The 55,060-nt window shown below is 65.7% G+C and carries 52 protein-coding genes and 2 tRNA genes (1 of these 54 cut by a window edge); 26 read left to right on the forward strand and 28 right to left on the reverse strand.

Annotated elements, in window-relative coordinates; genetic code table 11:
- The 3 genes from FMZ75_RS10955 to ybgF form a co-directional block, all read right to left on the reverse strand.
- Positions 1-513, reverse strand: a 513-nt coding sequence (locus tag FMZ75_RS10955) for an ATP-dependent metallopeptidase FtsH/Yme1/Tma family protein (protein WP_207783385.1), incomplete at its 3' end; no start/stop codon positions are given.
- A 214-nt stretch (positions 514-727) separates the two neighbouring features.
- Positions 728-1,729: a tRNA lysidine(34) synthetase TilS gene (gene tilS, locus FMZ75_RS10960; RefSeq protein WP_166142788.1), complete on the reverse strand. Its 1,002-nt coding sequence runs from the start codon at positions 1,727-1,729 to the stop codon at positions 728-730.
- 25 nt (positions 1,730-1,754) lie between these two features.
- Positions 1,755-2,828, reverse strand: a complete 1,074-nt coding sequence (ybgF, locus tag FMZ75_RS10965; RefSeq protein WP_166142790.1) for a tol-pal system protein YbgF — start codon at positions 2,826-2,828, stop codon at positions 1,755-1,757.
- 198 nt (positions 2,829-3,026) lie between these two features.
- On the opposite strand from ybgF, the gene FMZ75_RS10970 reads away from it, so the two are divergent.
- From FMZ75_RS10970 to FMZ75_RS10980, 3 genes are all read left to right on the forward strand, one after another.
- Positions 3,027-3,821, forward strand: coding sequence for a nuclease (SNase) (locus FMZ75_RS10970; protein ID WP_207783386.1), 795 nt, complete (start codon positions 3,027-3,029; stop codon positions 3,819-3,821).
- 91 nt (positions 3,822-3,912) lie between these two features.
- Positions 3,913-5,301 (forward strand): M48 family metalloprotease, encoded by a 1,389-nt coding sequence (locus FMZ75_RS10975; RefSeq protein WP_246660008.1) that lies wholly within the window; start codon positions 3,913-3,915, stop codon positions 5,299-5,301.
- Between the two features lie 217 nt (positions 5,302-5,518).
- Positions 5,519-6,385 carry an RNA polymerase factor sigma-32 gene (locus FMZ75_RS10980; RefSeq protein WP_108917278.1) on the forward strand — a complete coding sequence of 289 codons (867 nt, stop codon included), beginning with the start codon at positions 5,519-5,521 and terminating at the stop codon, positions 6,383-6,385.
- Positions 6,386-6,468: 83 nt separating this feature from the next.
- Here FMZ75_RS10980 and FMZ75_RS22130 read toward each other — a convergent pair whose 3' ends face one another.
- Positions 6,469-8,253: a CarD family transcriptional regulator gene (locus FMZ75_RS22130; RefSeq protein ID WP_370464702.1), complete on the reverse strand. Its 1,785-nt coding sequence runs from the start codon at positions 8,251-8,253 to the stop codon at positions 6,469-6,471.
- 393 nt (positions 8,254-8,646) lie between these two features.
- Positions 8,647-8,985 carry a ferredoxin FdxA gene (fdxA, locus tag FMZ75_RS10990; protein ID WP_108917279.1) on the reverse strand — a complete coding sequence of 113 codons (339 nt, stop codon included), beginning with the start codon at positions 8,983-8,985 and terminating at the stop codon, positions 8,647-8,649.
- A 113-nt stretch (positions 8,986-9,098) separates the two neighbouring features.
- On the opposite strand from fdxA, the gene FMZ75_RS10995 reads away from it, so the two are divergent.
- Together FMZ75_RS10995 and FMZ75_RS11000 are read left to right on the forward strand one after the other, a co-directional pair.
- Positions 9,099-9,932 carry an RMD1 family protein gene (locus tag FMZ75_RS10995; protein ID WP_142863698.1) on the forward strand — a complete coding sequence of 278 codons (834 nt, stop codon included), beginning with the start codon at positions 9,099-9,101 and terminating at the stop codon, positions 9,930-9,932.
- Between the two features lie 25 nt (positions 9,933-9,957).
- Positions 9,958-11,121: an MFS transporter gene (locus FMZ75_RS11000; RefSeq protein WP_142863699.1), complete on the forward strand. Its 1,164-nt coding sequence runs from the start codon at positions 9,958-9,960 to the stop codon at positions 11,119-11,121.
- Here FMZ75_RS11000 and miaA read toward each other — a convergent pair.
- Complete coding sequence (gene miaA / locus FMZ75_RS11005) at positions 11,108-12,031, reverse strand: tRNA (adenosine(37)-N6)-dimethylallyltransferase MiaA (RefSeq protein ID WP_142863700.1); 924 nt, start codon at positions 12,029-12,031, stop codon at positions 11,108-11,110. The two genes, FMZ75_RS11000 and miaA, sit on opposite strands and share 14 nt — an antisense overlap.
- Positions 12,032-12,060: 29 nt before the next feature.
- Here miaA and serB point away from each other — a divergent pair, with 29 nt between their 5' ends.
- Positions 12,061-12,960: a phosphoserine phosphatase SerB gene (gene serB, locus FMZ75_RS11010; RefSeq protein ID WP_166142792.1), complete on the forward strand. Its 900-nt coding sequence runs from the start codon at positions 12,061-12,063 to the stop codon at positions 12,958-12,960.
- A 3-nt stretch (positions 12,961-12,963) separates the two neighbouring features.
- Here the strand turns inward: serB and FMZ75_RS11015 are convergent, their stop codons facing one another.
- The 6 genes from FMZ75_RS11015 to FMZ75_RS11040 all read right to left on the reverse strand — a co-directional run bounded on the left by FMZ75_RS11015 (position 12,964) and on the right by FMZ75_RS11040 (position 19,663).
- On the reverse strand, positions 12,964-14,124 hold the full coding sequence (locus tag FMZ75_RS11015; RefSeq protein WP_166142794.1) for a DUF3611 family protein: 1,161 nt from the start codon (positions 14,122-14,124) through the stop codon (positions 12,964-12,966).
- A 105-nt stretch (positions 14,125-14,229) separates the two neighbouring features.
- A complete protein-coding gene (locus FMZ75_RS11020) occupies positions 14,230-15,735 on the reverse strand; it encodes a Do family serine endopeptidase (protein WP_108917285.1) in 1,506 nt (501 codons plus the stop codon).
- 187 nt (positions 15,736-15,922) lie between these two features.
- Positions 15,923-16,834, reverse strand: coding sequence for a protease modulator HflC (gene hflC, locus FMZ75_RS11025; RefSeq protein WP_142863703.1), 912 nt, complete (start codon positions 16,832-16,834; stop codon positions 15,923-15,925).
- Positions 16,831-17,958, reverse strand: a complete 1,128-nt coding sequence (gene hflK / locus FMZ75_RS11030) for an FtsH protease activity modulator HflK (protein ID WP_166142796.1) — start codon at positions 17,956-17,958, stop codon at positions 16,831-16,833. The genes hflC and hflK overlap by 4 nt, the downstream gene beginning before the upstream one ends.
- Positions 17,959-18,101: 143 nt before the next feature.
- Entirely contained in the window at positions 18,102-19,403 is a 1,302-nt protein-coding gene (locus tag FMZ75_RS11035) for a FecR domain-containing protein (RefSeq protein ID WP_166142798.1), read from the reverse strand.
- A 166-nt stretch (positions 19,404-19,569) separates the two neighbouring features.
- Positions 19,570-19,663: transfer RNA gene (locus FMZ75_RS11040), tRNA-Ser, on the reverse strand.
- Between the two features lie 351 nt (positions 19,664-20,014).
- Here FMZ75_RS11040 and FMZ75_RS11045 point away from each other — a divergent pair.
- A complete protein-coding gene (locus FMZ75_RS11045) occupies positions 20,015-20,863 on the forward strand; it encodes an outer membrane protein (protein ID WP_166142900.1) in 849 nt (282 codons plus the stop codon).
- A 329-nt stretch (positions 20,864-21,192) separates the two neighbouring features.
- Here the strand turns inward: FMZ75_RS11045 and FMZ75_RS11050 are convergent, their stop codons facing one another.
- Complete coding sequence (locus FMZ75_RS11050) at positions 21,193-22,440, reverse strand: glycosyltransferase family 1 protein (RefSeq protein WP_166142800.1); 1,248 nt, start codon at positions 22,438-22,440, stop codon at positions 21,193-21,195.
- A gap of 12 nt (positions 22,441-22,452) precedes the next feature.
- Positions 22,453-24,369, reverse strand: coding sequence for a glycosyltransferase (locus FMZ75_RS11055; RefSeq protein ID WP_166142802.1), 1,917 nt, complete (start codon positions 24,367-24,369; stop codon positions 22,453-22,455).
- Positions 24,370-24,621: 252 nt separating this feature from the next.
- On the opposite strand from FMZ75_RS11055, the gene FMZ75_RS11060 reads away from it, so the two are divergent.
- Genes FMZ75_RS11060 through FMZ75_RS11070 form a run of 3 tightly spaced genes read left to right on the forward strand, consistent with a single transcriptional unit; the run spans position 24,622 to position 28,721 of the window.
- Positions 24,622-27,279 (forward strand): plasma-membrane proton-efflux P-type ATPase, encoded by a 2,658-nt coding sequence (locus tag FMZ75_RS11060; RefSeq protein WP_246728902.1) that lies wholly within the window; start codon positions 24,622-24,624, stop codon positions 27,277-27,279.
- Between the two features lie 4 nt (positions 27,280-27,283).
- Complete coding sequence (locus tag FMZ75_RS11065; RefSeq protein WP_166142804.1) at positions 27,284-28,147, forward strand: polyphosphate kinase 2 family protein; 864 nt, start codon at positions 27,284-27,286, stop codon at positions 28,145-28,147.
- A gap of 22 nt (positions 28,148-28,169) precedes the next feature.
- Positions 28,170-28,721, forward strand: coding sequence for an AAA family ATPase (locus tag FMZ75_RS11070; RefSeq protein ID WP_142863709.1), 552 nt, complete (start codon positions 28,170-28,172; stop codon positions 28,719-28,721).
- On the opposite strand, the gene FMZ75_RS11075 is transcribed toward FMZ75_RS11070, so the two are convergent.
- Both FMZ75_RS11075 and FMZ75_RS11080 read right to left on the reverse strand, forming a co-directional pair.
- A complete protein-coding gene (locus tag FMZ75_RS11075; RefSeq protein ID WP_108918397.1) occupies positions 28,703-28,981 on the reverse strand; it encodes a hypothetical protein in 279 nt (92 codons plus the stop codon). The genes FMZ75_RS11070 and FMZ75_RS11075 overlap by 19 nt on opposite strands.
- Before the next feature lie 104 nt (positions 28,982-29,085).
- On the reverse strand, positions 29,086-29,733 hold the full coding sequence (locus tag FMZ75_RS11080) for a hypothetical protein (protein ID WP_142863710.1): 648 nt from the start codon (positions 29,731-29,733) through the stop codon (positions 29,086-29,088).
- 347 nt (positions 29,734-30,080) lie between these two features.
- Between FMZ75_RS11080 and FMZ75_RS11085 the strand changes: the two genes are divergently transcribed.
- Positions 30,081-30,320: a hypothetical protein gene (locus FMZ75_RS11085; RefSeq protein WP_108918395.1), complete on the forward strand. Its 240-nt coding sequence runs from the start codon at positions 30,081-30,083 to the stop codon at positions 30,318-30,320.
- Positions 30,321-30,466: 146 nt separating this feature from the next.
- Here the strand turns inward: FMZ75_RS11085 and FMZ75_RS11090 are convergent.
- A tRNA-Ala gene (locus FMZ75_RS11090) sits at positions 30,467-30,542 on the reverse strand.
- A 180-nt stretch (positions 30,543-30,722) separates the two neighbouring features.
- Here FMZ75_RS11090 and FMZ75_RS11095 point away from each other — a divergent pair.
- Genes FMZ75_RS11095 through FMZ75_RS11105 form a run of 3 tightly spaced genes read left to right on the forward strand, consistent with a single transcriptional unit; the run spans position 30,723 to position 32,400 of the window.
- Positions 30,723-31,013, forward strand: coding sequence for a YggT family protein (locus FMZ75_RS11095; RefSeq protein ID WP_108918394.1), 291 nt, complete (start codon positions 30,723-30,725; stop codon positions 31,011-31,013).
- Position 31,014: 1 nt separating this feature from the next.
- Positions 31,015-31,344, forward strand: a complete 330-nt coding sequence (locus FMZ75_RS11100) for a DUF167 family protein (RefSeq protein WP_166142806.1) — start codon at positions 31,015-31,017, stop codon at positions 31,342-31,344.
- Between the two features lie 3 nt (positions 31,345-31,347).
- Entirely contained in the window at positions 31,348-32,400 is a 1,053-nt protein-coding gene (locus FMZ75_RS11105) for a MaoC family dehydratase (protein WP_166142808.1), read from the forward strand.
- Positions 32,401-32,472: 72 nt separating this feature from the next.
- On the opposite strand, the gene FMZ75_RS11110 is transcribed toward FMZ75_RS11105, so the two are convergent.
- Positions 32,473-32,673 (reverse strand): CsbD family protein, encoded by a 201-nt coding sequence (locus FMZ75_RS11110; protein ID WP_024879662.1) that lies wholly within the window; start codon positions 32,671-32,673, stop codon positions 32,473-32,475.
- 147 nt (positions 32,674-32,820) lie between these two features.
- On the opposite strand from FMZ75_RS11110, the gene FMZ75_RS11115 reads away from it, so the two are divergent.
- The 7 genes from FMZ75_RS11115 (at position 32,821) to FMZ75_RS11145 (ending at position 40,658) form a co-directional block, all read left to right on the forward strand.
- Positions 32,821-34,320 (forward strand): S10 family peptidase, encoded by a 1,500-nt coding sequence (locus FMZ75_RS11115; RefSeq protein ID WP_166142810.1) that lies wholly within the window; start codon positions 32,821-32,823, stop codon positions 34,318-34,320.
- A gap of 334 nt (positions 34,321-34,654) precedes the next feature.
- The gene (locus FMZ75_RS11120; protein WP_166142812.1) at positions 34,655-37,159 is read left to right on the forward strand and encodes a TonB-dependent siderophore receptor; all 2,505 of its coding nucleotides are present in this window, start codon (positions 34,655-34,657) and stop codon (positions 37,157-37,159) included.
- Positions 37,160-37,252: 93 nt separating this feature from the next.
- On the forward strand, positions 37,253-37,936 hold the full coding sequence (locus FMZ75_RS11125; RefSeq protein WP_166142814.1) for a Fe2+-dependent dioxygenase: 684 nt from the start codon (positions 37,253-37,255) through the stop codon (positions 37,934-37,936).
- A gap of 10 nt (positions 37,937-37,946) precedes the next feature.
- Complete coding sequence (locus tag FMZ75_RS11130) at positions 37,947-38,630, forward strand: Fe2+-dependent dioxygenase (protein WP_166142816.1); 684 nt, start codon at positions 37,947-37,949, stop codon at positions 38,628-38,630.
- Positions 38,627-39,421 (forward strand): tonB-system energizer ExbB, encoded by a 795-nt coding sequence (gene exbB / locus FMZ75_RS11135; protein ID WP_166142818.1) that lies wholly within the window; start codon positions 38,627-38,629, stop codon positions 39,419-39,421. The genes FMZ75_RS11130 and exbB overlap by 4 nt, the downstream gene beginning before the upstream one ends.
- A 5-nt stretch (positions 39,422-39,426) precedes the next feature.
- Complete coding sequence (gene exbD, locus FMZ75_RS11140) at positions 39,427-39,873, forward strand: TonB system transport protein ExbD (protein ID WP_142863809.1); 447 nt, start codon at positions 39,427-39,429, stop codon at positions 39,871-39,873.
- Complete coding sequence (locus tag FMZ75_RS11145) at positions 39,870-40,658, forward strand: energy transducer TonB (protein WP_166142820.1); 789 nt, start codon at positions 39,870-39,872, stop codon at positions 40,656-40,658. The genes exbD and FMZ75_RS11145 overlap by 4 nt, the downstream gene beginning before the upstream one ends.
- A 6-nt stretch (positions 40,659-40,664) precedes the next feature.
- On the opposite strand, the gene FMZ75_RS11150 is transcribed toward FMZ75_RS11145, so the two are convergent.
- Positions 40,665-41,036: a VOC family protein gene (locus FMZ75_RS11150; RefSeq protein ID WP_166142822.1), complete on the reverse strand. Its 372-nt coding sequence runs from the start codon at positions 41,034-41,036 to the stop codon at positions 40,665-40,667.
- A 142-nt stretch (positions 41,037-41,178) separates the two neighbouring features.
- Between FMZ75_RS11150 and FMZ75_RS21905 the strand changes: the two genes are divergently transcribed.
- The 3 genes from FMZ75_RS21905 (at position 41,179) to FMZ75_RS11160 (ending at position 43,396) form a co-directional block, all read left to right on the forward strand.
- Positions 41,179-42,192, forward strand: coding sequence for an amino acid permease (locus FMZ75_RS21905; protein WP_370464705.1), 1,014 nt, complete (start codon positions 41,179-41,181; stop codon positions 42,190-42,192).
- On the forward strand, positions 42,189-42,605 hold the full coding sequence (locus tag FMZ75_RS21910) for an amino acid permease (RefSeq protein WP_255461804.1): 417 nt from the start codon (positions 42,189-42,191) through the stop codon (positions 42,603-42,605). The genes FMZ75_RS21905 and FMZ75_RS21910 overlap by 4 nt, the downstream gene beginning before the upstream one ends.
- A 107-nt stretch (positions 42,606-42,712) precedes the next feature.
- On the forward strand, positions 42,713-43,396 hold the full coding sequence (locus FMZ75_RS11160) for a sensor histidine kinase (protein ID WP_166142824.1): 684 nt from the start codon (positions 42,713-42,715) through the stop codon (positions 43,394-43,396).
- Positions 43,397-43,434: 38 nt separating this feature from the next.
- Here the strand turns inward: FMZ75_RS11160 and FMZ75_RS11165 are convergent, their stop codons facing one another.
- Genes FMZ75_RS11165 through FMZ75_RS11185 form a run of 5 tightly spaced genes read right to left on the reverse strand, consistent with a single transcriptional unit; the run spans position 43,435 to position 49,181 of the window.
- Positions 43,435-45,885 carry a glycoside hydrolase family 2 protein gene (locus FMZ75_RS11165; protein WP_166142826.1) on the reverse strand — a complete coding sequence of 817 codons (2,451 nt, stop codon included), beginning with the start codon at positions 45,883-45,885 and terminating at the stop codon, positions 43,435-43,437.
- Between the two features lie 8 nt (positions 45,886-45,893).
- Complete coding sequence (locus FMZ75_RS11170; RefSeq protein WP_166142828.1) at positions 45,894-46,901, reverse strand: DUF1839 family protein; 1,008 nt, start codon at positions 46,899-46,901, stop codon at positions 45,894-45,896.
- Positions 46,861-47,772 carry an amino acid--[acyl-carrier-protein] ligase gene (locus FMZ75_RS11175; RefSeq protein WP_166142830.1) on the reverse strand — a complete coding sequence of 304 codons (912 nt, stop codon included), beginning with the start codon at positions 47,770-47,772 and terminating at the stop codon, positions 46,861-46,863. Before FMZ75_RS11175 ends, FMZ75_RS11170 begins: the two co-directional genes overlap by 41 nt.
- Positions 47,773-47,775: 3 nt before the next feature.
- Positions 47,776-48,933: an acyl-CoA dehydrogenase family protein gene (locus FMZ75_RS11180; RefSeq protein WP_142863815.1), complete on the reverse strand. Its 1,158-nt coding sequence runs from the start codon at positions 48,931-48,933 to the stop codon at positions 47,776-47,778.
- On the reverse strand, positions 48,933-49,181 hold the full coding sequence (locus FMZ75_RS11185; protein ID WP_108918379.1) for an acyl carrier protein: 249 nt from the start codon (positions 49,179-49,181) through the stop codon (positions 48,933-48,935). Before FMZ75_RS11185 ends, FMZ75_RS11180 begins: the two co-directional genes overlap by 1 nt.
- A gap of 425 nt (positions 49,182-49,606) precedes the next feature.
- Here FMZ75_RS11185 and FMZ75_RS11190 point away from each other — a divergent pair, with 425 nt between their 5' ends.
- Positions 49,607-51,772 carry a GumC family protein gene (locus tag FMZ75_RS11190; protein WP_166142832.1) on the forward strand — a complete coding sequence of 722 codons (2,166 nt, stop codon included), beginning with the start codon at positions 49,607-49,609 and terminating at the stop codon, positions 51,770-51,772.
- Here the strand turns inward: FMZ75_RS11190 and FMZ75_RS21310 are convergent.
- Positions 51,706-51,984, reverse strand: coding sequence for a hypothetical protein (locus FMZ75_RS21310; protein WP_207783387.1), 279 nt, complete (start codon positions 51,982-51,984; stop codon positions 51,706-51,708). The two genes, FMZ75_RS11190 and FMZ75_RS21310, sit on opposite strands and share 67 nt — an antisense overlap.
- Positions 51,957-53,039: a polyamine ABC transporter substrate-binding protein gene (locus FMZ75_RS11195; protein WP_166142834.1), complete on the reverse strand. Its 1,083-nt coding sequence runs from the start codon at positions 53,037-53,039 to the stop codon at positions 51,957-51,959. The genes FMZ75_RS21310 and FMZ75_RS11195 overlap by 28 nt, the downstream gene beginning before the upstream one ends.
- 140 nt (positions 53,040-53,179) lie before the next feature.
- On the opposite strand from FMZ75_RS11195, the gene FMZ75_RS11200 reads away from it, so the two are divergent.
- Positions 53,180-53,635: an MmcB family DNA repair protein gene (locus FMZ75_RS11200; RefSeq protein ID WP_142863818.1), complete on the forward strand. Its 456-nt coding sequence runs from the start codon at positions 53,180-53,182 to the stop codon at positions 53,633-53,635.
- Positions 53,636-53,659: 24 nt separating this feature from the next.
- Here FMZ75_RS11200 and FMZ75_RS11205 read toward each other — a convergent pair whose 3' ends face one another.
- Both FMZ75_RS11205 and FMZ75_RS11210 read right to left on the reverse strand, forming a co-directional pair.
- Positions 53,660-54,259: an ActR/PrrA/RegA family redox response regulator transcription factor gene (locus tag FMZ75_RS11205; RefSeq protein ID WP_246659939.1), complete on the reverse strand. Its 600-nt coding sequence runs from the start codon at positions 54,257-54,259 to the stop codon at positions 53,660-53,662.
- Between the two features lie 37 nt (positions 54,260-54,296).
- A protein-coding gene (locus tag FMZ75_RS11210) for an ActS/PrrB/RegB family redox-sensitive histidine kinase (protein ID WP_108918375.1) crosses the window boundary here: on the reverse strand, positions 54,297-55,060 show its 3' portion. 637 nt of this gene lie beyond the right edge of the window; the window shows 764 of its 1,401 coding nt (coding positions 638-1,401); the start codon falls outside the window, past its right edge — the gene reads right to left on this strand; it ends in the stop codon at positions 54,297-54,299.

Below are 55,060 nucleotides of genomic sequence, written 5' to 3' on the forward strand. Positions count from 1 at the left end.
GATCTCCTGGAGGTCTTCCTTGGCCTCGTCGACGCCGGCGACATCCTCGAAGGTCACGCGGCCCTGCGTTTCCGTCAGCAGCTTGGCCTTGGACTTGCCGAAGCCGAGCGCGCGGCCGCCGGCGCCCTGCATCTGGCGCGACAGGAAAATCCACACGCCGAGGAAGGCGATGAGCGGCAGGCCGTTGATGAGCAGAGTCATCAGCCAGCTGTTGCCGTCGGCCGGCGGACGCGCGCTGATGGCGACATTCTTCGCGGTCAGGCGCTGCACCAGCGAGGGATCATTGGGCGCATAGGTCGAGAACGGCCGATTGTCGGAGAAATGTCCGCTGATCTCATTGCCGGCGATGGTCACGTCATGGACGCGCCCCTGGTCGATCTGCGTGAGCAATTCGCTGAAGCTGATATCGCGGATCGGAGTCCGCTGACCCGGCTGCTGGAACAGCATGACGAGCGCCACGACGAGCAGCCCGATGATCGCCCAAAGAGCGATGTTCCTGAAGTTTGCGTTCATGTCGAACCTTGCGAATGACGATTCCGCCCGAGCCATCCCGGAAAACGAAAGTCGTTTCCTGTAATCTAGGCGCGTCGGAAGCGATTGCCAAGAGAGCGCCTCGCGCGCTTCCGAGAGAGCGCCTCGAGCGCTTCCGAGCGAACGGCGCGCGTGTCGACGAGACCCTTCGATCGAGACGTCATACGATCGAAACGGAGTGGCTTTTTTGCGGCCGTCAGGTGATTTCGGCGCGCCGTCGCGGCGGCTCGGGCGCGATGGCGACGGCGTCGCCCTCCAATGTCACAATGGCGCCGCCCAGCGTTGTTTTGAAGCGCCTTTCGGCCGCGAGCGCTGCGGCGAGCCCTTCCCCTGCGCGCTCCAGACGCTCGAGCCGCGGCTCGCCGCCGCCGATGCGCGCGATCTCCGCTGCGAGCAGGCGCAGCAGCAGCTCGCGCGGCAGAGCGCGCAAGGCCGCGGCCGCGACGTGGAATCGTTTCGTCTCGCGTTCGGCCGGCAGCTCCAGCGCGGCGCGCTCGGCGCTCCAGGCGAGCGCTTCTTCGGCGCGCGCGGCGCGGGCGGAAAGGCGCAGCAGAGCTTTAGAGTCCAGTCCTTCCGCCGCCAGAGTGGCGGCGAGACGCCGCAGCCGCACGCGGGCATAGGCGGGATTCTCATTGGAGGGATCGCTGACGAAATCCTGTCCGGCGACGGCGCAGACATTTTCCAGCTCCGCTTTGCGAAAGCGCAGCAGCGGCCGCAGCAGCGGCAGCCCTTCTATGCGCGACTCCGTCGCCATTGCGGCGAGGCCGGCCGTTCCGCTGCCGCGGGTCAGACGGAACAGCACGGTCTCGGCCTGATCGTCGGCGTGATGGGCGGTGACGATGGCGCTCGCGCCGATCTCTCTCGCGCAGGCGCAGAGCAGGCGATAGCGCGCCTCCCGCGCGCGCTCTTGAATGCGCGTCGTCGGCTTTTTCCCCTGCCATCGAAGAATATGATGAACAAATCCGCGCGCGCGCGCCCAGTTGCCGACTTGCGCCGCCTCCCGCGCCGCTTCGGCGCGCAGCCCATGGTCGACAGTGGCGATCTCGATGCGCTTCTGCGCCGCGAGCGGCCAGCGCGCGGCGAGCAGCATCAGAGCGATGGAATCCGGCCCGCCGGAAACGGCGAGCAGCAACGTTTCATGAGCGGCGAGCGGCGCCAGCGCGTCGGCGGGATCGGGAAGGGGCGGTTCGGCGGGCATGAAGCGATTCAGACGAGAGCGCCCGTCAGCATCGCACCTTCTTGCTTTCTTGCTGAGCGATTTCTTTCACCCGCGCCGGGGCGCCCGGATATTTCACCGCGATTTCGCCGAATGAGGCGCAGGCCTGCTCATTGGCGCCGATCTCGTGCAGCGATTGGCCGAGCCTCAGCATGGCCTCCGGCCCCTGCGGCGAGCTCGCATGTTTGGCCGTGATCTCGAGAAATTTCTCCGCCGCCTCGCGATAGCGCTTCCGCAAAAAATAGCTCTCGCCCAGGTTGAAGATCGCCTGCGGCGCGAGACGGCTCTTCGGGTTGCGCGTGAGAAAGCCGGCGAAACCCGTTTCGGCGGCTTCATATTCGCCTTGACGCAGTTTGGAGACGGCGAGGTCGAACTCGTCTCTCGGCGTTTGCGGCGGGGTGGCGGCCGGCGAGAGCGCAGCCGAGGTCGCGGCGGGCGGCGCTGGCGCTGGCGCGGCCGGCGGCGCTTCGCCGAGACGCCCGTGCGTCAGGTCGAGCGGGGCGCCGGGCGAACGCAGATCCGAGGCGCCGACTCCGCCCGCCGGAAGCGGCGCGCTCGGCGGAGTCGCGCCGATGGGGCGGGGCGCGCCGGGAGCATTCGGATTGAGGCTGGGGTCGAAAGCGTCGCCGCGCCGCTGCCCGACAGGGGAGACTGCGCCCGGGCCAGGCGGCGGCGCCTCCGGCGCGGCGACGGCGCGCGGCGGCTGCGCCGATCCGGCGGCGGGCGGCAGGCCGGCGGCGTTCTCCTGCGAGCGGCGCAGCTGATCTTCCAGCCGCCGCACGCTGTGCTGCAATTCCTCGACGAGACCGTTGAGCGAGCGGATCTGATTTTCGAGCCGGTCGATGCGGACGCTCGCCGCGCTGGCCTCGCGTCCGGCGGCGTCCTCCTCCGGGTCGCGGTGGCCGAACAATTGCGTCACATCGAGACGGCGGCCGATATTCTGGCCGATGTTCTGAAGGCCCTGGCCGATCTTGTCGAGACGCGGTCCGTTATTTTCGGGCTCGGCCGCGAAGGCCGCGCCGGCGGCCATCACGACGCCGAGGACGGCGCCGACGAAAATGGAACGTGACGAAAGCTTCATGGCGGAATCATTCGCGGGGAGCCGTATGGGACGAGGCGTAGCATAAGCCCGGTTTCGGCCAAAGTTTGACGAAGCCGCGGCGAAGGTCGCGCGAGTTGTGGCGAAGCGTTTTCTTCGCGGCTACTCTCGCGATCGTTTCGCCGTCTTTCTCCATAGCCGGTCCGCATGACGTGTCGTCCTCGCCCAGCCGTTTTTTTCGTGATCGGCGCCGCTTTTGCGGCGTCCCTGGCCCATGCGCAGGAGGCGGCCGGCGTCTGCGCGCCGGAGGCCGGCGCTCCGGTCGAGATCGCGTCCGTGGGCGCGGAGCTCGACCTGGCGACCATGGACGGGCGCCGTCTGACGCTCGCCGGCGTCGAATTTCCGTCGCGGGAGGCGGCGCGGGAGGATTTGCGGCGCTTTCTCTCCGAGCGTCTTTCGGCCGGCCGGCTGGTCTTCCTCTCCACCGCGACGGCGGCGCCGAATCGCTGGGGCGAGGTCGCCGCCGGGCTCTTCGTCGAAGGGGAGGGGGACGAGGCGCCGCTGATCTCGCTCGCGCAAGCGACGATCGCCGCGGGGCTCGCACGCTTTCGCCCCGATCCGGCCGCATTCGCCTGCCGCAATGGGCTGCTCGCCGCGGAGGCGCAGGCGCGTGGACGAAAGCTTGGACTTTGGGCCTCGGGCGAGTATCACATCGTCGACGCCGCTCGACCCGAAACGCTCGTCGAACAAAAGGGCATGGTTCTGGTGGAGGGCGTCGTCGGCAAGATCGGCGAGACCGGAGGCTCTCTCTATCTGAATTTCGGGCCGCGCCGGGGAGATTTCGCTGTCGTGATCTGGAAACGCAATCTCGAGACATTCACGCGGGCCGGAACGTCGCCCAGAATGCTCACGGGGCGGCGGGTGCGCGTGCGAGGATTGATTGACACAGCTTTTGGACCGCGCATGGAGCTTCTCTCTCCGGCGCAGATCGAGCTCCTCGGCGACGAACGCCCCGGCGCGCTCGGCCGGCCCTGAGGCGGGGCGGAGCGGCGCGCGTGTCGCCGCGCTCGCGGCTTCGCTGGCTTTCGGTCTATCCGGCTGCGCCCAGCTCGAGCGGCAGGGCGAAATGCTCAATGGCGGAGCCGCGTCGCAAGCGCGATTGCCGCCGGCCGTGCCGCGCACCGTCGGCGGCGAGCAGCCCTCGACCGCCGAGCACAAGGATCTCGTCGCGCAATTCGGCGGCGAATATCGCTTTTTGTCGGCCGAGCGCTATCTCGACGAGATTTTGGTCAAGCTCGCGCAGGCGAGCGACACGCCGGGCCAGGCCGCCTATAAGGTGACGATCCTCAACACGCCGGTGGTGAACGCTTTTGCTCTGCCGAGCGGAAATCTCTATGTGACGCGCGGCCTTCTCGCCCTCGCCAACGACGCCTCGGAGGCGGCCGCCGTGATGGCGCATGAGATCGCCCATGTGAGCGCGCGCCACAGCGCGCTTCGCGCCGAGCGCGAGCGTGAGGCGGAGGTCATCAGCCAGGCCGCGGCCGTCATTCAGAGCAAGCAGAAGAGCGACGACGTGCGCGCCTCGCAGCGTCTGTCCTTCGCGAGCTTTTCGCGCCTGCAGGAGCTGGAGGCGGACGCGATCGGCGTGCGCGTGGTGGCGCGCGCCGGCTTCGATCCGTACGGCGCCTCGCGCTTTCTCGCCGCGCTCGGCAAATCCGCGGAGCTGCGCGCCGTTCTGTACGGCAAGAAGAAAGCGCCCGACCTCGACATATTGGCGACGCATCCCTCGACGCCCGATCGCATCGCCAAGGCGGTGGCGGCGGCACGGCAGATCAGCGCCCCCGGCGTCGGAACGCGTGATCGTGAGGGCTATCTCGCCGCGATCAACGGCCTCGCTTATGGCGACGATCCCAATGACGGCTTCGTGCGCGGCCGCAAATTCGCGCATCCGCGGCTGCGCTTCACCTTCGTCGCGCCGGAGGGCTTTCTGCTCGAGAATTCGAGCGAGGCCGTCTTCGGCGTGAAGGAGGGCGACGACGAGGCGCTGCGGCTCGATCGCGTGCGCGCGCCGGTCGGCAAGACGATCGAAGCCTATGTCGAATCCGGCTGGGTCGACGGGCTGTTGCGCTCGTCGATGAAGCGCATCGACGTCAACGGATTGCCGGCGGTGGTGGCCAGCGCGCGCGCCGGTGAATGGAATTTCAAGCTCGCGGTCATTCAGATCGACGATGAATTCTATCGGCTGATTTTCGCCGTGCGCGCGCTCGACGCGGAGGCGGAGCGACGTTTCGCCGCTTCCGTCGCCACATTCCGACGCTCGAGCTGGGAAGAGTCGCTCGATGTGCGCCCGCTGCGTCTCTCCATCGTGAGCGCGGGCGCAGAGGACACTGCGGAATCCATGGCGCAGCGCATGGTCGTTCCCAATCGTCCGCTCGAATATTTCCAATTGCTGAACGGCCTCGAGCATGGCGCCCGTCTCACGCCGGGCGAGAGATACAAGCTCGTCGTCGAGTGAGAAACGCGCGTCCGCGATGGAACCGTCGCGCTTCGAAAATGTTGTAAGCCTTAGAATTCCCGGGGGGGCGGACAGGCAGGGCGCCGATCGCGCAGCCGCCGGTCGCGTGACCATCTGGGAGTTCTCCTCAATCGAGGCATCGTCGCAGCGCTTTTCATTCGATCGATCTTTCGATCGAAGCCTCGATCGCGCGCGACAGCCACCCCGGAGAGCGAGAATGGCTTATTTGCCCGGAGTCGGACGCGAACTCGTGAAGGCGGCGATGGATGCGCCCTTTCTCGAACGCGAAGAAGAAAAACGTCTGGCCATCGCGTGGAAGGACAATAAGGATACGGATGCTCTGGATAAGCTCGCCTCCGCTCATATGCGGCTGGTGATCGCGCTCGCTGTGCGCTTCCGTCATTACGGGCTGCCCGTCGCCGATCTCGTGCAAGAAGGGCATGTCGGCCTGCTCGAGGCCGCCGCGCGTTTCGCGCCGGAGCGCGACGTGCGCTTCTCCACTTATGCGACCTGGTGGATTCGCGCGTCCATTCAGGATTATGTGCTGCGCAACTGGTCGATCGTGCGCGGCGGCACCAGCTCCTCGCAAAAGGCGCTGTTCTTCAATCTTCGCCGGCTTCGCGCCAAGCTCGCACATGCGCCGCAGTCGGAAGCGGGCGACGCTTTCCAGGCCATCGCCGGCGCCATCGGCGTCTCGCGCGCCGATGTGGAGCTGATGAACTCGCGTCTCGCCGGCTCCGATGTCTCGCTCAACAGCCAATTGGTCGAGGACGATTCCTCGACATCGGCCGAGCGCATGGATTTTCTCGTCGACGATCGGCCGCTGCCCGACGAGGTGGTCGAGGATCGCGTCGATTCCGGGCGTCGCGCGCGCTGGCTCGCCGATGCGTTGACGCTTCTGTCCGAGCGCGAGCTGCGCATCGTGCAGGAACGGCGGCTCAGCGAGACTCTCGTTACGTTGGAGTCGCTCGGCGATCGCCTCGGAATATCGAAGGAGCGCGTCCGCCAGATCGAGAATCGCGCATTGTGCAAGCTGCGCAAGGCGCTGACCAAAGCCCAGGAGACGGCGACGCCGGCCGAATGACGCGGCTCCGCCGGCTCGAAAGAAAAAACGCGGCCCCGTTCGGGGCCGCGTTTTTTCTTTTGCGTTCGAGATTGCGCGCGATGTCAGGCGGCGCGCTCTTCGACGTCGTCCTCTTCGCCCTCTTCGCCGGCGTCGTCACTGGCGTCGGCGTCATCGCCGCCCTTGGGACCGCCGCGGCGCGGGCCCTTCTGCAGGAAGGATTCGATCAGCTTGAGCGATTCCGAATCGATGAGCTTGCGCACGGCCGCGACCTCGCGCGCCATGCGGTCGAGCGCCGCCTCATAGAGCTGGCGCTCCGAATAGGACTGCTCCGGCTGCGTGTCGGACCGATAGAGATCGCGCACCACCTCGGCGATGGTGACGAGATCGCCCGAATTGATCTTGGCCTCATATTCCTGGGCGCGACGCGACCACATTGTGCGCTTGACGCGCGCGCGGCCGCTCAGCGTGGAGAGCGCCTTGTCGACGACCTCGTTCTCGGCCAGCTTGCGCATTCCCACGGCGGCGACCTTGCTGGTCGGCACCTTCAACGTCATCTTGTCCTTGATGAAGCTGACGACGAACAGCTCGAGGCTGAAGCCGGCCACTTCCTGCGTCTCGATCGCGATGATCTGTCCGACGCCATGCGCCGGATAGACGATGAATTCGTTCGTCTTGAACCCGAGCTTCTGCGCCGATGTCTTCGCCTTCGCGGCGGGCGTCGGCGGTTTGATGGGGGCCGCGGCCGCGGCGCGCGCGGCGACGATGGCCTTGGGCGAAAGGGCCGAGCTCGCCGCTGCGCTCGTGGGAGCGGCGGGGGCTCTGGGCGCCGGCGAAGATTTGGCGTTGACCGCCTTTCCTTGTGTCTGTTTTGGCACTGGAATGGTTTCGCTCGAAGCTGGAGTTGAAACGGCCGCCGTCGCATTCGCCCCGCTCGCGCCCGCATCGGGGGTGGCGCTCGGAGAGACGACGTCGGAGTGCTCGATATCGATATTGGTCGCGCTCTGGCGCAAGGGCGTGGTGATTCTCGTCTCCCCGGTTACGCCGGCCGCAACGGCGATTGAAGTCTGATGCGTCTGCGGAGCCTCCGAGGAGGTCTGCGGGCGGATGGTCTCGACACGCGTCGCTTCGACGCTCGGCGCGGTCTTTTGGGTCGCCTCGATCTCGATGCGGCGCTCCGTCGCGCACGCAACCTCGCCGCTGCGCTTGGCTTCGCTGCTGCGGGTGGCGCTGGCGCGCGCCCGCGCCGGCGCTTCGGCGACGGCGGCCTTGGCGACCGCGATCTTGGCGATGGCCGCCTTGGCGATGGTGGTCTTGGCCGAAGCCGCGGTCTTGGCGCTATTCTGGGTCACTTCGGCGGCGGTCGTGGCGCTTCGCGCCGCGATGGATTTCGCCGCTCCAGACCGAGCCGCGCTGGCTTTGGCGGCGGTCTTGGCGGCGGCGCGCGTCCGAGAGGAGGCGGTTTTCTGCGTTCTGGCGGAGCCGCGCTCGGCGCTCGCCGCCGAGCGACCCCCAGAAGACTTGCGGCCGGCCGAAGGCGCGGCTCCTGCGCCGACGCTCGTCCGCGCGGGTTTGGCGGCTGTCTTCCCCGCCGCGGCGGCTGTACGCGCGCTCGTTTTTGCGGTCTTGGCGGCCGCGGTCTTGGCGGAAACGCTCTTTCCCGAAGCCGTCTTTCCCGAAGCCGTCTTGCCCGAAGCCGTCTTGCCCGAAGTAGTCTTGGTGGAAGCCGTGGTCTTCGACGTCTTGCCTGCGGCGGTCGCGCTCGCCGACCTTTGGGTCCGCGTCTCGGAAGCTGCGGCCGTCCGCGCCGTTTTGCCCTCAGCGCCGCGTCGCGCTCCGGCGACGGACGCCTTGCGATTCTTTGCGGTCTTCTTGCTGGACGAGGGCATACGCGGATACTCCTTCTATTGTCCCGCTGTGGAGACGGGACGAAGCCTCGTGACCGAAGGGGCTCATTGCGCCCCGGCCAGGATAGCGCCAATGATCGCGCATGGTTCGGCTGGCGAAAGTCCGACGCTTCACAATATAGAGCCGACGCTGGCGGGCGCATCGCCGCCATCTTTGCCCATTCTCGACGTCGCGGGTTTATCTCCGATCGGGGCGCCGCGACGTTCGAGCCCTGCGCGCCCGAAAGTTAAGTCTTAATGTTCTGTATATCATGTGGTACGGCAGAAATCAAAGGAAAGGCGTCGGCGCCTTTCCGCATGGTTACGATCGGCCGGGGAGCAGCCGTTGAATCTCTTAACGATTTCGACGGCGCGGAGGTTGTGGACGGCGCGGCGTCAGTCGCCTTCGCCGGGCTCGGGCGAGAAATGCGCCTCCAGCTTGCCGGGCTTGCCGTCCCATTCCTTGGCGTCGGCCGGCGGCTCGCGCTTGACCGTGACATTGGGCCAAGTCTGAGCGTATTCGGCGTTCAGCGCCATCCATTTCTCGAGGTCCGGCTCGGTGTCGGGCTTGATCGCCTCGGCCGGACATTCGGGCTCGCACACGCCGCAGTCGATACATTCGTCCGGATGGATCACCAGCATGTTGGCGCCTTCGTAGAAGCAGTCCACGGGACAGACTTCGACGCAATCCATATATTTGCACTTGATACAGTTTTCCGTGACGACATAAGGCATGGGGGGTCCTCGATCCGCGGGCTTGCTAGCGTTTTTGAGAATGGGTTGCAAGCGGCCTCCCGGCCCGCGCGGCGCGCATGATATCCTGCGAGGCGTTGGAAGGGAATCAGTCTATGGCGGAAATCGAATCGGCGCCCGAGGGCGCCACGGCCTCGCCGGGGGCGCGTTGCTTGACGGCGCGGGCCTTGCTGCTCGGCGAGCGAATCGACACGGGCGGGCTCGAGCGCGCCGATCTCGTCTCCACCTCGCCGCTCGCCTTTCCGGCGGGGCAGGCGGGCTTCGTCGTGCTCTACCGATTCGGCGTCGCCGTGCTGTTCGGCCTGTCGCCGCTCGAGGAGGACGAGACGCTCGCCAAGGTCGGCGCCCGTGTCGCCGGCGCCGCCACGCGTCGCGACGACGAGACATTGGTGCTCGAGATCACGCCCGACAGCGACGACAAGACGCTCGCCAATGGCCGTCTCGCGATCCGCGACGCCTCCGGCGAGCGGCTGCTGGTGGTGGCGGACGCTCTGGCCAAGAGCGTGGCGCTCGCCCGCGACGAGCGGCGCGTCAACGCCGTCTTCGACACGATCGAGCCTTTCGCCGCCGATCTCGCCAGCAAGGGGCGTCCGCCATGGCGCCGCCGCGCCATGCTCGAGCTCATCGGCCAGACGCTGCTGGTGCAGCATCGCGTCTCCGGCCGCGTGGCGGTGGAGGACAAGCCAGACGTGCTCTGGGACCGGCCCGATCTGGAGCGTCTCTACACGAGGCTCGAGGACGAATATGAGCTCGAGGCGCGCAGTCACACGCTGAAGACCAAGATCGAGGTCATCGGCGAGACGGCCCGCATTCTGACCGAGATCATCGACGTCGATCGCGCGGTGCGGCTGGAGGCGACGATCATTGTGCTGATCCTCGCGGAAATCCTGCTCACTCTGTTCCAGATATTCGTGCAGCGGGCGCATTGAGAGCATTCATGCCGGAGGCGCGCGCGTGACCTTCGGCCAGCTCTCCATTCTGGCCGCGGCTCTGTTTCTGGTCGGCTCGGCGGAGGTGGTCGCCGGGCCGCTGATGACTGCGATGGCCCCGGATTTCGGCGTCGCGCCGGCCGCCATCGCCTATCTGCCGGCGGCCTATGGCCTCGCCTATGCCGGCTTCGCCATCATCGCCGGGCCTTTGTCCGATCGCTTCGGCCGCAAGCGGCCGCTGCAGGCGGGGCTGCTCGGCTTCGCGCTGCTCAGCGCCGCGCTGGCCAATTCCTCCAATCTCTCCGTGGCCATAGCGCTCAGCGGCCTCGCCGGCCTCTGCGGCGCTTTCGTGCAGCCCAATTCCCTGTCCTTCGTCGCCGACGCCTCTTCGCCGGAGGAGGTCGACGTCCGCACGGCGCGCGTTTTTATCGGGCTGATGTCGGCCTTCGTCGTCACCCCCTCCATCGCCGGATGGATCGCCGATCGTTTCGGCTGGCGCTACGCTTATTATCTTCTGGCGCTGCTGGCGGCGCTCGCCTTTGTGGCGGTTTCGGCGGCCTTTCGGCCCGGCCGCTCGCATGGCGGCGGGGTCGTCTCCTTCGTCGCCACCCATAGGGGCGCGCTGGCGACGCCCGGCGTCCTGCGACGGCTGGCGGCGAGCTATTTCTGGCTGGGCTCGGTGGCGGGCTTCGGCGTCGTCGTCGCGGATGTCGCGGCGCGCAAGCTGGCGCTCTCGCCCACCGACGCCGGCCTATTGGCGGGCTTTTTCGGCCTCGTCACGATCGCCGGCAATCTCGCCGGGCCTCTCGTGCGCAGGCTTCTCTCCTATAGGGCGCTGCCCATCGCCTGCCTCGCCGCCTCGGCCGGCGTTTTCGCTTTCGCCCTGCCGGCCGGCTCGGTCGCGCAGCTCGCGCTCATCGGACTGCCCTGGGCATTCGGCTATGGCTGCGGCGGGCCGCTGCATCACGCCCGGCTCAGCGGAATGTCGGCGCAGTTTCGCGGCACGATCAATTCCTATCACGCGAGCCTGCTCAACCTCGGCATTTTCTCGACGTCCTTCCTGTTCGGCGCGCTGGCGCCGAGTGGGCTCGTGGCCTTTTTCGCGCTGATCGGCGGAATATCGCTGATCGGCGCGACGCTGCTCGTCGTCGCCAATCTCGCCGAGCGCCGCGCGCCTACCGGCCGTTGAAACGCGCCGCCTCTTCGACGGCCGCGTCCGTCTCTCCGGGCGCGATCCAGCGGAACGACGGCAGCTGGTGGCGCGCGAAGGTGAATTGCCGTTTCGAATAATGACGCGTGTCGAGCTTGCCCTGCGATGCCGCCTCCTCGAGCGTCAGCTCGCCGCGCAAATAGCGCAGCAGATGCGGCGCCCCATGCGCGCGCATGGCCGGCAGAGCGGGGTCGAGACCGCGCGCGCCCATCGCCTCCACCTCCGCGAGCGCGCTTTCGCGCAGCATATCGTCGAAGCGCGCGGCTATGCGCCGATAAAGCTCCTCGCGCTCCGGCGCGAGGAAGAAGGCGAGGCATTGCGACGGATCGAGCAGCGAGGCCATGCGCGCTCCCTGGAAGGAGGCGAGCGGCTTGCCCGTCGCCTCGAAGACTTCCAGCGCGCGCAAGATGCGCTGCGGATCGGTCGGCCGCAGCTTCGCCGCCGTCTCGGGGTCGCTCTCGGAAAGACGCGCGTGAAGATATTCGGGCGTTCGGCCTTCCGCCTCGGCGCGGATTTTTTCGCGCACCTCCACAGGCACTTGCGGAATATCCGAGAGCCCATAGAGCGCGGCCTTGTAATACATGCCCGTGCCGCCGGCGACGATGGGCGCGACGCCCTCCTGCTCGAGCTTGCCGAGAAGGCGTCGAAAATCTTCGAGCCAGCGGCCGACGGAATAATTCACGGCGGCGTCGACATGGCCGAACAGCTCGTGGCGGATGCTGCGCTCTTCCTCCGGCGTCGGGCGGGCGGTCAAAATGCGCAGGTCGCGATAGACCTGCATCGAATCGGCGTTGACCACGGCGCCGCCGATGCGTCGGGCGATCGCCAGCGCGAGAGCGGACTTGCCGCTCGCCGTCGGGCCTGCGATGAGAATGGCGCGTCTCGTCATCGGCCCTTCGCAACGACAAAACGAGCGAAATGTCAAAAGCCCCTGTCGAACATGTCGCGACTTTCGTCGCCGGCGCCAGCGGCCCGCCGCTGACGGCCGAGGCCGTGCGCGCCTTTGCGCCCCTCGGCGCGCTGGATTGGCTGGAGAATGGCGTCGCCTGCGATGTCGCTTTTCCGCTCGCGCCAGAGGCGCTGCCGGATTTGCGTCTCGCGCTTCAGGCCGCTGCGAGCGCAGCCGGCGCCGATGTGATCGTTCAGCCGAAGGCCGGTCGGCGCAAGCGTCTCCTCGTCGCCGATATGGATTCGACCATGATCGGCCAGGAATGCGTCGACGAGCTGGCCGAATTCGCCGGCATTCGCGAGCGCATCGCGAAGATCACCGAACGCGCCATGCGCGGCGAGCTGGAGTTCGAGCCGGCGCTGCGCGAGCGGGTCGCTCTGCTCGCCGGCCTGCCGGTCTCGATCATCGAGACGATACTCGCCGAGCGCATAAGCTTCACGCCGGGCGCGCGGCGGCTGATCGCGACCATGCGCGCCAATGGCGCCTATACGGCGCTCGTCTCGGGCGGCTTCACCCTATTCGCCGAGCGCATTGCCGCCAGCCTCGGCTTTGATGAGGCGCGCGCCAATCGGCTGAAGACGCGCGAGGGGCGCATCACCGGAATCGTCTTGCCGCCGATCGCCGGCGCGGCGGCCAAGCGCGAGGCGCTCGATGAATTGCGCGAGACGCTGGCGCTGCCGGCGGAGGCGACGCTCGCGGTCGGCGACGGCGCCAATGATCTCGACATGCTCGCGGCGGCCGGCCTCGGCGTCGCCTATCACGCCAAGCCGAAAGTGGCGGAGGTCGCGGCCGCTCGCGTCGATCGCGCCGATCTTTCGGCGCTGCTCTTCGCGCAGGGCTATCGGCGGGAGGATTTCGTCGAGGGATGAGCGTCAGGCGCGACCTTCTTGAGGAACGGTCGCGACCGCGAAGCGAAAGCGTGCGTGGGTCGCCTCCGAGGTGAGAAAGGCGGCGATGGCGACGCCGATGAAATGCGCCAGCAGCAGCGCGAAATTCACCAGCAGAACGAAGACGTCCAGCGCGCGGATGATCTTGTTCGGATCGGTGATGGCGATGCCGGGCGGCTGCGACACGGTTTTTGCAACGAGCAGAGAAACGCTCAGCGACAGGCCGACGAAGGAAATGATCACGCCGGCGAGGCCGATCAGCAATCCGAGTGAGAGAAACCAGAAGGCCGTGAGTCTATGGACGCCGAGATAGTCGGCCCGCGCCACGGAGCGCGCCGCGCGCGTGTAGAAGAAGGCGAGCGCCGTCGCTGCGCAGAGCAGCAGAAACGCGAAGAGGCTCCAATAAATGGAGTCGCCATATCCGGTCTGGCTGGGGCTGAAGGCGCGCCCGGATGTGGAAAATTGCAGCAGCACGGCGCTGGCCAGCGCGATGGCGAGCTGCGGCCAGAATTGCAGCCAGCCGAACAGGCGTAGACGCGAGGCGAGGCCTTGCGTCGGCGAAGGCTCGACGAGCGCCGGCGCGATCTGCGCCGATTCGGCCGGCGGCGTCTCCGGGCGGAAGCGGGAGAAGCTTCCGAGCGCGAGAGTGAGAGCGATCGAAGCCGCGAGGACATAGCCGAGCAGGCGATGCGCGGCGAGCAACGCATCCGAGGCTGTCGCGCCGGCGAGGCCGAGGGCCCGAGTCCAGGCCGGTCCGAGAAGATCGACGAGCCTCGGGTCGGCGTCGGGCGAAACGGGCAGGGGGCGGCCGAAGACCTCGAGCGGAGCGCCGCCGAAATAGCCCCACAGAGCGCCGGTCGCGACCAGCAGCGCGAGCGAGAGATAAATGAGAAATTCGCATGAGGCGGCGGCGCAGCGGCGCCCCTTGGACCAGCGCGCCGGCAGCGCCGGCGGCGGAACTACGAGCCGCAGCACGATCTGCGCGAGCAGCAAGGCGCCGGCGAGGACGCCGAGCGCGACATGCAGCGCGAAAGGAGGGCTCGTCAGCGGCCGCTCCGAATGAGCGGCGAGCCATCCGAGCGCCAGCGCGAGGGCGCCGAGCAGGATGACCGAGACGAAATTGATGCGGGCGATGATCGAGCGCATGGGAAAAGCGTCCGGCAAACGAAAACGCCCGCGTCGATCTCCGACGCGGGCGATCTCTTTCGCCAGATAGGGCGCTCTCGCGAAGGCGAAAGCCTGGGGCTGTCGTCAGTCGAGCGTCAGAGCGACGAAATGCGTGTCGCCCTGGGCGTTGGCGACGATCAGCAGCGCCGATTTCTTGCCGCCGTCCTTCAGCGCCTTCACCTTTTTCACGGCGTCGGCGGGATCGGCGATCGGCTCCTGATTGATTTCGAGCAATATCTCGCCCGCCTGCAGGCGCTTCTCGGCCGCGTCGGAGCGCGGATCGACGCCGGTGATGATGACGCCGTTCTTCACATTCTCTTTGATCTGGAAGCGGCTGCGCAGCTCGTCCGAGAGCGAGGAGAGCTCGAGGCCGAGCGCCTTCTGCGCGGCGGTCTTTTCGATCTGCTCATTCTTGGGCGCCTCGCGAGAGGCGACCTTTTCGCCATCCTCGAGACGGCCGAGCTTGATCGACTTCGTCTGCTCCTTGCCGTTGCGGACGACGACGACCTCTACGTCCTTGCCGACCGGCGTCGCCGCGACGAGCTTGGGCAGATCGCGCGATTCCTTGATGGGCTTGCCGTCGAATTTGACGATGACGTCGCCGGCCTTCAGCCCCGCCGTCTTCGACGGACCCTTGTCGTCGACGCCCGCGACCAGCGCGCCGCGCGTGGCGCCGAGGCCGAGATTTTCGGCGATGCCGTCATCGACATTCTGAATGCGCACGCCGAGCCAGCCGCGCCGCGTCTCGCCGAATTTCTGCAGCTGCTCGATGACCGGCTGCACCGTATTGGCCGGCGTCGCGAAGCCGATGCCGACCGAGCCGCCCGACGGCGACAGGATCGCCGTATTGATGCCGATCACCTCGCCGTCCATGTTGAACAGCGGGCCGCCCGAATTGCCCTTGTTGATGGAGGCGTCGGTCTGGATGTAATTGTCATAGGGACCGCTGTCGATATTGCGGTTGCGGGCCGAGACAATGCCGGCCGTCACCGAGCCGCCGAGGCCGAAAGGATTGCCGACGGCGAGCACCCAATCGCCGACGCGGGCCTTGTCGCTGTCGCCGAATTTCACCGCCTTCAGCGGCTTTTCGGGCTTCACCTTCAGCACCGCCACATCGACCTTCTGGTCCTTGCCGAGCACCTCGGCCTTGAGCTTCTGCCCGTCGGTGAAGATGACCGTCACCTCATTGGCGTCGGCGATGACGTGATTATTGGTGATGACGATGCCCGAAGCGTCGATGACGAAGCCGGAGCCGAGCGAGGCGGATTTGCGCTGGCGCGGCAGCTCCGGCGCGCCCTGGCCCTGCTGCTGGCGACGGCGCAGGAATTCCTCGAACAATTCGTCGAAAGGCGTCGAGGGCTGGCCGCCGGGGCCGGCGTCCTTCGACGGGCGCTTCTGGTCGACGGTCTGCGTCGCGGAGATGTTGACGACGGCGTCCGAGACATTGGCGGCGAGATCGGCCAGAGTGTCGGGGCCTTTGGCGTGCGCCGGCGTCGCCGCCAGCGGTCCGGCGACGAGCGCGCCGACGAGCCCCGCGGCGAGGGCGCGCCTCAGCGCCGTGAGTAGCGAAACGGACGCGGCAGATGTCATACTCTTGCTCTCCTGAGACCGGGCGGCGCCTCGCGCCGCGGCGACAGCGCGACTTGCGGTTCCGGCGATAGACGATGCTGCGAAGATTGTCGCACGACTTCGCTCGCACTCCGCCAGCAAAGCGGCGAGAGTTGGGCGTTCGCGCAAATCCTACCTTATGTACCTTATTTCCATCGCGACCGCGACTCTATTTCTTTTGCGGCGTCTGATCCTCGGCGGCTCTGCCGGCGGATGGCGTCCCGAAATAACGGAAGAAATCCGAGCGCGGCCCGACGAGAAAGCGGGTGTCGCCCGCTTTGAAAGCGGTCTCATAGGCCTGCATGGAGCGATAAAAGGCGAAGAAGTCCGGATCGCGGCCGAAAGCTTCGGCGAAAATGCGGTTGCGCTCGGCGTCGCCTTCGCCTTTGAGCTGATCGGCGCGGCGCTGCGCCTCGGCTTTGAGCACGATCACGTCGCGATCGGCCTTGGCGGTGATCTTCTGCGCCTGCTCGGCGCCTTGCGCGCGATACTCGGCCGCCTCGCGCGCGCGCTCGGTCTGCATTCGGCCGTAGACCTTCTCCGAAATCTGCTGCGGGAGATCGACCCGGCGGATGCGGGCGTCGACGACGTCGACGCCGAATTTGCGCGCCTCGAGATTGGCCTGCTGGCGGATCTTCACCATCAGCCCGGCGCGCTCGTCGCGCACGATCTGCTGCTGATTGGCCTCGCTCAGCACGCGCCGCACGGCGGAGTTCAGCACCGAGGCGAGCTGATTATTGGCGCCGGCGATACCGCCGACCGATTGGTAGAAGCGCAGCGGATCGACGATGCGATAGCGGATGAAGCTGTCGACCTCGAGCCGCTGATTGTCGGAGGCGAGCACTTCGAGATTGGGGCTCTCGACGTCGAGAATGCGATTGTCGAGGAAGATCACATTCTCGATGAAGGGAATTTTGAAATGCAGGCCGGGCTCGGTGATGAGCCCGCGGCCGGCGACCGGCTCGCCGAATCGTAGCACCAGCGCCTGCTCGGTCTGGGTGACGGTGAACAGCGCGCCGCCCGCCGCGATCAGCGCGAAAAGGGCGAGGATAACGCCGAAAAAAGCCAGAGAACCTTTCACTTGCGGCCTCCTTGCGTCGAAGAGAAGCCGGGCAGGGGGAGATAGGGAACGACGGAGCCGCCACCGGAGACGCCGGCCGGCGCCTCGTCGATGATGACCTTTTCGGCGCCGCCGAGCACGCGCTCCATCGTCTCGAGATAGAGACGCTGGCGCGTCACCGACGGAGCCTTCTTATATTGATCGTAGATCTGGTCGAAGCGGGCCGCCTGTCCCTGCGCCTCGGCGACGACCTGCTCGCGATAGGCCTCGGCCTCCTGCAGAATGCGGGCGGAGGCGCCGCGCGCCTCCGGCACGACGCGATTCGCATAGGCTTCCGCCTCATTGCCGAGCCTCTGGAGGTCCTGCTGCGCCGCGGTCACGTCGCGAAAGGCCGCGATGACCGAGGCCGGCGGATCGACCGAGAGCAGCAGCACCTGCAGCACCAATACGCCGCTGTGATAATCGTCCAGCACCTTCTGCATCAGCTGCTGGCTCGCCGGCTCGATCAGTTTGCGGTCGGCGGTCAGGATTTTCTGGATCTGCGACTGGCCGACGATCTCGCGCATGGCGCTTTCGGCGACCGCCTTCACCGTCGCCGGCGGATTGGCGACGTTGAAGGCGTAATCCTCGGGATGCGCCGGATCGATCTGCCAGAAGACGCGGAATTTGACGTCGGCGATGTTCTCGTCGCCGGTGAGCATGAGGCTCTCTTCCGGCGCCTCCGGCGCGAGCGGACCGCGGCGCGTGGTCGGCTGCTCGCGAAAACCGATATCGACGGCGTTGCGGTCGGTGACGGCGAGTTTGATCACCGTCCCGATCGGCGACGGCAGATTATAATTGAGGCCGGCCTGCGTCTTGCCGCGATATTTGCCGAAGAGCAGATTGAGCCCGACCTCATTGGGGCCGACCGTGTAGAAGCCGCTGGCGAGCCAAGCGAGCACGGTCAGCAGCGCGAGAATGGCGACGCCGCGTCCGCCGAGGCCGGAGGGGAGCATTTGGCGCAGGCTGTCCTGCCCGCGGCGCAGCAGCTCTTCGAGATCGGGCGGCGCGCCGCCGCCGGAAGGGCCGCCGCCCCAGGGACCTTGGCCCCAGGGGCCGTTGTCGTTCGGCTTGCGAGGGCCGCCGCCTTGACTGCTCCAGGGCATATCGACTCTTCGAAACAAGAGGAATGTGTCGGGCCGCGCCCGCCGATGGCGGACGCCGTTGTTTTATAGGCTTTGCGCGTGGCTTCGGCAATGAGCGGCGACGCGCGCGCGGCCGAATATCCTCGGCATTCGGCGCGTCTTCGTCATCTCGGCGTCGCGATGGAGAGCAAATCTTTGAGCGAGAAGCCGTAATTGACGCCGACCCGAATGCTGTGCAGCGCCGACACCGTGCAGGTGGCGTAAGGCAGCGGGGATGTATTGGTGTCGTAGAGCGGGAGATAATGCTGCAGCTTGGCGTAGAGATATTCGGCGCGCACCGACACATTGTCCGTGATCGCGAATTGCGCGCCGGCGCCGACCGTCCAGCCCGGCAGGAACGGATTCTCGCGATTCGTCCCGTAAGTGTAGGGCGCGGCGATCACATTATAGCCGGAGAAGCTGCGCGGCGCGATGATATGGCCATAGGCGAGGCCGCCCGTCCCATAGACCAGCAGGCGATCGAAGGCATAGCCGAGGCGGATGCGGGCCGTGCCGAAGTAGCCGCCGCGCGCGCTCGACGCCTGGGCGTGGCCGTTGGAGCCGCCGCCGAGATCGCTGCGATAGGAGGCGTCGGTCTCGAAGCCGGCGATGATCTCCTTGGTCAGCGCGAAGGAATAGCCGAAGCGCAAGCCGCCCAGGAAGGCGGCGCCGTTCATCGGCACCGGGTCGGCGAATTCGCCGCCGCCGACCCCGGTTCCGGCGTCGAATCCGAAGGAGGGGCCGCTCCAGTCGATGGGCGAAGCCGTCGCGGCCGGAGTCACGGGGGGCGGCGTCATCGGAGCGAGCGGCGGCGTCTCGCCGGCGCGTCGGCCCGGAATCTTGCAGCTGTCGTCGAAGCTCCAGTCGCCGGAGCCGAGCGCCGCGGGCGCGGTCGCGCCGCCGCTCGCGACCGTGACGAAAGTGCAGGGAGTGTCGAGCGTTCGACAGGCGCCGCCGCCGATCGGGCAGACCTCGATGACGCCGTCATAGAGAACCGCGTCGGTGCGTCCGAGCCGCACGCGCACGGCGAAACTGGTGCCGCGCACGCCGATCGTCGCATTGGGCGTGCGTATTTCGTAGTCCTTGTGGCCGGCCGGAGCGCTGATGAAGCGGAGCGCTCCCTTGGTGGCGCTGAAGACGGCGGTTTTGTCGTTGGAATAGACGAATTTGTCCAGCTTGACGCGGGAGGACGGGGCGAGCTGAAGATCGGTGCGGTCCTCGAAAACGAAGCGGCCGCGGCTCTCCGCGCCGGTGGATAGAACTTCGTCGGCATAGACGGCGTCGCCGACGCCGATCTTCGCCGTGCGGCCGTCCGATTCGCCGCGCACGTCCTTCTCGATCGCCGTGGCGCTGCCGATGTTCGGCGCCGCGCGAGAGGGAGACGTGAAAAAGGCGAGGACCGCGAGGGCGGCGACAAGTCTGCGCATGGTCGATCCGAAATTCTTAATGGGACGGGAATACGCGAACGCTCGCGCCCATCTAGCCCGACCACGAGCTTGAGCGCAACGGCGCGAGGGGAGGCAGTAAGGGGATGAAGCCTCGACGAAGCCCGCCACTCGCGAGGCTCGCCATCGGGCCGGCGGCGTAAGGAGCTGGCGGAGACGGAGGGATTCGAACCCTCGATAGGGCTTTACAACCCTATAACGGTTTAGCAAACCGCCGCCTTCAGCCTCTCGGCCACGTCTCCGCAGGCGTCCTGAGACGCTCTTTCCGAAGCTCCGAATCTCGGCGCTTCGGCGAGCGTGAGTTGAGATATGCCAAAGCGGCAAATTCTTGGCAAGCGCGCTTATGCGCTCAGATTATTTTTGCCGGGCTCCGGTACTGTTGCGTAATTGACACAGCTTTCGACAAAAACCGCGATTTGGAGGACGAACGGCTCCGCCTTTGTTGACGACGCACGCAATGATCCGTAGCTATTCACCACAGACGGCGCGCTTCTCTGCGCCGGGTTGTAGCGGTCGGCGATCGATCGTGCGGCGCCCAGGCGTTCCGGCGGCGGCGGATCGAAGACCCATGAAATCTAACTGAGGGCCGTATGATGAAAAAGTCTTTGCTCGCCGCCTCCGCGCTCGCGCTGGCCGTCTCCGCGGGCTCGGCGTTGGCTGCCGACCTGCCGTCCAAGAAGGCCGCCCCCCTGCTGCCGCCCCCGCCGCCGCCGGCCGTGTGGACCGGCTTCTACGTCGGCCTGAACGCGGGTTACACCTGGGACGAGAGCAGCTCGGTGGCGGTCTCCTCGGGCTCGATCGCTCCGGTCAACCCGATCGTCGGCATCGCCGGCTCGGGCTCGCTCGGCACCAGCATCGACGGCTTCATCGGCGGCGGCCAGATCGGCTATAACTATCAGTTCGCCAACGCCTTCGTCGCGGGCGTCGAGGCCGACATCCAGGGCGTCGCCGGCAGCAACAGCGGCACGTCCTCGGTTGCTGCTTTCGGCCCGCTGACCTCGACGATCAGCGCTTCGAAGTCGATCGACTATCTCGGCACCGTCCGCGGCCGTCTCGGCTATCTGATCACCCCCTCGCTGCTCGTCTACGGCACCGGCGGTCTCGCCTATGGTCAGGCCAATCTGAGCAGCAGCGTGTTCCAGGCTGTCGGCGGTCTCGTCGGCACCTCGTCGAGCGCCTTCTCCGACACCCGCGTGGGCTGGACGGCCGGCGGCGGCGTCGAGTGGCTGTTCCTGCCGAAGTGGAGCGCCAAGGTCGAATATCTCTATTACGATCTCGGCACGGTCTCGACCTCCAGCGTGATCTCCTTCACGACCGTCGCTGGTCCGGCCGCCACCACCTCCTCCTCGGCCCGCTTCAACGGCCATGTGGTTCGCGCCGGCGTGAACTACCACTTCAACCTGTTCAGCCCGGCCGCCGCTCCGGTCGTCGCCAAATATTGATTTGGCGGTCGCCCGATAGAGGCGAGCGAAAAGAGAATAGTACGAAAAGCCCGGCGTATCGCGCCGGGCTTTTTGTTTGTCGTCGTCTCGGGAGGTTTGTGTGTCTCGGGCGACCTGTGCTTTCTTCACGTGAGCCGGGTCCGACCTCGCTCGCTGACGCTTCAGAGTTTCCAGCCTAAGTGGACAATGGTCGGCGTTGGAAACGCGTCAAAACGAAAGACTCTGGACTTTAGCTGTGCTTCATCGAACCGTCCGCTTCGGTAGGAAGCGCCTCGCGTGATCGACCGCGATCCTGCCGGCGGCGATCGGCTTCTCGCCCGGCTGGCGGCTCAGAGCGAGTCGAGAAAAGATTCGATGCGCTCGAAATAGCGGATCCAATCGGGCGCCGAGAAGCTTTGCGCGGCGCCGATGGCGGCGAGACGGCGGGGCGAGGCCGCCGCGCAGAAGTCCGTCACGGCGCGTTTCCATCCGAGCCCGTCGAGGGGCGAAAGGAAGAGCGCGCGCTCCTGCGCGATCTCGCGGAATACTGGAATGTCGGAGACGATCGCCGGCGTTCCGAGCGCGAGCGCCTCGACCACCGGCAGGCCGTAGCCTTCCGCGAAGCTCGGCATCAGCAGCGCATTGGCGTTGGCGAGCAGCCGGCGCAGCGCGGCCGCGGGCAGGTCGCTCGTCCAGCGCACATGGGGGCGGATCGCCTCGCAGCGATTCAGCATGTCGACAATCTGCTCATTCTCCCAGCCGCGTCCGCCGACGAGGACGAGCTTGGGGACGGGCTGCGGGCCCGCGGCCAGAGCGCGCCAGACATTGAGCAGCATCAGATGATTCTTGCGCGGCTCCAGCGTGGAGACGAGCACGAAATAATCGCAGCGCGCGAGCTGTTCGTCGCGCGCATCGGCGGTCTCGCCCTGCGTCGACGGCGCCGGCTCGACATGAATCGGAATGCGCGCGCCTTTGCGCGCGATCTCGCGCTCGAGACGTTCGGCGACGATTTCGCTCATCGCCAGCAGCGCATCGGCGTGCCGCAGGATCGTGTCGATTCGCCTGCGAAACAGCGCCTCATAGCCGCGGCGGAAGAATTCCGGCCGATCGAGCGGCAGGAGATCGTGTACGAAGAAGACGGCGCGCATGTCCGGCCGCCGCTCCAGCCATCGAAACAGCAACGGGAACTCGCAGGCGTGCTGCCCTATGTTCAGATAGAGCGAATTCGGCGGCGGCGCGTGCGGCGCGTCATTGGCGAGACGCAGCGGCGTGCGCCAGAGAAATTGGCCGAGAGCGTCGCGCGGCGCAGGGGCCGTGGCGAAGGGCGCACGCTCCGCGCCGAGTAGCCAGCCGCGCAGCCGCGCCCATTCCGACGAAGCGTCCGGCGCGGCAGGCGCGACATCGGCGACGATGCGGGCGAGGCGCGACGGCGCGAGCACATGTGGGCCGCGCGCGCCGTAATGCGCGGCGCAGGACAGGCGCGGATGCGCGGCGAAATGGCGTGCGAAAGCAAGATCGATACGCCCGATGCCGGCCGCGCCCGCCGCCCTTCCGAGGGAGACGAGATGCGTGGCGTCATAGACGATCGGGCGCATCATATTCTTTTCTCTCTACCAGAGCGCCGGATGGCGCGCATAGAGCGATAAAGCAGGATGAAAATAGGGATCGTCGCGAATGACCGCGCGCCAGCGGTCGCGGAAATAGTCGCGCTCTTTCGCATAGACGCTCATCGGACGAAACTTGGGCGAGCCGCGCGACGCCGATTCGTAATGCAGCAGCCGCGCGCTCGGATCATAGAGCGCGGTCCAGCCGCGCTCGCCGAGTCGCAGGCAGAGATCGACGTCGTTGAACTCGATCGGCAGATTGATCGCGTCGAAACCGCCGACCGCGTCGAATTTGCGCCGTTCCACCGCCATGCAGGCGGCGGTGACGGCGGAGCTCTCATGCGCGAGGCCGGCGCGGCCGAGCCAGGACGGCGTCTGCGGCGCGACCAGAGCGCCGAAATGTCCGGCGTCCTGCCCTAGCCCTATGGTGACGCCCGCATGTTGGATGCGTCCGTCCGGATAGAGCAGCAGCGCGCCGACGGCGCCCGTCTGCGGCGCCATTGCGCGACGGGAGAGAGTCTCGAGCCAGTCCGGGCTGACGATCGCCGTATCATTGTTGAGAAAGAGGAGGACCTCGCCGGTCGCGGCGCGCGCGGCGTCATTGTTGAGACGCGCGAAATTGAACGGCTCGGGGCGCGAGAGAATGCGCACGCGCGGGTCCTTCTTCGCCTTTTCGAAAGTGGCGAAGGTCTTCGCCTCGCGGCTGCCATTGTCGACGATGATCAGCTCGAAGGACGGATGCGTCGAGAGGCGCAATATGCTCTCGACGCAGGGGCGAAGAAGATCGGCGCGGTCGCGCGTCAGCACGATGACGGAGACGCTCGGCGCGGGCTCCGCGCGAGCGGACGCGGATGGCGCGACGATCGGCGCTTCCGGTTCCTCGTCGCGCGTCAGCAGCCAGCGGCGCAGATGCGAAATCTCTGCGCGCGCGAGGCGGAAGGGCGCGGCGCGCATCGACTCGCCGATCGATTTTCCCGTCAGCGTCGAGGCGGCGTAGAAAGCGCAACGGCCGAAATAGGAGCGCGCCGCCGCGAGCGAAGGGCTCCAATCGGGCGTGAAGCTCGGCCTCGGTCCGTTTTTCGTGCGCAGCAGCTCGTCGGCGTAGATCAGCTTGGCGTGCGGCGCGCGCGCGATGTGTTCGGCGAGCGAGGCGAAGGCGTGATCGGCCAATTCGTCACCGGCGCGCAGAACCGCGACGAAATCCGTCTCGGCGAGCAGGGGAACGAGTTCCGCCTCGCTATGCGCGATGCGCGCGGGTGGGAGAAACGGGAGTTGGGATTGCCGCTCGATCGAGGCGAGAGTGAGCGCCTTTCGGTCGGGGGCCGCGCCGGCGTCGAGGAGCAGAATCGCAAAGCGCGGCGCCGTCGCCGAGTCGTTGCGCGGCGCGTCGAAGCCCGTCGGCTCGAAGCGGCGGGCGCGGCGCGCGCGCCAATTCTCGAAATCATCGAGCGGCTCGAAATTGCTCGCCCAATCGAGCGCATTCTCGGCCTCGCTGCGATAGCCGAAGAGAGTGGGCAGGAAATATGACCAGAGCTTCGCAGGCCTGCGACGCCAGACGCGCATCAGCGCCTCGGCGAGGCCGACCGGCCGCAGGCTCTCGATCATGAAGCCGAAAGGGCCGGGCCGATTGGTCGGGCTGATGAGAAACTCGCGCGCGCCGCAGGGCAGGGCGCCGATCCAGACGCCTGCGCCGGCGGCCGGGCCGGGGAGAATGCGGTCGATGGCGCCTGCAGGCGTCACGAAGCGCAGCACGGGCCGCACGGGATCGTCGAGCAGGCTCGTGCGGAAAACCATCTCGACGAAAGGGCCGGCGCCGAAATCGGCCTCGATTCGAAGCCAGGGCTCTTTCGAGACAGAGACGAATCGCTCGTCGCGGACGATCACGTCCTTCGCGGGGGTCAGCGCGATTGCCTGCTGCGTCAAATGTGATCCACTTCTCGAATTGGAGGCCGCGCCGCGAGAGGCCGTCCAGAATAGCCGTCCTCTTGAGCGAGGTGCGACGGCTTGTCAACGTCATGGTTAATGTGGCGCGCGGCGCAATTCATCATGAGGCGGAGGCTATTTCCGGGCGGCCTCGGCTCTATGTCAGCGAAAGACGCGCCCGCTTCTTGTCCCGCGACGCTCCGAGATTCGTTCCGAGACTCGCTCCGAGACACAGGCTCGAAGAGATACGCCATGTCGTTGACAACCAGAACCTCGCTGGCGACCGGGCCGCTCCCGCCGCGCTCCGCCGCCGGCCCTGCGGCCGCTGTTCCGCCGGCGGCCGCCGATTACGGCAAAATGCCGTTGGACGAAGTGCTGACGCGGCTCGGCGTCGATCCGAGACGCGGGCTCGCCGCGGATGAGGCGCGCCGGCGACTGCGGGCCTACGGCCCCAATGCGCTGCCCGAGAAGCGCGTCTCCCTCTGGCGCAAGATCCTCGGCTATTTCGCCGGGCCCATGGCCTATATGATCGAGGCGGCGGCGATCGTCTCCGCGCTGATCGGCCATTGGAATGATTTCGCCATCATCTTCGCTCTGCTGCTGTTCAACGCCGGGCTCGAATTCTGGCAGGATCGCAAAGCCTCCAATGCGCTGGCGGCGCTGAAGAAAGGCCTCGCGCCGGAAGCCACCGTGCTGCGCGACGGCGAATGGAGCGCGAGGCCCGCGGCCGAGCTGACGCCGGGCGACATTGTGAAGATCCGGCTCGGCGTCGTCGTGCCGGCCGATCTGCGGCTCGTGTCGGGAGATTACGCCTCCATCGACCAGGCGGCGCTGACCGGCGAATCGCTGCCCGTCGCCAAAAAGGTCGGCGATGTGGCCTATTCCGGCAGCATAGTGAAGCAGGGCGAGATGATCGGCGTCGTCACGGCGACGGGCGCCAACACATTCTTCGGCCGCACGGCGAGCCTCGTCGCCGGCGCGGGCGCAGCGAGCCATGCGCAAAAGGCCATGTTCGAGATCGGCGATTTTCTCATCGTCGTCGCCGTGGCGCTCGCGGCGGTTCTCGTCGCGGTGAAGGTCTATCGCGATCTCGTCGTCGCCGATGATTGGAGCATGGCGGACGCGCTCTCCATTCTTCAGTTCGTGCTGGTGCTGATGGTCGCCTCCATTCCGGTGGCCATGCCGGCGGTGTTCTCGGTGACGATGGCGCTCGGCGCGCTGGCTCTGTCGAAAGAAAAGGCGATCGTCTCCAAGCTCTCGGCGATAGAGGAGATGGCCGGCGTCGATATTCTGTGCTCCGACAAGACCGGCACGCTGACCAAGAATCAGCTGACGCTGAGCGAGCCTATCCTCTTCGAGTCCAAGGACGCGCAGGATTGTATTCTCGCCGCTGCGCTCGCCTCCAAGCTCGAGGATCGCGACGCCATAGACACGGCCTGCATCGACGCGCTGAAGGACAAGGATGCCCTCAAAACTTATTCGACGACGAAATTCATTCCCTTCGACCCCGTCGCCAAGCGCACGCAGGCGACGGTGACCGATGCGCAGGGCAAGTCGATCATCGTCACCAAAGGCGCGCCGCAGGCGATCGTCGATCTCGTCCACGCCGACGCAGACATCGCGCAGCGCGTGAAAAGAATCGTCGACGAACTCGCCGAAAAAGGCTCGCGCGCGCTCGCCGTGGCGCGCTCGGGGGACGATGGCGCGACGTTCCGGCTGCTCGGAATTTTGCCCATGTTCGATCCGCCGCGCGCCGATTCCAAGGCGACGATCGCCGCCGCTCGCGCCAAGGGCGTGGCGGTGAAAATGGTGACGGGCGACGACACCGCCATAGCGATAGAGACCGCGCGGCAGCTCGGCCTCGGCGATCATATCGTCGCGGCGGCCGATATTTTTCCCAAAGATCTCGATCCCAACCATCTTTCCGCCGATGTCGTCGACGCGATCGAGCGGGCGGACGGCTTCGCCCGCGTCTTTCCCGAGCATAAATATGCGATCGTGAAAGCGTTGCAGCAGCGCGGCCATCTCGTCGCCATGACGGGCGACGGCGTCAATGACGCGCCGGCGCTGAAGCAGGCCGATTGCGGAGTCGCCGTTTCTGGCGCCACCGACGCTGCGCGCGGCGCCGCGGCGCTCATCCTCACCGCGCCGGGGCTTTCCGTCATCTCCAGCGCCATCGACGAGGCGCGGCGCATTTTCGGCCGAATCGAGAGCTACACGACCTATCGCGTCGCTCTGACCATCGACATCATGTTCGTCGTCGTTCTGTCGAGCGTGCTTTTGGGATTCACGCCGCTCACCGCCGCGATGATCGTCGTGATGTCGCTGCTCGACGACGCGCCGATCATGACCATCGCTTATGACAATACGCCGGTCGAGCCGCGGCCGATACGCTGGCGAATGCCGCGGCTGCTCGCCATTGCGACCGTGCTCGGCCTCGTCTGCGTCATCGAATCCTTCGGCCTGCTGCTCATCGGCGTCAGGGCGCTGGCGCGCGAGCCGCTGGGGGAGGCGATGCAGCTGTTCTCGCCGCAGCAATTGCAGACGATGATGTTTCTGCAGCTCGTCGTCGGCGGCCATCTGCTGCTGCTCGTCGCGCGCACGCAGCGCTGGTTCTTCCTGCCGCCTTTTCCGGCCTGGAAGCTCCTCTTCGCGATTCTCGCGACGCAGCTTCTCGCCGCGGCCATGTGCTATTTCGGCTGGCTCGTTCCGCCGATCTCGCTGCGGCTCATCGGCATCGTCTGGGCCTATTGCATCGGCTTCATGTTCATATTGGGATTGGCGCGCAAGATCGTCGCGCGCGTCGTGGATCATCGCATGAGACGGCAGGAGAAAAGCGTGGCCACGGTCGAGCGTCCGCTCTCCGGCGGTCTCGCGTTGGCGCGGCAGGCAGCCTCATCCAGAGGGTAAGCGAATGGATTGGCGTGACAAATACAGGGTCGAGCCGGGTGTGAAGCTCCGCCTCGCCGATTATGATCCTTCCGCTACGGGCAAGCACAAATCGCATGAGGAGGCGCTGCCCAAGATCAAGGAACATGTCGAGCGCATGGCGAAGCTGCAATATCTGCTCTATGCCGATGGTTCGCAGGCGCTGCTGATCGTGCTGCAAGGGCTCGACGCCGGCGGCAAGGACGGCACTATTCGTCATTTGTTTTCGGGCATGAATCCGCAAGGCGTTTCGGTCGCCTGCTTCAAGCAGCCGACGCCGATCGAGCACGACCATGATTTTCTCTGGCGCATTCACGCCCATGCGCCGGCCAAGGGCCAGGTCGTCATCTTCAACCGCTCGCATTACGAGGATGTGCTGGTGGTGCGCGTGCACAAGCTCGTTCCTCGCGACATATGGTCGAAGCGCTATGACGAGATCAATGATTTCGAGAGCCTGCTCACCCGCGACGGCAATGTGCGAATATTGAAATTCTATCTCCACATCAGCCCGGAGGAGCAGCTCGCGCGCTTCGAGCAGCGGCTCGACGATCCGGCGCGCAATTGGAAGATCAGCGAGAGCGATTACACGGAGCGCGAATATTGGCCGCAATATGTGGAGGCCTATGAGGAGGCGCTGGCGCGCACCAGCACGAAGCAGGCGCCCTGGTTCGTGGTTCCGTCGAATCACAAATGGTTTCGCGATCTCGTCATTTCGCGAATCGTGGTCGACACTCTGGACGAGATGGGGCTGAAGCTGCCGCCGACGCGCGTCGATCTCGCGCAGATCGCGAAGAAATATCACGCCGCCGTCGCCGAGGCGAAGAACGGCGGACCCGGGCGTCGCGGCTGAATATCGCCGAAGCGAGGATTTCATGAGAGGTTTCATCGTGATCTCGGGCTGCTCGGGCGGTGGCAAATCGAGCCTGCTCGCCGAACTCGCGCGCCGCGGCTTCGCTGTGGTCGAAGAGCCGGGACGCAGAATCGTCGCCGAGGAGATCGCGGGCGCGGGAGCCGCGCTGCCGTGGGTCGATCTCGCGGCATTCGCGCGTCGCGCCCTTCGAATGGCGATAGAGGATATCGAGAGAGCCGGCCGCGAGACCGGGCTCGTGTTTTTCGATCGAGGGCTGGTCGACGCCGCCGTCGCGCTACAACATGCGACCGGAGAGCCGGCGCAGGCGACCTTGCGCGCGCAGCCGCGCTATGATTCTCGCGTGTTCATGACGCCGCCGTGGCGAGAAATCTATGTCGAGGATACGGAGCGCCGCCATAGCTTCGACGCCGCCGTCGCCGAATACGAGCGGCTCGCGGAAGCTTATCCATTGCTCGGCTATCGGCTGGATGTCTTGCCGCGGGCGAGCGTCGCCGAGCGCGCCGACTTCGTGCTGAATAGGTTGGAAATTTCCGATCAGTCGACCTTGCGCTGAGAATCGCCTTCGCGCTCGTCTCTGCGGCGGAAGCGCAGCACCGCGCCAGGGGCGCGATTGCGGGCGCTGATGCGGCTGCGGCCGGTGCCGGTGAGCACGTAACGGCCGCGGCTGTCGTCCCAACGCATGAGATCGGCCGCAATGGCGCGCTGGCGCAGCGCCATGGTCATCGGATCCTGCACATGCGGCGGCGCGATGTCGCCATGCGCATCGACCTTCTTCAAGGCCTCGATCAGCGTGGTTTCTTGAGAGTCCGTCATCGCTCTCCGTATATGACGCCGATCGAGCCGAGGAGCAAGGATTTTGAACGAATGGCGCCGGCGAAGGTTAGCGTCGTCTCGCATCCCGACGCGGCGTCTTTCGTTCAGCGGGCGGCCTCGGGAAGGCGACGCTTCCACTTTTCGCCGGCCCGCAGCTCCGTTCCGAGAACCCAGCGCAGCTGAATGGCGCGGCGAGTCCTGCGGCTCGTTGTCTCGCTCTCGACCCTGGCGACGGCGATCGGCGCCGGAGCCGGCGGCTGGCGCGCGACAATGGAGATCGGCTCCGGAGCGGGCCGCGGCGCGGGCGCGGCTTTCGGCGTTTTGGGGCGGCGCGCGGCGCGAATCGGCGCGTCGCTCTCGGCGTCGACGATCTTCGGCTCGACGGCTTTCTTCACGCCGCGCGGACGGCCGGGGCCACGGCGGACAGGCGCCTCCGGCTCGGGCGGCGGCGCGATGGGCTCGATGAGGCTCGGCAGCACACGGCCGGTGCTCGCCGGCTGCGCGGACACGGCCTCCGCCTTTATCGCTTCGGCCTTCTTGCCGAAAACGAGATCGGCCGCTTTCATCGCCGCTTCGTAGCCGTCGTCATGCGGCGTCTCGCGTTCCACGACGCGCGGCGCGAAGGCCGCGAGGTCGAGAAAGGCGGGCTTTTGCTCGGCGGCCGCTTCGTCGAGCGGAACGATACGGCTCGACGCGGCCTTGGCGGAGCGCGATTTGAATTCCTTCACGAAGGGGCGAACGATGCGGCGCATGGGTCTCCGGCGTCGAAGGGGGCGGAACGACTTCCGTCGGACGATCTTTCGTCCAAATCGGTTACGTCGGCTCCGAGTTTTCCCAGGATGAACGGAAATTCCGAACGCCGATAGAGTGGGCGAATACTTAGCCGTTGTCGAGAGAAAATAAGAGCACGGCAACAGAAATGTCGCTCGGTCGCACGCGACGATAGACGCTTTTCGGCGCAACTCTACTTTATCGTGCGCATCGTTTCCCGCGTGCGTCGTTGCGCCGCCGTCTATGCTGCGGCGCGACGCGGGCGGGATTGAAGTCGCTCGCAGCGCCTCTAAATGCGTGCGAATAGACGAGAACTCGGGAGCCGATCATGGAGTCCTGCGAACAACCGCTCGCGTCGATGACATTTTGCGAGGCGGTGAGCTGCGTATGGGCCAAGGGCGAAACGGCCGTGAATTCGGTGTTGCAGGCGCCCTCCACGGCGAGCATAGGCGATTGGGGGCTGACGCTGCTCGTTGGTCTCGTTCTGATCAATCTCGTCATCATGCTGTTCAGAGCGGCCTTTCCGCGGCGGCGCTTCGACGAGCATGTCCCGACGCCGAGGGCGTGAGGTAGAGCGCTGCGAGCGAAGATCATGTCGTGAAGTCGACGACGCGAGCGGCGCGCCGCTACGGATTCGTGGCCGGCGTCGCGCGCGTGACGCGCGCCCGACAGTCGATCCGCGATTTCTGGAAGTCCGATCGCCGTTGAATTGATTGGTGGAGCTGGGGGGATTCGAACCCCCGACCTCTGCAGTGCGATTGCAGCGCTCTCCCATCTGAGCTACAGCCCCGCTCCGAGGCGCTGGATACTCGGCGCCTACCCGCCTGTCAATCCGCCCTGCGTCGAAATCGTTCCTCTTTTCCGAGACGGTCTCCGCCGAATGGCCGCGCCGAAGCCGGGGCCGGGGATTGCGGCGGCGGTGCAGGAGGGATAGAGACATTTTTCGACTTCGACCGGTGGAAAGCACATCATGCAATATGCTGTGGCCAATCTCATCTTCACGATCATCGACCTCTATTGGTGGGTCGTCATCGCCATGGCGGTCATGTCATGGCTCATCGCCTTCGATGTGGTGAACACCAGATCGCGCGCAGTCTATTCGCTGTGGAATGCGCTGAACGCGCTGACCGAGCCGGTGCTGCGGCCGATCCGCAGCGTGCTGCCGAGCTTGGGCGGAATGGACATCTCGCCCATCATCCTGCTGCTCGCGCTGCAATTCCTGCGCAATCTGGTCGCCGGCCAGCTCGGCGGCATAGGCTGACATGACGGAGGCCGCCGCCTGGAGCGCGGAGGGCGAAGGCGTCGCTCTCTGGGTTCGGCTGACGCCCAAGGGCGGCCGCGACGCGGTCGAAGGCGTCGAGCGTCTGGCCGACGGCCGGGCGGTGCTCAAGGCCAGGGTGCGGGCCGCGCCCGAGGATGGGCGCGCCAATGACGCGCTGGTCGAACTGGTCGCCGAGACGATCGGCGCGCCGCGCAGAACCGTGTCGATCGCCTCCGGTCACACGGCGCGGCTGAAAAAGCTCTTCATCGCGGGAGATCCCGCACGGCTCCTCGCAGCGCTGGAGAAGACCAGCGCGACAAGAAATGGTTGAGGCATGAGCAAGTCGAAGGTCGGAAATTTTTTCGAGGATTTCTCGCTGGGTCAGGTGATCCGCCACGCCGCGCCGCGCACGGTGACGGCGGGCGACGTCGCGCTCTACACGGCGCTCTATCTGCCGCGCTTCGCCGTCCAATCCTCGGCGACCTTCGCCCAGGCGATCGGCTATAGAGAAGCGCCGATCGACGATATTCTCGTTTTCCATTTCGTGCTCGGCAAGACCGTGCCGGACGTCTCGCTGAACGCCATCGCCAATCTCGGCTATGCGGATTTCAAATTTCTCGTGCCCGTCTATCCGGGCGACACGCTGACGGCGACATCCGAGGTCATCGGCCTCAAGGAGAACTCCAATAAGGAGACCGGCGTCGTCTATGTGCGCTCCACCGGCAAGAATCAGCGCGGCGAGACGGTGCTCGACTACGCCCGCTGGGTGATGGTGAAGAAGCGCGACAAGGACGCCCCCGTGGGGCCGGAAGTCGTGCCGACGCTGCCGAAATCCGTCGCCCCCGCCGATCTCGGCAAGGCCGTGCCGGCGATAAACGTCGCCGCCTACGACAAGGATTTGGCCGGCTCTCCCTATTTCTGGGGCGATTACGAGGTGGGCGAGAAGATCGACCATATCGACGGAATGACCGTGGAGGAGGCCGAGCATCAGATCGCCACGCGCCTCTATCAGAACAATTCCAAGGTCCATTTCAATCAATATTATGAGGCGCAGGGGCGTTTCGGAAAGCGCATCATCTATGGCGGGCATGTGATCTCGCTCGCCCGCGCGCTCTCCTTCAACGGTCTCGAGAACGCCTTCCACATCGCCGCGGTGAATGGCGGGCGCCATGTCAATCCGCTGTTCGCCGGCGGCACCGTCTTCGCCTGGTCGGAAGTGCTGGACAAGGCCGGGATTCCCGGCCGCTCGGACGTTGGCGCGCTGCGCTTGCGGCTCGTCGCCACGAAGGACCACCCGCCGGCGGATTTCCCGCTGACGACGGCCGAGGGTAAGCCGCATCCGGACGTGCTGCTCGACCTCGACTATTGGGCGGTGATGCCGCGCTGACGAAAGCCGCGGCGGCCGGAGAACCGGCCGCCGCTTTGTCTCTCCCCTGGGAGCATAGTGGAGAGGCGTCGCTCAATGGAGCGTTTTCAGCCACTCATCGACATCTTTTTGAACGGCTTCCTTGCTTTTCCCGTAGCGTTTCTGCAATTCGCCTTCGAATTGGTCACGCTTGCCCTGGATTCTGGTCAGATCGTCATCGGTCAAGTCGCCCCATTTCTCTTTGATCTTGCCCGTAGCCTGCTTCCAATTGCCTTGGATCTGGTTCCATTCCATCTTTCTTCTCCTGTGCTCGGGCGCGTCTATTTTGGAGCGCCGCAGGATCGGATGACAATTCTTGCCGCTGGAGATGGTTCCATCGCCCTTCGCCGCGCTCGAGCGCGGCGCTATCTGTTCTCACATCGTGGAATGAAAGGTCGTGACATGATTTCCAAAGCCTGGATTGCGCTCGCGCTGGCTCTTTGTCTCTCCGGCTCCTCGAGCCTCGCGGCGCCGCCCGCGGCGCAGAAAAAGGAGAGCGAGGAGGCCGCGGACCAATCGCAAGGCCTTCCGACAGAGGTCACGACCACGCATTCCATGTCGATCCGCGGCGAGAAGCTGGCCTTCCTCTCCCGCGCCGGCGCGGTGCGGCTGCGCGACGCCCAGAGCGGCGCGCCGCGCGTGGATGTCGCTTTCGTCTCCTATGAGCGCTCCGACGTCGATGCGCTGGCCCGGCCCATCGCCTTCGTCTTCAATGGCGGGCCGGGCGCGGCTTCCGCCTGGCTCGGCCTCGGCGGCGTCTCGCCCTGGCGCCTGTCGCTGGGCGCGGGGCCGCTGTCGCCCTCCGCGCCGCCCGTCGTCGTGGACAATGCCGAAAGCTGGCTGCCTTTCGTCGATCTCGTCTTCATCGACCCGCCGGGCACGGGCTACAGCAAGTTCCTCACAGACAATGAGGAGACGAGAAAGCATTTCTTCTCGGCGCAGGGTGACGCCGAGGCGCTCGCGGTGGTGGTGCGCAAATGGCTGGCGACGCATCGACGCATCGCCTCGCCGAAGTTTCTGGTCGGCGAGAGCTATGGCGGCTTTCGCGCCGTCGAGCTCGCCCATGCGCTGCGCGAGCGCGAGAGCATCGGCGTCGAAGGTCTGGTGCTGATCTCGCCGGCGCTGGATTTCGCCTGGCTGGACAGCCCGCGCAATCTCCTGTCGCTCGCCGGCCGCCTGCCGTCCTATGCGGCGGTGGCGCGCGATGCCAAGCAGCGCGCCGAGCTCGCCGATGTCGAGGCCTACGCCTCCGGCGAATTTCTCGTCGATCTGCTCAAAGGCCCGCGCGACAAGGACGCGCTGGAGCGGCTCGACGCCAATGTCACGCGCTTCACCGGGCTGGAATCGCGGATCGTGATGGAGGAGGGCGGCCGCGTCGCGCTGAAGACTTTTCTGCGCGATCGTCTGCGCGCCTCGCATCGCGTCTCCAGCGCCTATGACGGCGAGATCACGGGCTTCGATCCGCGGCCCTTCTCGCGCGAGAGCAATTGGGCTGATCCGGTGCTCGACGCGCTCGCCGCGCCGCTCGGCGCCGCGATGACGCGCCTGACGATCGAGAAATTGCAATGGCCGATCGGCGACGCGCGCTATGAGATTCTCAATCACAAGGTCGCGCATGATTGGGACTTCGGCCGCGGCGGCCGCGCCAATGCGGAGGCGGTCTCGACGCTGCGCGACGAGCTCGCTCTCGACGCGCGGCTGAAAGTGCTCGTCGCCCATGGGCTCGCCGATCTGGTGACGCCCTATTATGCGAGCAAGCTGCTCATCGATCAGCTGCCCGCTTTCGGCGAGACGACTCGCGTGCGGCTCGTGACCGTGCCCGGCGGGCACATGTCCTATATCCGCGACGATTCCCGCCGTCTGCTGCGCGACGAGGCGCGCAAGACGATCGAAGGCAAATGAGCTTTTCGAGGTCGAGCCGAGCGCGGGCGACGAAAAACGAGGTCGATGGCTCGGCGCGTCGCCCCACGAGCGAAAGGCGATGAGGCGTATCAGATGTATGACGAACGGAGCGGCTAAATCCGCGCGGCTTCAACTTGGAATATTTCCAATAAGTCTCTTTCGAACAATGTCAACAACGTGACAGGAAGCTTTTATTTCAAGACTTTCAAGAATTTGGTCCTTGTAATATTTCCAGTCTACGCATCCTTCGATTGACCCTGCTCGCAGCGGAAAATACGCATAGTGGATCACCTTACCGGTTTTCCCGGACTTGATTCCACGGGGGCAGGACAGAATGAACAACATCAAAGCGCCGTTTTCTCTGCGCAGCCTGCGGCGCGGATCATCCGCGTCGGTCTCGCGCATCGACGGCCCGTCGGCGAAACTGTTGGGAGTAGCGGCTCTGCTGGCCGCGGGCGTCGGCGTCGCGACAGCGCAGGAAGCCAGTCAGTCTCTGCCGGCGGTGCGCGTCGACGCGCCGAAGGAGAAGCCGAAGCCGGTGGTTCATGCGGCGCCCGCCGCCCATCAGGCCGCCAAGCCGCGCCGTGCGACGCGCGCTCCCTCGACGCAACCCGCCGCTCCACAAGCCGGCGCGCAAGGCGCCCAGAGCGCGCAGGCGGGGGCAGGGGGCGGCGCCGCGCCGGCCGACGCCAATCCCTATGCCGATCCCAAGGCGCCCTATAAGGCCGATCGGCTGTCGTCCAACAAATTCACCCAGCCGCTGCTGAACACGCCGCGCACCGTGACCGTGCTCACCAAGGAAGTGCTCGAGGACAAGAACGCCTTCACGCTGAAGGAAATCGCGCGCAGCACGGCCGGCGTCACGCTCGGCTCGGGCGAGGGCGGCAACGCCTTCGGCGATCGCTTCTTCATCCGCGGCTTCGACGCCCGCAACGACATATTCGTCGACGGCGTGCGCGATCCGGGCGTCAGCTTGCGCGAGAATTTCTATACGGAGCAGGTGGAAATCCTGCGCGGTCCCGGCTCCAGTTTCGCCGGCCGCGGCACCGCCGGCGGCGCGCTCAACATCGTCACCAAGACGGCCAAGGAGCAGGACTTCTACGATATGAAGTTCACCGGCGGCCCGTCGGACAACTCCAAGCGCGTGCAGATCGACGTCAACAAGGCGATCAGCCCGATTCTCGCCGTGCGCGTCAATGGCCTGTTCCAGGACGCCAATGTCGCCGGGCGCGATTACGTCACCGACGACCGCAATGGCGTCTCGGGCTCCGTCGTCTTCAAGCCGATCGACAACTTCACGCTCACGGCGAATTACACCCATTCCTATCAGAACGGCCTGCCGGACTTCGGCATTCCCTATAACCGCACGACCAATCGGCCTTACGCGGAAGGCGTCACCTCGCGCAACACCTGGTATGGGCTGCTCAATCGCGACTTCCAGAAATATCGCCAGGACTTCGGCACTTTCACCGGCGAGTATCGCGTCAATGACGATCTGAAGATCACCAGCCGGCTGCGCCAGAGCCGCTCGGTGGTCGATTACATCGGCACGTTGACGCAGAGCGCCAATTGGGCCGCCGGCACGGTGAACATCGGCGCGCAGAGCCGCTACCAAGTGACCAATACGCTCGCGAGCCAGACCGACATAAATTACAAATTCGTCACCGGCCCGGTGAAGCATGAGGTCGTCCTCGGCGCCGAATATAGCAGGGAAGGGCTGACGCGAACCAATTACACCAATCTCTCGTCGGAGCTGAACGGAGGCGCCGTCGGCGGCGCGCTCGTGTGCAATCTCTATCTGCCGTGCAATTCTCTGCCTTTCCTCAACACGCCGACGCGCAATCAGAATGTGACGCGCGTCGCCGTGGACACCAAGGCGGGCTATCTCATCGAGACGGCCAATTATGAGGATATCGTCATCGCCAACGCCGGCGTGCGCTTCGACGATTACACCATCACCAACCGCAACGAGGCCTATACGACCTTCGCCGCCAATCACACCAGCCTCGTCAATTACAATTTCGGCCTGGTGCTGAAGCCGCTGCCGGAAGTGAGCCTCTATGCGGCCTATGCGACCTCGGCCAATCCGGTCGGCGCGGAGCTCGACGGCGGCGCGGCCAATTACGGCGGTCTCACCACGGCGGTGCAGATCTTCCCGCCGCAGCGCAATTACGCCAAGGAAATCGGCGCCAAATGGGAGCTGTTCGACCGCCATCTGCTGGCGACCGCCGCGCTGTTCCGCACCGACGTGAACGGAGCGCGCGAGGTGAACGGCTCGGTGACGACGGGCGACGCCGCCTATTATGTCCAAGGCGCGGACATAGAGATCGCCGGCAACATCACAGACAAATGGAGCGTGACCGGCGGTCTCGTCATCATGGAGTCGAAGGTCACTCGTTCGCAGATCAGGACCAATGTCGGCCTACAACTCGCCAATATCGCGCATGAATCCTTCAGCCTGCTGAGCAAATATCAGTTCGGCGATCTCTTCGGCTTCGAGGCGGATCGGCTCGAATTCGGCGGCCAGGCGGTCTATCGCTCGAAGATATACGGCGGCAACAATATCATCGCCAATGGCGCGACGGCCGTGAACGGCACGACGGGTTGGCCTGCGCCGACGGCGGCCAATCCCTTCGTGAATGTGCCGACCGTGCTGCCCTCCTACTGGCGCTTCGACGCTTTCCTCGAAGGCAAGGTCACCGAAAATATCACGCTCAAGGTCTCGGTCATGAATATGTTCGACCGCACCTATTATGACGCCTTCTATCAGACGGCGACGCCTTTCACCCAGGTGGCGCCCGGCCGCACCGTGCTGTTCGAGGCGCGCGCCAAATTCTGAGATGTATTATCGCAGGCGCCGGCTCCCTTGGAAAAGTTTCAAACAAGGAGCCGGCGCCTTTTCATTGCGCCGCAAAAAATGGAATGTGCGGATATGCTGATCTGCGTGCCGGACGTTCTGAGCAAGGAGACGGTCGCTCAATTCCGCAGCGTCATGGACGCCGCGGAATGGGAGGACGGCGCTTCCACCGCCGGCGCGCAGCCGCCCTCGGTGAAGAGCAATGAGCAGCTGCCGCCCAATGGCGATTTGTCTCGGCGCCTCGGCGAGCGCCTTTTGCAGGCGATCGTCTCGCATCCGGGCTTTGTCGCCGCGGCGATTCCGCTACGCATCTATCCGCCCATGTTCAATCGTTATCGCGTCGGGCATCGTTTCGGCGTGCATGTCGACAACGCCGTTCGCGGCGATCCGCTGACCGGCGTGCGCATTCGCGCCGATCTCGCCGTCACGGTCTTTCTCTCCGAGCCGGAGGAATATGAAGGCGGCGAGCTCGTCGTCGACGACGCATACGACTCGCATCAGGTCAAGCTTCCGGCCGGCGCGCTCGCTGTCTATCCGGCGAGCGATCTGCACATGGTGTCGCCCGTCACGCGCGGCGCGCGTGTCGCCTCCTTCTTCTGGGTGCAGAGCATGATCCGCCAGGAGAGCGTGCGCGACGTGATCTATGATCTCGACACGGCGATCCAGCAGCTCGCGCCGCGGCTCGGCGGAGACGACGAGGATGTGATGAAGCTCGGCGGCGTGTATCACAATCTCATACGCCATTGGAGCGAGGTATGAGGGTCGCGCCATGCTGATCTGCATACCCGATGTGCTCGATGCGCGGCAGGTCGCCTATTTTCGCGACGTGATGTCGCAGACCATATGGGAAGACGGCCGCACGACGGCCGGCTCGCAGTCGAGCCTGGTGAAGAATAATCTGCAATTGCCGCAAGACGGCGCCGCCGCCCGCGAATTGGGCGATCTCGTGCTCGATGCGCTCGCAGCCTGTCCGACTTTCGTCTCCGCCGCTCTGCCGCTACGGATTTTCCCGCCGCTGTTCAACCGCTATGGCGCGGGGCATGATTTCGGACTGCATGTCGACAACGCCATTCGCGGCGTGCCGCGCACTTCGGTGCGCATTCGCACCGATCTCTCCGTCACTCTGTTTCTCGTAGATCCCGACGAATACGACGGCGGCGAGCTCGTCATCGAGGACCATTATGGCGCGCAGGAAGTGAAGCTGCCCGCCGGTCATCTGGTGCTCTATCCATCGACGAGCCTGCATCTCGTGCGAGAAGTGACGCGCGGCGAACGCGTCGCATCCTTCTTCTGGCTTCAAAGCATGATTCGCGACAACGTGGTACGTTCGTTGCTTTTCGATTTGGACCAGACGATTCAAGGTCTCACGGAGCGGCTCGGCGTCGGCGATCCGGCCTGCGTCAAGCTGACGGGCGTCTATCACAATCTCATTCGCATATGGGCGGAAGCATGAAACGGTCATTTCAGACGCTAGCGATCGCGGCCTCGTCTCTCCTCCTCTCGACGTCTCTCTGTCTGGCCGAAGGGCGCGCGGACATCATCAATCGTCCGCATGATCTTTCCGTGTCGAGCATGTTCCTCAACGCCGACATCGTTGTGAAGATCGTCATGCTGGGCCTCGTCAGCGCCTCCATCGGCACATGGACGGTGCTCATCGCCAAGACGATCGAATTGCGGCGCGCGCGCGCGCGCATTCGCGGCTCTATCGAGCGTCTGCAGGAGGCGCGCGGCCTCGCGGAAGCGCGTCTCGCGCTCGGCGGCGACGATCCTCTGGCGAGCGCTCTGATCGCCGAGGCGCTGCGCGAGTTCCGCCTCTCTTCCGATCTCTCCTCCGCCGGCGGATTGAAGGAGCGCGTCGCGTCGAGCTTCGCCGAGATCGAGCGCGCCGAGAGCCTCTCCATTCGTCGCGGCACGGGGCTGCTCGCTTCGGTCGGCTCCACCGGTCCCTTCATCGGCCTGTTCGGCACGGTGTGGGGCATTATGAACAGCTTCATCGGCATATCGAAAGCGCAGACGACCAATCTCGCCGTCGTCGCGCCCGGCATCGCCGAGGCGTTGCTCGCCACCGCCATCGGCCTCATCGCCGCCATTCCCGCCGTGCTGATCTACAATCATCTCGCGCGGCAGACGAGCGCCTATCTCGAGCTCGTCTCCAATCTCTCCGGCGAACTGCTGCGCATCGTCTCGCGCGATCTCGATCGCGGCGTCCAGCAGGCGCCCGCGGCTTTGCGCGCGGCGGAGTAACGCTCATGGCCGGCAATATCGGAGGATCGTCGCGCGGCGCGCTCGAAGAGACGCACGAGATCAATGTCACGCCCTTCATCGACGTGATGCTCGTGCTGCTGATCATCTTCATGGTGGCGGCGCCGCTCGCCACTGTCGATCTTCCCGTCGATCTGCCGGCCGCGAGCGCGGCGACGCACACAAAGCCCGACAAGCCGATCTATCTCACCATTCAGGCCGATCTGGCGCTCGCTCTGGGCGAGACGCCGGTGAAGCGCAATGATCTCATCGCCTCGCTGGACTCGCTCGCCGGCGGCGATAAGGACAAGCGCGTCTTCCTGCGCGCCGACACGGCGGTGCCCTATGGCGAGATGATGGCCATTCTCGAGCGCCTGCGCTCAGGCGGCTACGCCAAGATCTCGCTCGTCGCGCTCGACGCCGGCGGCGCGGCGACGGGCGGAGCCGCGAAATGAGCGTCGCCGCCGATCTCGACACGGGCCGGAACAATCGTATCTGGACCGGCGCGGCGCTAGCTGCGCTGATCGCGCATCTTCTGGCGCTCGCCGCTATTTTCGTCGTCTTCGAGGTCGAGACCGACGATGATTCGAGCGGCGCCCCGGCGATCGAGATCGGCCTCGCGCCCGCCGCGCCGCATGTCGAGGACGCTCCCGACGCGCCTCCCGGCCCGCAGGCCGACGAAGCCGCCGCCGCCGCGCCGGCCGTCGCCGCCTCCCAGACCAAGGACAATGACGATCCCAAAATCGCGCGCGTCGAGGCCGACGACGCCGATTATGCGACCGCCGAACAGCACGAGAAGCCGGTCGATGAGCCGACCAAGCGCGAGGCGACGCCGGTGATCTCCGCGGAGTCCGCGGCCTCCGAGGCGGCCGCGCCGCCGAAGTCGGATGTGGAGCGGGAAGCGCCTCGGGCCGTCGCGCCCGCTCAGGGCATGGACAAGGCGGCCCGCGCGGCGGCGCTCTCTTGGCAGAAGCGGCTGGTGGCGCATCTGCACCGGCACCTGCGTTACCCGCGCGGCGTTCCTCGGCGCTCCGTGGAAGTCGGCGTCAGCTTCACATTGGATCGGCTCGGACATGTGGTCGCCTCTAGCGTCTATCGCTCCTCCGGCGATTCCGCCTTCGACGAGGCGGCCCTCGCGATGCTGAAGCGCGCAGATCCGGTTATCGCGCCCCCGCCCGTCGTCGCCGACGAGCGTCTCTCATTCGACATTCCGGTGAAGTTCGGCCCCGAAGTGCGCTGAAGAGACTCACTGAGGCGCGGTCATCAGCTCCAGAAGATGGCCGTCGGGCGTCTCGAAATAGACGCCGCGGCCGCCGTTCCAATCATTGAGCTTCTTATCGTCCCGGCTCCAGGGCGCGCTGCCATAGGGCCGCCCGGAAGCGCGCACGCGCTCGAGTATGGCGTCGAACTCGGCGTCGGAGACATGGAAGGCGTAATGGCTCGCCGGGAAGGTTTCGTCGTCGGAGAAGAGAAAGGTCAGCGCGGCATTGACATGGACCGGGGCAAAATGCCCGTCGGACGAGGGCTCGTATTCGAGGCCGAGGACGCGAGCGAACCAGTCGGCCGCCGCGCCCTTCTCATGGGCGGGAACGATCGTGTGGTTCAATGTGACGGTCATGAGCGTCTCGCTCCGGCGTGGCGCCGTGAATTAACGATCTCGAGAAGCCGCGGTTCCCGCCACGCTGAGATTTCGACCGTCGTTCACGACATGATAGCTTCGGCCGCTTCTTTCGGGGCGGATCGAGGAGGGGGGATTGAGCGTGCGGAACAATGCGCTGCGCGACCTCTTGCGGGTGAAGTCGATCGAATCGCTGCAGTCGGAGTCCGGTCGGCATAGCGAGCTGCGCCGCGTGCTCGGCCTGTGGCAATTGACCAGCATCGGCCTCGGCGGGCTGATCGGCGTCGGCATTTTCGTGCTCACGGGCGTGGTGGCGGCGACGCAGGCGGGGCCGGCGGTCTCGCTGTCCTTCCTCATCGCCGGCGTCGCCAGCGCGGCCGCGGCGCTCTGCTATGCGGAGTTCGCCGGCATGATCCCGGCGGCGGGCAGCGCCTATACTTACGCCTATGCCGTGCTCGGCGAGCTCGCGGCCTGGATCATAGGCTGGGATCTGCTGCTCGAATATGCGCTCGTCGTCGCCGTGGTCTCCATCGGCTGGTCCGGCTATCTGCAGGCGCTGCTCGGCCAGCTCGGCCTCGCCCTGCCGATCTGGGCCTCGGGCGCCGCCGGGACGGGCGAGGGGCGCATTGTCGATCTCGCGGCCATATTGGGCGCGCTCTTCGTGGCGGGCGTGCTGGTGCTGCGCATCGAATGGGGCGCGCGATTCAACGCCGTGATGGTGATCGTGAAGACGGCGGCGGTTTTGCTCGTCGTCGCCGTGGGCCTGCCGCATGTGCGTCTCGAGAATTGGACGCCTTTCATGCCTTACGGCTTCGGCGGCGTCGTCGAAGGCGCGGCGGTCGTGTTCTTCGCCGTCTTCGGCTATGACACGCTGACCACCGCGGCCGAGGAGGCGAAAGACCCGCAGCGCCAATTGCCTCGCGCGGTGCTGCTGTCGCTCGCTGTCGCGCTCACGCTCTATGTGGTGATGTCGCTCGTGCTCACCGGAATGGTGCGCTACGACACGCTGAACAATCCCGCGCCTGTCGCCGCGGCCTTTACGGCGGTCGGTCTGCCCTGGGCGACCTTCGTCGTCTCCGTCGCCGCCGTCGCCGGCATCGTCAGCGTCATGTTGGCGTTTTTGCTCGGCTGCGCGCGCGCATCTGCTTCGCCATGAGCCGCGACGGGCTGCTACCGGCGTGGTTCTCCCATGCGCATCCGCGCTTTCATACGCCGCATCGCCCGACGTTGGTCATCGGCGCGCTCACCGCCATCGTCGCGGGGCTCTATCCGATCCGCGAGGTCGCCGAGCTCGTCAATATCGGAACGCTGTCCGCTTTTGTCGTCATTTGCATTTCGATCATCGTGATGCGGCGCACGCGTCCCGATGCGCAGCGCAGCTTTCGCACGCCGCTCGTGCCATTCGTGCCGCTCGTCGGCGTCGGCTTCTCGCTTTGGCTTCTCTCCAAGCTGCCGCCCGCGGCCTGGGAGCGTTTCGTAATATGGATGACGATCGGGCTGATCTTCTACTTTTCCTACGGCCGCGAGCGCAGCAAGCTGGCGCGCGCAGCGCGAGCGAGCGCGGAATAGGCCCGAGCAGCTTGAAAATCCGGGGGACCCGCTTCAGATAGATGAAAGCAGGTCCGTGCGACCGCGATTGTCGTCTCCGGCGCGCCGCTCGGAGGGGATCGAATTGAATGAGTGACGTCGTGGGCGTATCCTCGGCAGTCGAGGGTAAGAACCGGATCGCCGAGCTCGAGGCGGAGCTCGCGAGCGTGCGAGCCGAGCTATGCGCCGAGAGAGATCGCTATCGCGAGCTGCGCCACCGCGTCCGCAACGATCTGCAGGCGCTGGCGACATTGATCTCCGCCCAATCGCGGCGTCTCGAGAAGCCCGAAGGTTGCAGCAATTGCGCCATGCGTCTTCGCAGCGCCGTGGAGCTCCACAATGCGCTGGACGAGGACGATGATGCGGACATCTGCATGTCCTCCTATCTCTGGGCGCTGTCCGAAGCGCGCCGCAAGGCTTTCGACGATCGCATCGTCGGCGAGACGATCGCGGACGATGACATTTTTCTCCATTATCGGCGCGCGCAATGTGTCGGCCTCGTCTATGTCGAGGCCGTCACCAATGCGATGAAGCACGCGTTTCCCGACGGAGCGCATGGCGAGGTGCAGGCGCGTCTGCGCCGCATCGGCGACAGGCTCGAGCTGACGGTCGCCGACAATGGCTGCGGCTTCGATCCGGCCAAGGTCGCGAAGGGCGACGGGCTTCAGCTGATGCGGGGGCTCGCGCGTCAATTGAAAGGCCAAGTCTTCTTCGAGCGGCTTCCACAGGGCGCATTGGTGCGGCTCGATTTCCCGGAATATGTCGCGGCATAATCTGGGCTGCGAGCCGGTTCCGATGAAGCAGATCGTCGTCAACCGTAGCGGATCGCTTCCCCGTTCAGCGCTCTCGCCGTTCCCTTCGGTCGCTTCGCATCGGCCGATCGTGCGACGAGGCGAATGCGTTTCGTCGCGCCCGGCGCGAGATGCAGCCAATTGTCGCGAGGAAGAAAAAATTCGTCGTCGATCGCCACCGATTGCGCGGCGAGGTTCGTCGACAGAGCGAGAACGAATCCGTCGCCGTCTTCCGCGATCTCCGCGCGTAGCCCGAGCTGCGATTTGATCGCGCTGCGCCCGAGCGGAAAATGAAAGGCGTCGATCTCGGCGCCGCTTTGCGCGACTGTGAAGCGCGCCACTGTCAAATCATGCGACGGCGGGCCGAAATTATAGGCGAGCGCCGTATCGAAGAAGCCGCCCCAGAATTCCGCGTCGCGCAATGTGGTGACGCCATGCGGCTCGACGGCGACTCTGCGGCTCGTTTTCATCACCGGCACATGGCCGTCGCGATAGCAGGCGAGCGAAATCTCGCCTTCTATGCGCTGCGGTCCGTCGTTGCGCAGATGCGCGAAGAGCCCGTTGACGCCTTCGTCCGTGAGCATGAGCGACAGCGGACGAAAGGCGCGCGCCAAAGCGTGATAGGCGGATTTCGGCTCGCCGCGCGCATCGAGAACGCCCCAGCCGGCGCCGGGCCACAGATCCTCGAGGAACCAGACGATGGCGCCATGAGTCGTAGAGCCGCCGCGTCGCCATTCGCCGATCGTCGCCTCCATCGTCTCGGCCACTGCGGCGCGCGCTATGTCGAGATAGAGTTGCGGATCGCTCTCGCGCAACGTCGCCGGATCGCAGCCATAGAGCAGCCGCATATAATGTTCGGTGACGTCGCCGAAAGTCTGCGTCGCGCCCATGTCGCGCGCGATGCGTCCGGCGAAGAGAGGCGATGCGAGCGGGGCGTCGCCGAAGTCGCGGCGTAACGCGGCGTCATCCGCGATATTGGCGAAGCCGAGACATTCGGAGGCGAAGCGCACATTGGCGCGGCGCGCATCGTCCAGGCCGCGGCGATAGGCGCCCACTCCGTAGTAATGCGATACGCTCGTGTCCGAATGAAAGGGCAGGGGTCCGCCGGAAGGCGAATTCTCGACATAAATCGTATCCGGCCGCTGCGCATGGACGAGCCGCGGAAGCGTTTCGTCGAACAGCGGCGAGCGCCATTTCGCTTCGGCGAGGCCGAGCATGGAGGCTTGCTGATAGACCTCGCTGCCGCCACAGAGCACGGCGAGCGAAGGCGAAGATCGCGTGCGCGCCAAAAACTCCGTCGCTTCTCTTTCGACGCTGGCGCGAAAGGCGGCGTCCTGAAACGGATAATCGAAATTGGCGAAGGCGAAGTCCTGCCAGACCAAAATCCCGAGCTCGTCGCAGAGCGCGTAGAAATCATCGCTCTCGTAGAGAGTGACGCCGGGAATGCGGACCATGTTCATGCCGGCGTCGCGCATGGCGCGCAACAGCGGCGCGCAATCCTCGCGCTCGCCAGCGAGTGAAACTGCGTCGGCCGTCGTCCAGCAGGCGCCGCGGCAGAAGAGAGCAATGCCGTTCACGCGAAGCGCGAAGCCGGCGCCGTCCGCGCCGCGATCGACGTCGATGTCGCGAAAGCCGGTGCGGCCGAGATCGACGCTAAGATCGCCGATCGTCGCCGCGACAGCGTAGAGATGCGGCTCGCCATGCGTATGCGGCGTCCACAGCCGTGCATCCGGCAGAGCGAGCGTCGCCTCGATGCGAGCGTCGGCGACGTGCTCGAAACGCGTTTCCGCCTCGCCGCAGAAGAGCCGAGCAGGAGCGTCTGCAACGCCGGAAATCTCGAGCGCGACGCGCAGGCTGGCGCGACCTTCGTGGACGAGTGGGCGCATATCGATAGCGCGCAGACGCAGCGCGCCATGCTCGATCAGCTCGACTTCACGCCACGGTCCGAGCGGCGGCGTCGGCGGCGCGAAGCCGGGCAGGCGGCCGAGCGCCGTCGTGCGAATGTGGCGTAGCCCCGCCGGAGCGATCATCCGCGGCCGCCAGCGCGCGCGTCCGCTCTTCGTCGCGATCTCGCGCTCGACGGAGCGAAAGCGAATGTGGAGATCATGCGCGCCAGGCGTCTCGATCTCTATTCGATGCGCATGAAACATATTGTCCGAGCGCAGCGCGAGTCGGCCGTCGAGATAGACATCCGCGAGAGTGGCGAGGCCGTGCAGCTGCAATTCCGCCCGCGCCGAATTGACGAAGGCGGTCTTGTACCAGACGTCGATCGAATCGAGCGGCGGCAGATCGTCGAAGCTCGCGCCTTCCGCGATCAGCGCCTGCGCCAGCGTGCCCGGAACGCGCGCGGCGCGCCAGCGCGCGGCGGCGGGGATGTCGGAGGGCTGCGTCCATTCGCCCGCTTCGTCGATCGCAAAAGTCCAACCGGCGTCGAGACGCTGGCGCTTTTCTCCTTCGACGCGCGCACGCATCGGCGACCTCAGCGCAGCTTGGCCGAGAGACCTGCGAACAAGCCGTCATAGACGGCGGCGAGCTCATCCAGCGTCTCGCGCGGATCATAGACGCGCTTGCGCGCGGAGGCGCGCGCCGCCTGGAACTGCATCGCCTTGGCGCCGGCGGAAATGCGCCGGCAGGCGTCCGCTTCGGCGGCGAGATCGCCGTCCGGCCGCAGCCAGTCGAGATGGCCGCCGAGCAGCTCGAAATTGGCGCCGAGCTGGCGAAACGTGTTGAAGGCGAGGCTGTGGAAGAAGCAGGGCGGCCGCGCCTCGAGCACGCTCCACAGCGCCGGGAAGCGCGCGGCGAAGGCGCGGATCGGATTGTCGCTCGGGCGGCGCGCGAAATGCTCGCTCGCCAGCGCTTCCGCCAATGCGCGCAAATCTCTATGCGGGCGCTCGCGGTCGAAGCGCACGAATTCGGCGTAAGGGAACAGGCTCGACGGATCGCGCGCCTCGCCGGCGCGGCCGAAGATGGCGTCGAAATCTTCGCCATCCAGCGCGAAATAGCCGTCATTGTGGAAATAGTCGATCCGCCGCGCGCACATGTCGATTTCCGTGACGCCGATCGTCGTCTTGGAATGATCGATGCGGTAGGTGACGCCGCGCGTGTCCGGCAGATGATAGCCGTCCACTTCCACCATCACCACGCGGCCGCGCGCGGTCTGGCGCACGATATGATCGTCGAGCCGATCATAGAGCGCCAGCTCCTCGACGCGAAGGCCGTAGAGGCGCTCGAGATCGGCGAGTCGCGGCTTGAAGAAGGTGAATTGGTCTTCTTCGCAATCCTGCGCCAGCGTGAAGCCGAGCATGGCCTCGGGCTCGAAGCCGCGCATGGCCACGAGCTCGATCATGAGGTCGACATAGCAATTGGTCTGCGGCCAATCGCGTTCTGCATGATGCAGCGCATGACGGAAATGCGGCTTCGCCGGCTTCGGCGGCGTAAGCTCCGCGTCAGAGCGAGAGAGCAGCGCGGACTGAGTTCGGCCAGCCATTGGTGTCGATCCCATGATGTTTGAACAAGGCGAGGGCGAGACGCTCCATGCCGAAGCCGACGCAAGCGGTGTGCGCCGTCTCGCCCGAAGCGGCCTTGATGCCCCAGAGCTCGCCGAAGTGGTCCTGATGATAGTTGAAGCTCTGGCAGGCGGTCGGATTTTCCGTGCTCTCGATCGGCACCAGCAGCTCGAATTTCAGCGCCTGCTCGCGCTGGCTCGACGCCATCATGCGCCCGGCGCGGCCGAAAAAAGGATCATTCGCGACATCGATGTGATGCGGAAGCTGCAGCGTCTCTGCGAAGTCGCGCGCGCGCTCCAGCCAGGATTCGCGGAAGCTCGCAGCTTGCTCCGGAAGGCCGATGCGCACGAATTCGCGCATACGGAACATTTGCATACGCGCAGGATCTTTCGACGGCTCGTGGCGGAAGCAATAGGATTGGATGTCGAAGAGACCGCCTTCCGGCGCGAGCGGCCCGCGCCGCGCGACGATCGGATAGAGCGGATAGCAGGCGGCGGGAGTCAGCACGATGTCGGTCGCGCCCTGTCCGCCGGTCCAGTCGCCGCCATTGTGAATATTGTCGAGAAGGGCGAGATGATCCCTCTCGCTGCCGGCGAAGCTGTGAACCGTGCCGGCGAGCTGCGGAAAATTCTTCATGTAGCCGCTCTTCTCGAAGAGCGCGCGATTCATGCCGGGCGGAAAGCGGATGACCTCGGCATGATCATTCGCGGCGGTGCGCGTGATCAGCCGATCCATTCCCTCTATGACCGCCTCGAAGGCCTGCCCCCGGCCATAGAGTCCGTCGACGCCGGTCTCATGCAGAACGCCTTTGGCGAAGAGGCGGTCGAGGAAGCTGTCGCAGGCCTGGCACATGGGTCACTCTCCCAGCCGCTGGTCGATGCGCTGCGCGAGCAGCATGTTGGATAGATTGGTGAAGATGCGATCGTTCGAGATCATCACCTGCGCCGAGAGCGCGTCGCGCATGTGGCGTCCGACGCTGAAGGGCGTGTCGTTCTTGTAGCCCGCGATGCCGGCGATCAGCAGCGCATGATTGATGATCTCGATCGAGAGTTGCGACGAGCCGATCTTGATGTTGTTCATCGCGACGGCGAAGCTCATCGAATTGAGGTCGTCCTCATTCTGCTGCGCCTTGGCGAAGCGCTTGAGGCCTTCGACGATATTGGAGCGCATGAGCTGCAGCTTTGCTGTCGCTTCCGCGAGGCGCAGCGCGCCGGGAGCCGGGCCATTCGGATGGCGGCGCGCATCCTTGCGCACGAAGGATTGCGCGCGCGAGAGCGCGTCGGAGGCGACGCCGAACCATACGGCGCTCCACAGGAGATGCGCGGTCGCGAGCATGGACTCGGAGGCGATCTCGGCGAAATCATGAGTGAAGATCTGCTCGACCGGCGCCTCGCCGCTGAAGGTGAATCCTTCGCTGCAAGTGCCGCGCATTCCGAGCGCGTCCCAGCCGCCGGTGCGCTCGAGACGATATTGGCTCTTCTCGAGCACTGCCATTTGCTGATCGGAGGGCGGCGCGTCGGCGGCGCGGCGCGCGGTGACGAGGATCGCGTCGGAATAGGCGCCATAGGAAATGAGCGCGCCTTCCTTGGCGATGCGGAATGTCGCGCCATCGCGCTCGAAGGCGCAAATGCTGTTGCGCATATTGCCGCCGACGCCGCCTTCGGTCGTCGCGGAGCCGAGCAGCAGCTGCTCGTCGCAGAGGCGGCGCATGAAGTCCTCGTGCCAGGCGCTGCCGCGGCCATGCGCGACGAGGCTCGACACTTTGATCTGATGCATGGCGAAGATCATCGCCGTCGAGGCGCATCGCTGGCCGAGCGAGGTGCAGATCTCCGCGACGTCGAAGAGCGAAGCTCCGCCGCCGCCGAATTCGACCGGGATCAGCAGCGACAGAAGTCGCGCGTCCTTGAGCGCCCGGACCGCTTCGATGGGAAAGCGGCCATTGCGGTCGACATCGTCGGCGTGGCGGGCGGCTGTCGTGACGACATCGGCTCCGCGATCGAGCGGCGCATTCATCAGGCGGCTTCCTCACCCTTGAGCTCATGCAGGCAGCCGGCGATCGCCGAGATCGAGGAGAAGCTGCGACGATTGAGCATATGATCGGGGAATTCGACGTCGAAGGTCTCTTCGAGCGCCAGCATGAGCTGGACGGCGGCGAAGGATGTGAGGCCCGCCGCGTAGAGATCGGCGTCGTCGCCGATCGCCGTGGCCGCTTTCGACAAACGTCCTTGTTCATCGACGAGTCGTCTAATCGTATCGAGCATCCTCATCTCCATCGACCAAGCTCTAGTTCCATCGTCACCATACGCTGTCGCGCATTATTTTCAGCTAATTTGCAGCCAGTTGGTGAACAGTTTGCGGATTTGACCGTCGCCAAATCCAGTTTTGGCCGTTGCCAAATCCATTCCATAAAATTCGACGCGTTCCGGCGAGGGTTTCGCGCCGATCTGAGTGAAAATGGCACGCGGCTATGCTGCGCTGGACACGAGCGAGACACTCGAGGCGTCCCGATTTCTGTCACAACGGAGCCGTCTGGCTATTTCGCGCCGCGGGACCCTAATTTCGACATGAAGAAGATGAATGAGAGAAGAGGGGTTCAAGAAAAGTTAACCATGAAATGGAACATTCGTCTTCAACGTGAATGTGGGGGCTGCGCTCGCTTGTTCGACGTCGAAACGGAACTCGCGTGATGTTGGATTATGAATCCGGGTCGAAAGGCGTGGCGGAGCGTGAACGTCCTGCGGCCGCGGAGCCGAGGCGCGCCCGTTCCTCGCTGACGCCGGGACGGCTGATCGCGCTCGCGCTTCGCAACAAGCTGTTCATCGTGTCGGTGGCGCTCGCCTGTGCGGCCGGGGGCTATGCGCTGACCAAGCTGCTGACGCCGCGCTATGTCGCCGCCGCGCAAATCTATCTCGATCCGCGCGGTCTGCCCGGCCTCGAGGGCGACGCCAATCAGGGGCAGGATTCCACCGGCTTCATCAATTTCGTCGAGACGCAGACGCGCATCTTGACCTCGCAGGTCGTGCTCGAGCGCGTCGTCGAAGCCGAGAAGCTGACCGACGATCCCGAGTTCGGCGCGTCGACGTCGTTGTTCGGCAAGCTGTTCGGCCATTTCGGCCGCACGCCGACCAAGGAGGAGATCGTCGCCGGCGCCGTGCGCGCTCTCGGCACGAAGATCATGGTGCGGCGTCCCGAGCGCACCTTCATCATCGATATCGCCGCCTCGAGCGACAATGCCCAGAAGTCGGCGCGCATCGCCAATGCGGTGGCGCAGGCCTATATCGATGTGCGCTCGGCCATGCATAAGGACGCCGCGAATCAGGCGGCGACATCCTTCACGGGACGTCTCGACGGACTGCGCGAGCGCCTGCTCGCCGCCGAAAAATCGGTCGAGGCCTATAAGGCCGAAAACGGCTTCGTCGGCACGCGGGACTCTTACATCGACGAGCAGCGGCTGAAAGAGCTCAATCAGCAGCTCACTTTCGCCCGTACGCGGCTCGAGGACACGCGCTCGCGTTTCGAGCAGGCGCAGCGCGCGGCGCGGTCCGATACCGAGCTCGCCGCTATCGCCGCCAATATGAATCTCACGACCTTGAACGCTCTGCGCGGGCAGCAGGCGGAGGCGGCGCAAAAGCTCGCCGATCTCTCCGCCGAGCTCGGGCCGCAGCATCCGGTCGTCAAAAACGTCACGGCGCGGCTCGCGGAAACGCGGCGTCTCGTCAGCGCGGAGCTCGCGCGCGTCGCGGCCTCGCTGCGCAAGGATTATGAGCGGGCGCGCGGCACGGAAGAGGCGCTGAACCGCGAGATGCAGAAGCTCGAGAGCAAGGCTGTCCTCTCGGCGCAAGCCTCCGTCAAGCTGCGCGATCTCGAACGTGAGGTCGAGGTCAGCCGCAGCATTTACGAATCCTTCCTGACGCGCTCGCGTCAGACCGGCGAGGCGCGTCAGCTCGACGCCGCCAGCACGCATATCATCACAATGGCGACGCCGCCCATCGCGCGCAGCTTTCCGCCCGGCGCCGGTCTGATGACGAGCGCCGGCTTCGTAGCGGGTCTCACTCTGGGGCTCGGCCTGGTGTTTCTGCGCGAGCGCGGCTTCAGCGGCGCGGACCCGGAAGCTGCGCCCCGTCGCGACGCCGAAGCCGAGCCGCTGCGCATCGCCGTGACCGATGCGACGAAATTCACTGTTCGCGGCCCGGCGGCGGAGCCGGACCGGCTCGAATTGACGCGGCTCGGAATTCCCTTCGTGCGGCCCTTCGCCGATCGCCGCGAGCTCGAGGCGGTGGTGTCGCGCTTCAGCGCGCTGGTCGAGGCGAGCGCGCATCGCCCGCTCGTCGTCGGAATCGTCGGCGACGCGCCGGGCTCGATCCGCACCGTGATGGCGGTCAATATCGCTCTGGCGTTGCGTTTGCAGCATCTCGAGGTCGCGCTCATCGACGCCGACCGCGATCATGCGGCGCTCACCGTTCTCATCGAGGATGGCCTCGAGGCTTTCGGCGACGCCGAGGATCCTTTCGTGCGCACGGATGACAGCGTGCTGCTGGCGTTGCCCGCCATCGATCGGCGCTCGCGCTCGGCCGGCGCGGTCGAGCGGATCGTGGATGATTTCCGTGACGGCTGTCCGGCCGAGGTCGACATTGTGCTTTGTGACGGCGTCGGCTCGGACGAGAGCATGTTCGAGCGGCTCGACTGTGTTGCGCCGGTGCTCGGCCGCGATCAAGACGAGGAGACCGCGATCGCCGAGCTTCCGCAGGCGCTACGCGCGAAGATCGCCGTGATTTTGCGGGTCGATCACAGCGACCCCTGGCTGCCGCGCCGCGATGCGCGCCGCCGCTCGCAGGCGCGCAGGTCCGCCTGAGGCGGACATGTCTCGGCGCGGAAATCCTCTTCGACGCGATCGAAGCCATCGATGATGGCCGCCGAAGAAGGGGCGGCGAACCGGCGGCCGGCTTCGCGCAGCTTCGCCGCGACATCCAGCGCGAAGTCTGGCAGCGCGAAGTCTGGATTGCCGCCATCCCTCGGAAAGAGGCGAACCGTTTCGCTCAGCGGCCGGTCTTCACCCTGGTCCATTCGCGGGTGACGACCTTCTGGAGCGGCTGATCCGGGGCCGTGACGGTGAAGAGGCGCTTCATTGTCGCCGCATCGGGATAAATGGCCGGATTTTCGGCGATCTCCTTGTCGACCAACGGCCGCGAGGCGGCGACGCCATTGGCGAAATTGGCGATTTTGGTGTTGCGGGCGGCGACCTCCGGCCGCAGCAGATAATCGATGAAGAGATGCGCCTCGTCGGGATGCGGCGCGTCCTTGGGAATGGCGAGGCTGTCGATCGACATCAGCGTCCCTTCCTGCGGGATCACATAATTGATTTCGACGCCATTGGCCGCCTCGCGCGCGCGATTGCGCGCCTGGAAGCTGTCGCCGGCCCAGCCGATGGCGAGGCAAATATCGCCATTGGCGAGCGCATTTATATATTCGGAGGAGTGGAATTTCTTTATGTGCCGCCGCAGGCCGGAGAGAAGATCGGCGGCGCGGCGAATGTCGCCCGGCTCCTTGGAATTGGGATCGAGCTTCAGATAATTGAGCGCAATCGAGAACATATCTTCGGGACTGTCGAGCACATAGACGCCGCAATCGGCGAATTTGCGCAGATTTTCGGGCTTCAGCACCTGCTCCCAGGAGGCGATCGGCTTGTCGCCGATGCGTTCTTTGATCTTGGCGACATTATAGGCGACGCCGGTGGTGAACCACATATAGGGCGCCGCATGGGCGTTGGAGGGATCATAGCGCGCGAGGCGCTGCGCGATCTCCGGCCAGACATTGTCGATATTCTTGAGCTTGCTCTTGTCGAGCGGCCGATAGACGCCGGCCTTTATCTGCCGTTGCAGAAAGGTGGCGGAGGGGACGACGACATCGTAGCCGGAGGAGCCGGCGAGCAGGCGCGTCTCCAAAATCTCGTTGGAATCATAGGTGTCGTAGACGACCTTGGCGCCCGTCTCGCGGGTGAAGTCCTCGAGCGCGCGCGGGTCGATATAGTCGCTCCAATTGAAGATATTGACGACCCGCTCCGCGCCCTGCGCTCCCATGGCGCCGCCGAGCAGCAACAGACATGCGGCGAGAATTCTCATTCGACCTGCTCTCCCTCAGCGTCGGGCGATTCGTTCGCCGCGAATTGTTTCGCCGCATATTGCTTCACGGCTTGCGCGCCGCGCCGCCCCATGGGCACAATGGCTGTCCTCTCGCTCTCCCGCCATTCCGAGATTATGCGATGGAGCCCGTCTCTGCGCTCGAAAGTCTGCGCGAGCAAAACGCCCGTCTCGTGACGCGCGGCGCGCGGCGCTATTTGCGCGCGGCGGGTTTTTCCGTGCTCGCGGAGCTGCCGTTGCCGGGCGGGCGGCGAGCCGATCTCGTCGCGCTCGCGGCCGACGGCGCTCTGCGCATCGTCGAGGTGAAGAGCTCGCTCGCGGACTTCCGGGCCGATCGCAAATGGATGGACTATCGCCTCCATTGTGACCGCTTCTACTTCGCCATTCCCTGCGATCTTTCCGAGGAGGCTTTTCCAGCGGACGCCGGCCTCATCGTCGCCGACGCGCATGGCGCCATGCTGGCGCGCGAGGCGCCGGCTCACAAGCTCGCTCCCGCGAGTCGCAAGGCCATGTTGCTGCGTTTTGCCGGCGCCGCGGCGGAGCGGCTTCACCACGCCCTGCATCGCGACGAATTCTGACCGCCGCGTGTCATCGCGGCGCGCTCATCGCGGCGCGCGCTTGGCCAATATGCGTTGCAGCGTGCGGCGATGCATGTTGAGCCGGCGCGCCGTCTCCGACACATTGCGGTCGCAGCTCTCATAGACGCGCTGAATATGCTCCCAGCGCACGCGATCGGCCGACATGGGATTGTCGACCGCGTCGGGCTTGTCGATCTTCGTCGCCATCAGCGCATGATAGATTTCGTCGGCGTCGGCGGGCTTGGCCAGATAGTCGAAGGCGCCGAGCTTCACCGCCGTCACCGCCGTGGCGATATTGCCATAGCCGGTGAGGATGATGCCGCGCGCATCCGGACGCTTCACCTTGAGCGACGAGATGACGTCGATTCCATTGCCGTCGCCGAGCCGCATGTCGATGATGGCGAAGGCCGGCGGGGCCGCCTCGACCGCCGCCAATCCTTCCGCGACGCTCTCGACCGCGGTGACGAGAAAGCCGCGCGCCTCCATAGCGCGGGTGAGCCGGCCGAGGAAGGGCTTGTCGTCCTCCACGATCAGCAGCGTGAGCTCGTGCGGAATCTCCCCGATCGCGGCCTCCACGGCCGCATCGAAATCATTGTGTTCGGCTGCGCCAGCATCGTCGATCATGCGTCGTCGTCCTGCTTTGGGATGATTCAATATAGCATCACACCGCGTCGGACGAAGGCGTTTGTTGGTCCAAGTCTCGCTTCGAGCCCCGTTCCAACTCCCGCTCGCGTCCGCTGTCGCTATTGCCCGACGAGCGCTCGAGCGCGGCGCGCGGCCAGGTGATCGTCACCTTGGCGCCTGTGCTGGGCGCCTGCACATTGGCCGTCGTCACAGTGGCGCCGGAGCGCTCGAGCAGCGTCTTGGCGATGAAGAGGCCGAGGCCGAGGCCGGAGCCCGGCTCGTTCTTGGTGCGCCGGTCGGTGGGGCGTCCGCTGACATAAGGGTCGCCCAGGCGATTGAGAATCGCCTGTGAAAATCCCGGCCCGTCGTCCTCTATGACGATGACGACGAGCTCCTTCGACCACAGCGCTTCTATGCGCACGCGCGAGCTGGCGAAATCGACGGCGTTCTCGACGAGATTGCCGAGGCCGTAGACGATGCCGGGATTGCGCGAGAAGCTCGGCTCCTCGGGCGGACCGCGCCGCGTCAATTCTATGTCCACGCCGAAGGCGCGATGCGGGTCGACCACCTCCTCGAGCAAAGTCTCGAGCGTCTGCATGTCGAGCAGGCTGCCGGTGTCGGCCTGACCGAGCGAGACGAGCTTGCGCAAAATCTCGCGACAGCGCCGCGCCTCCTGCGCGAGCAGAGCGAGATCGTCGGCGAGCGCCGGCGCCGAGGCCAGCGCGGATTTTTGCAGCTCCTTCGTCACCACGGCGATGGTCGCGAGCGGCGTGCCGAGCTCATGCGCGGCCGCGGCGGCAA

This window comes from Methylosinus sp. RM1 (genome assembly GCF_011378635.1).
Taxonomy (GTDB): domain Bacteria; phylum Pseudomonadota; class Alphaproteobacteria; order Rhizobiales; family Beijerinckiaceae; genus Methylosinus; species Methylosinus sporium.

What these genes read in the sequence shown, in the direction of transcription:
- tilS (WP_166142788.1), bottom strand. Translation starts at nt 1,729, where the DNA reads ATGCCCGCCGAACCGCCCCTTCCCGATCCCGCCGACGCGCTGGCGCCG.
- ybgF (WP_166142790.1), bottom strand. Translation starts at nt 2,828, where the DNA reads ATGAAGCTTTCGTCACGTTCCATTTTCGTCGGCGCCGTCCTCGGCGTC.
- FMZ75_RS10975 (WP_246660008.1), top strand. Translation starts at nt 3,913, where the DNA reads ATGCTCAATGGCGGAGCCGCGTCGCAAGCGCGATTGCCGCCGGCCGTG.
- FMZ75_RS10980 (WP_108917278.1), top strand. Translation starts at nt 5,519, where the DNA reads ATGGCTTATTTGCCCGGAGTCGGACGCGAACTCGTGAAGGCGGCGATG.
- FMZ75_RS22130 (WP_370464702.1), bottom strand. Translation starts at nt 8,253, where the DNA reads ATGCCCTCGTCCAGCAAGAAGACCGCAAAGAATCGCAAGGCGTCCGTC.
- fdxA (WP_108917279.1), bottom strand. Translation starts at nt 8,985, where the DNA reads ATGCCTTATGTCGTCACGGAAAACTGTATCAAGTGCAAATATATGGAT.
- FMZ75_RS10995 (WP_142863698.1), top strand. Translation starts at nt 9,099, where the DNA reads ATGGCGGAAATCGAATCGGCGCCCGAGGGCGCCACGGCCTCGCCGGGG.
- miaA (WP_142863700.1), bottom strand. Translation starts at nt 12,031, where the DNA reads ATGACGAGACGCGCCATTCTCATCGCAGGCCCGACGGCGAGCGGCAAG.
- serB (WP_166142792.1), top strand. Translation starts at nt 12,061, where the DNA reads ATGTCAAAAGCCCCTGTCGAACATGTCGCGACTTTCGTCGCCGGCGCC.
- FMZ75_RS11015 (WP_166142794.1), bottom strand. Translation starts at nt 14,124, where the DNA reads ATGCGCTCGATCATCGCCCGCATCAATTTCGTCTCGGTCATCCTGCTC.
- FMZ75_RS11020 (WP_108917285.1), bottom strand. Translation starts at nt 15,735, where the DNA reads ATGACATCTGCCGCGTCCGTTTCGCTACTCACGGCGCTGAGGCGCGCC.
- hflK (WP_166142796.1), bottom strand. Translation starts at nt 17,958, where the DNA reads ATGCCCTGGAGCAGTCAAGGCGGCGGCCCTCGCAAGCCGAACGACAAC.
- FMZ75_RS11035 (WP_166142798.1), bottom strand. Translation starts at nt 19,403, where the DNA reads ATGCGCAGACTTGTCGCCGCCCTCGCGGTCCTCGCCTTTTTCACGTCT.
- FMZ75_RS11045 (WP_166142900.1), top strand. Translation starts at nt 20,015, where the DNA reads ATGAAAAAGTCTTTGCTCGCCGCCTCCGCGCTCGCGCTGGCCGTCTCC.
- FMZ75_RS11050 (WP_166142800.1), bottom strand. Translation starts at nt 22,440, where the DNA reads ATGATGCGCCCGATCGTCTATGACGCCACGCATCTCGTCTCCCTCGGA.
- FMZ75_RS11060 (WP_246728902.1), top strand. Translation starts at nt 24,622, where the DNA reads ATGTCGTTGACAACCAGAACCTCGCTGGCGACCGGGCCGCTCCCGCCG.
- FMZ75_RS11065 (WP_166142804.1), top strand. Translation starts at nt 27,284, where the DNA reads ATGGATTGGCGTGACAAATACAGGGTCGAGCCGGGTGTGAAGCTCCGC.
- FMZ75_RS11070 (WP_142863709.1), top strand. Translation starts at nt 28,170, where the DNA reads ATGAGAGGTTTCATCGTGATCTCGGGCTGCTCGGGCGGTGGCAAATCG.
- FMZ75_RS11075 (WP_108918397.1), bottom strand. Translation starts at nt 28,981, where the DNA reads ATGACGGACTCTCAAGAAACCACGCTGATCGAGGCCTTGAAGAAGGTC.
- FMZ75_RS11080 (WP_142863710.1), bottom strand. Translation starts at nt 29,733, where the DNA reads ATGCGCCGCATCGTTCGCCCCTTCGTGAAGGAATTCAAATCGCGCTCC.
- FMZ75_RS11085 (WP_108918395.1), top strand. Translation starts at nt 30,081, where the DNA reads ATGGAGTCCTGCGAACAACCGCTCGCGTCGATGACATTTTGCGAGGCG.
- FMZ75_RS11095 (WP_108918394.1), top strand. Translation starts at nt 30,723, where the DNA reads ATGCAATATGCTGTGGCCAATCTCATCTTCACGATCATCGACCTCTAT.
- FMZ75_RS11100 (WP_166142806.1), top strand. Translation starts at nt 31,015, where the DNA reads ATGACGGAGGCCGCCGCCTGGAGCGCGGAGGGCGAAGGCGTCGCTCTC.
- FMZ75_RS11105 (WP_166142808.1), top strand. Translation starts at nt 31,348, where the DNA reads ATGAGCAAGTCGAAGGTCGGAAATTTTTTCGAGGATTTCTCGCTGGGT.
- FMZ75_RS11110 (WP_024879662.1), bottom strand. Translation starts at nt 32,673, where the DNA reads ATGGAATGGAACCAGATCCAAGGCAATTGGAAGCAGGCTACGGGCAAG.
- FMZ75_RS11115 (WP_166142810.1), top strand. Translation starts at nt 32,821, where the DNA reads ATGATTTCCAAAGCCTGGATTGCGCTCGCGCTGGCTCTTTGTCTCTCC.
- FMZ75_RS11120 (WP_166142812.1), top strand. Translation starts at nt 34,655, where the DNA reads ATGAACAACATCAAAGCGCCGTTTTCTCTGCGCAGCCTGCGGCGCGGA.
- FMZ75_RS11125 (WP_166142814.1), top strand. Translation starts at nt 37,253, where the DNA reads ATGCTGATCTGCGTGCCGGACGTTCTGAGCAAGGAGACGGTCGCTCAA.
- FMZ75_RS11130 (WP_166142816.1), top strand. Translation starts at nt 37,947, where the DNA reads ATGCTGATCTGCATACCCGATGTGCTCGATGCGCGGCAGGTCGCCTAT.
- exbB (WP_166142818.1), top strand. Translation starts at nt 38,627, where the DNA reads ATGAAACGGTCATTTCAGACGCTAGCGATCGCGGCCTCGTCTCTCCTC.
- exbD (WP_142863809.1), top strand. Translation starts at nt 39,427, where the DNA reads ATGGCCGGCAATATCGGAGGATCGTCGCGCGGCGCGCTCGAAGAGACG.
- FMZ75_RS11145 (WP_166142820.1), top strand. Translation starts at nt 39,870, where the DNA reads ATGAGCGTCGCCGCCGATCTCGACACGGGCCGGAACAATCGTATCTGG.
- FMZ75_RS11150 (WP_166142822.1), bottom strand. Translation starts at nt 41,036, where the DNA reads ATGACCGTCACATTGAACCACACGATCGTTCCCGCCCATGAGAAGGGC.
- FMZ75_RS21910 (WP_255461804.1), top strand. Translation starts at nt 42,189, where the DNA reads ATGAGCCGCGACGGGCTGCTACCGGCGTGGTTCTCCCATGCGCATCCG.
- FMZ75_RS11160 (WP_166142824.1), top strand. Translation starts at nt 42,713, where the DNA reads ATGAGTGACGTCGTGGGCGTATCCTCGGCAGTCGAGGGTAAGAACCGG.
- FMZ75_RS11165 (WP_166142826.1), bottom strand. Translation starts at nt 45,885, where the DNA reads ATGCGTGCGCGCGTCGAAGGAGAAAAGCGCCAGCGTCTCGACGCCGGT.
- FMZ75_RS11170 (WP_166142828.1), bottom strand. Translation starts at nt 46,901, where the DNA reads ATGGCTGGCCGAACTCAGTCCGCGCTGCTCTCTCGCTCTGACGCGGAG.
- FMZ75_RS11175 (WP_166142830.1), bottom strand. Translation starts at nt 47,772, where the DNA reads ATGTGCCAGGCCTGCGACAGCTTCCTCGACCGCCTCTTCGCCAAAGGC.
- FMZ75_RS11180 (WP_142863815.1), bottom strand. Translation starts at nt 48,933, where the DNA reads ATGAATGCGCCGCTCGATCGCGGAGCCGATGTCGTCACGACAGCCGCC.
- FMZ75_RS11185 (WP_108918379.1), bottom strand. Translation starts at nt 49,181, where the DNA reads ATGCTCGATACGATTAGACGACTCGTCGATGAACAAGGACGTTTGTCG.
- FMZ75_RS11190 (WP_166142832.1), top strand. Translation starts at nt 49,607, where the DNA reads ATGTTGGATTATGAATCCGGGTCGAAAGGCGTGGCGGAGCGTGAACGT.
- FMZ75_RS21310 (WP_207783387.1), bottom strand. Translation starts at nt 51,984, where the DNA reads ATGGACCAGGGTGAAGACCGGCCGCTGAGCGAAACGGTTCGCCTCTTT.
- FMZ75_RS11195 (WP_166142834.1), bottom strand. Translation starts at nt 53,039, where the DNA reads ATGAGAATTCTCGCCGCATGTCTGTTGCTGCTCGGCGGCGCCATGGGA.
- FMZ75_RS11200 (WP_142863818.1), top strand. Translation starts at nt 53,180, where the DNA reads ATGGAGCCCGTCTCTGCGCTCGAAAGTCTGCGCGAGCAAAACGCCCGT.
- FMZ75_RS11205 (WP_246659939.1), bottom strand. Translation starts at nt 54,259, where the DNA reads ATGATCGACGATGCTGGCGCAGCCGAACACAATGATTTCGATGCGGCC.